General features: G+C 68.6%; 36 protein-coding genes. 20 read left to right on the forward strand and 16 right to left on the reverse strand.

Going from position 1 to position 43223, the window contains the following annotated elements; all coding sequences use genetic code 11:
* Positions 1–856 precede the first annotated feature (856 nt).
* Complete coding sequence (locus E1261_RS12270) at positions 857–1987, forward strand: metallophosphoesterase family protein (protein ID WP_132405959.1); 1131 nt, start codon at positions 857–859, stop codon at positions 1985–1987.
* Positions 1984–4752 carry an AAA family ATPase gene (locus E1261_RS12275; protein WP_132405961.1) on the forward strand — a complete coding sequence of 923 codons (2769 nt, stop codon included), beginning with the start codon at positions 1984–1986 and terminating at the stop codon, positions 4750–4752. Before E1261_RS12270 ends, E1261_RS12275 begins: the two co-directional genes overlap by 4 nt.
* Here the strand turns inward: E1261_RS12275 and fdhD are convergent.
* Together fdhD and E1261_RS12285 are read right to left on the reverse strand one after the other, a co-directional pair.
* The gene (gene fdhD / locus E1261_RS12280) at positions 4736–5569 is read right to left on the reverse strand and encodes a formate dehydrogenase accessory sulfurtransferase FdhD (RefSeq protein WP_132405963.1); all 834 of its coding nucleotides are present in this window, start codon (positions 5567–5569) and stop codon (positions 4736–4738) included. The genes E1261_RS12275 and fdhD overlap by 17 nt on opposite strands.
* A 10-nt stretch (positions 5570–5579) precedes the next feature.
* A complete protein-coding gene (locus E1261_RS12285; RefSeq protein WP_132405965.1) occupies positions 5580–6560 on the reverse strand; it encodes a phosphotransferase family protein in 981 nt (326 codons plus the stop codon).
* 153 nt (positions 6561–6713) lie between these two features.
* Between E1261_RS12285 and E1261_RS12290 the strand changes: the two genes are divergently transcribed.
* Positions 6714–7169, forward strand: a complete 456-nt coding sequence (locus tag E1261_RS12290; RefSeq protein WP_132405967.1) for a hypothetical protein — start codon at positions 6714–6716, stop codon at positions 7167–7169.
* 70 nt (positions 7170–7239) lie between these two features.
* Complete coding sequence (locus E1261_RS12295; RefSeq protein WP_165952467.1) at positions 7240–7845, forward strand: trimeric intracellular cation channel family protein; 606 nt, start codon at positions 7240–7242, stop codon at positions 7843–7845.
* A 23-nt stretch (positions 7846–7868) separates the two neighbouring features.
* Here E1261_RS12295 and E1261_RS12300 read toward each other — a convergent pair whose 3' ends face one another.
* Together E1261_RS12300 and E1261_RS12305 are read right to left on the reverse strand one after the other, a co-directional pair.
* Complete coding sequence (locus E1261_RS12300) at positions 7869–8756, reverse strand: MerR family transcriptional regulator (protein WP_132405969.1); 888 nt, start codon at positions 8754–8756, stop codon at positions 7869–7871.
* 41 nt (positions 8757–8797) lie between these two features.
* On the reverse strand, positions 8798–9997 hold the full coding sequence (locus tag E1261_RS12305; protein ID WP_132405971.1) for an MFS transporter: 1200 nt from the start codon (positions 9995–9997) through the stop codon (positions 8798–8800).
* Between the two features lie 93 nt (positions 9998–10090).
* Between E1261_RS12305 and E1261_RS12310 the strand changes: the two genes are divergently transcribed.
* From E1261_RS12310 to E1261_RS12320, 3 genes are all read left to right on the forward strand, one after another.
* Positions 10091–11179, forward strand: coding sequence for a ferrochelatase (locus E1261_RS12310; protein WP_132405973.1), 1089 nt, complete (start codon positions 10091–10093; stop codon positions 11177–11179).
* On the forward strand, positions 11176–11967 hold the full coding sequence (locus E1261_RS12315) for an inositol monophosphatase family protein (protein ID WP_132405975.1): 792 nt from the start codon (positions 11176–11178) through the stop codon (positions 11965–11967). Before E1261_RS12310 ends, E1261_RS12315 begins: the two co-directional genes overlap by 4 nt.
* Positions 11968–12263: 296 nt before the next feature.
* Positions 12264–12563 (forward strand): DUF4193 domain-containing protein, encoded by a 300-nt coding sequence (locus E1261_RS12320; protein ID WP_130379292.1) that lies wholly within the window; start codon positions 12264–12266, stop codon positions 12561–12563.
* Between the two features lie 79 nt (positions 12564–12642).
* Here E1261_RS12320 and E1261_RS12325 read toward each other — a convergent pair whose 3' ends face one another.
* Positions 12643–12957: a DUF4235 domain-containing protein gene (locus E1261_RS12325; RefSeq protein ID WP_132405977.1), complete on the reverse strand. Its 315-nt coding sequence runs from the start codon at positions 12955–12957 to the stop codon at positions 12643–12645.
* 30 nt (positions 12958–12987) lie between these two features.
* Positions 12988–13416, reverse strand: coding sequence for a DUF3093 domain-containing protein (locus tag E1261_RS12330; RefSeq protein WP_238176162.1), 429 nt, complete (start codon positions 13414–13416; stop codon positions 12988–12990).
* A 91-nt stretch (positions 13417–13507) separates the two neighbouring features.
* On the opposite strand from E1261_RS12330, the gene dut reads away from it, so the two are divergent.
* The 4 genes from dut to E1261_RS12350 all read left to right on the forward strand — a co-directional run bounded on the left by dut (position 13508) and on the right by E1261_RS12350 (position 15805).
* Complete coding sequence (dut, locus tag E1261_RS12335) at positions 13508–13960, forward strand: dUTP diphosphatase (RefSeq protein WP_132405981.1); 453 nt, start codon at positions 13508–13510, stop codon at positions 13958–13960.
* A gap of 78 nt (positions 13961–14038) precedes the next feature.
* On the forward strand, positions 14039–14680 hold the full coding sequence (locus E1261_RS12340) for a DUF3710 domain-containing protein (RefSeq protein ID WP_132405983.1): 642 nt from the start codon (positions 14039–14041) through the stop codon (positions 14678–14680).
* Between the two features lie 20 nt (positions 14681–14700).
* A complete protein-coding gene (locus tag E1261_RS12345; protein ID WP_132169673.1) occupies positions 14701–15090 on the forward strand; it encodes an OB-fold nucleic acid binding domain-containing protein in 390 nt (129 codons plus the stop codon).
* Positions 15083–15805, forward strand: a complete 723-nt coding sequence (locus tag E1261_RS12350) for a DUF3159 domain-containing protein (protein ID WP_132405985.1) — start codon at positions 15083–15085, stop codon at positions 15803–15805. Before E1261_RS12345 ends, E1261_RS12350 begins: the two co-directional genes overlap by 8 nt.
* Positions 15806–16484: 679 nt before the next feature.
* Here E1261_RS12350 and E1261_RS12355 read toward each other — a convergent pair.
* The gene (locus tag E1261_RS12355; RefSeq protein WP_132405987.1) at positions 16485–17168 is read right to left on the reverse strand and encodes a potassium channel family protein; all 684 of its coding nucleotides are present in this window, start codon (positions 17166–17168) and stop codon (positions 16485–16487) included.
* Positions 17168–17830: a potassium channel family protein gene (locus tag E1261_RS12360; protein ID WP_132405989.1), complete on the reverse strand. Its 663-nt coding sequence runs from the start codon at positions 17828–17830 to the stop codon at positions 17168–17170. The genes E1261_RS12355 and E1261_RS12360 overlap by 1 nt, the downstream gene beginning before the upstream one ends.
* Before the next feature lie 93 nt (positions 17831–17923).
* On the opposite strand from E1261_RS12360, the gene E1261_RS12365 reads away from it, so the two are divergent.
* From E1261_RS12365 to acnA, 5 genes are all read left to right on the forward strand, one after another.
* Positions 17924–19954, forward strand: a complete 2031-nt coding sequence (locus E1261_RS12365; protein WP_132405991.1) for an APC family permease — start codon at positions 17924–17926, stop codon at positions 19952–19954.
* Entirely contained in the window at positions 19951–21141 is a 1191-nt protein-coding gene (locus E1261_RS12370; protein ID WP_132405993.1) for a class I SAM-dependent RNA methyltransferase, read from the forward strand. Before E1261_RS12365 ends, E1261_RS12370 begins: the two co-directional genes overlap by 4 nt.
* Before the next feature lie 64 nt (positions 21142–21205).
* Complete coding sequence (locus E1261_RS46850; protein ID WP_165952468.1) at positions 21206–25489, forward strand: hypothetical protein; 4284 nt, start codon at positions 21206–21208, stop codon at positions 25487–25489.
* 10 nt (positions 25490–25499) lie between these two features.
* Positions 25500–26432: an LLM class F420-dependent oxidoreductase gene (locus E1261_RS12395; protein WP_132405998.1), complete on the forward strand. Its 933-nt coding sequence runs from the start codon at positions 25500–25502 to the stop codon at positions 26430–26432.
* Positions 26433–26579: 147 nt separating this feature from the next.
* Positions 26580–29354, forward strand: coding sequence for an aconitate hydratase AcnA (acnA, locus tag E1261_RS12400; RefSeq protein ID WP_132406000.1), 2775 nt, complete (start codon positions 26580–26582; stop codon positions 29352–29354).
* Positions 29355–29402: 48 nt separating this feature from the next.
* Here acnA and E1261_RS12405 read toward each other — a convergent pair whose 3' ends face one another.
* Both E1261_RS12405 and E1261_RS12410 read right to left on the reverse strand, forming a co-directional pair.
* Positions 29403–30533: a hypothetical protein gene (locus E1261_RS12405; RefSeq protein ID WP_132406002.1), complete on the reverse strand. Its 1131-nt coding sequence runs from the start codon at positions 30531–30533 to the stop codon at positions 29403–29405.
* Positions 30530–31129: an RNA polymerase sigma factor gene (locus E1261_RS12410; protein WP_165952469.1), complete on the reverse strand. Its 600-nt coding sequence runs from the start codon at positions 31127–31129 to the stop codon at positions 30530–30532. Before E1261_RS12410 ends, E1261_RS12405 begins: the two co-directional genes overlap by 4 nt.
* A 97-nt stretch (positions 31130–31226) precedes the next feature.
* Here E1261_RS12410 and E1261_RS12415 point away from each other — a divergent pair, with 97 nt between their 5' ends.
* The gene (locus tag E1261_RS12415; RefSeq protein ID WP_132406004.1) at positions 31227–32249 is read left to right on the forward strand and encodes an aminoglycoside phosphotransferase/kinase family protein; all 1023 of its coding nucleotides are present in this window, start codon (positions 31227–31229) and stop codon (positions 32247–32249) included.
* A 45-nt stretch (positions 32250–32294) separates the two neighbouring features.
* Here the strand turns inward: E1261_RS12415 and E1261_RS12420 are convergent, their stop codons facing one another.
* Positions 32295–33119, reverse strand: coding sequence for a zinc metalloprotease (locus E1261_RS12420; protein ID WP_132406006.1), 825 nt, complete (start codon positions 33117–33119; stop codon positions 32295–32297).
* Between the two features lie 147 nt (positions 33120–33266).
* On the opposite strand from E1261_RS12420, the gene E1261_RS12425 reads away from it, so the two are divergent.
* On the forward strand, positions 33267–33821 hold the full coding sequence (locus E1261_RS12425; RefSeq protein WP_132406008.1) for a HEAT repeat domain-containing protein: 555 nt from the start codon (positions 33267–33269) through the stop codon (positions 33819–33821).
* On the opposite strand, the gene E1261_RS12430 is transcribed toward E1261_RS12425, so the two are convergent.
* Both E1261_RS12430 and E1261_RS12435 read right to left on the reverse strand, forming a co-directional pair.
* Positions 33818–36757 (reverse strand): S8 family serine peptidase, encoded by a 2940-nt coding sequence (locus E1261_RS12430; protein WP_165952470.1) that lies wholly within the window; start codon positions 36755–36757, stop codon positions 33818–33820. The two genes, E1261_RS12425 and E1261_RS12430, sit on opposite strands and share 4 nt — an antisense overlap.
* 30 nt (positions 36758–36787) lie before the next feature.
* Positions 36788–37162: a hypothetical protein gene (locus E1261_RS12435; protein ID WP_132406012.1), complete on the reverse strand. Its 375-nt coding sequence runs from the start codon at positions 37160–37162 to the stop codon at positions 36788–36790.
* 153 nt (positions 37163–37315) lie between these two features.
* Between E1261_RS12435 and E1261_RS12440 the strand changes: the two genes are divergently transcribed.
* Positions 37316–38938 carry an alkaline phosphatase D family protein gene (locus E1261_RS12440; protein WP_132406014.1) on the forward strand — a complete coding sequence of 541 codons (1623 nt, stop codon included), beginning with the start codon at positions 37316–37318 and terminating at the stop codon, positions 38936–38938.
* Here the strand turns inward: E1261_RS12440 and E1261_RS12445 are convergent.
* Together E1261_RS12445 and E1261_RS12450 are read right to left on the reverse strand one after the other, a co-directional pair.
* On the reverse strand, positions 38935–39345 hold the full coding sequence (locus E1261_RS12445; protein WP_132406016.1) for an HIT family protein: 411 nt from the start codon (positions 39343–39345) through the stop codon (positions 38935–38937). The genes E1261_RS12440 and E1261_RS12445 overlap by 4 nt on opposite strands.
* Positions 39345–41252: a Na+/H+ antiporter gene (locus E1261_RS12450; protein ID WP_132406018.1), complete on the reverse strand. Its 1908-nt coding sequence runs from the start codon at positions 41250–41252 to the stop codon at positions 39345–39347. The genes E1261_RS12445 and E1261_RS12450 overlap by 1 nt, the downstream gene beginning before the upstream one ends.
* Before the next feature lie 169 nt (positions 41253–41421).
* On the opposite strand from E1261_RS12450, the gene E1261_RS12455 reads away from it, so the two are divergent.
* Complete coding sequence (locus tag E1261_RS12455; protein ID WP_238176163.1) at positions 41422–42867, forward strand: CocE/NonD family hydrolase; 1446 nt, start codon at positions 41422–41424, stop codon at positions 42865–42867.
* Here E1261_RS12455 and E1261_RS12460 read toward each other — a convergent pair.
* On the reverse strand, positions 42846–43223 hold a 378-nt coding region (locus tag E1261_RS12460), incomplete at its 5' end, for a ribonuclease FAU-1 family protein (RefSeq protein ID WP_132406022.1). The genes E1261_RS12455 and E1261_RS12460 overlap by 22 nt on opposite strands.

Consider the following 43223-nt stretch of genomic DNA (forward strand, 5'->3'; position numbering starts at 1 on the left):
CCTTGTGCCCCCAACCAACCGTTTCCCCACCCCCGCAGATGGTCGATCCGTGCACAAGGCCCAAGCCCTCGCCCCACCTTGTGCTCCCACCAACCGTTTCCCCGCCGCGCCGGTGGTCGATCCGTGCTCAAGGTCCAAGCCCCGCCCACCTTGTGCCCTCACCAACCGTTTCCCCGCCGCGCGGGTGGTTGATGCGTGCTCAAGGCCCAAGCCCCGCCTCACCTTGTGCTCCCACCAACCGTTTCCCCGCCGCGCCGGTGGTCGATCCGTGCTCAAGGTCCAAGCCCCGCCCACCTTGTGCTCCCACCAACCGTTTCCCCGCCGCGCCGGTGGTCGATGCGTGCTCAAGGTCGGGGCTGCGGTCCACCTTGTGCTCCCATCAACCGTCTCCGCGCCGCGCGGGTGGTTGATGCGTGCTCAAGGTCGAGGCTGCGGTCCACCTTGTGCTCCCATCAACCGTTTCCGCGCCGCGTCGGTGGTTGGTACGTGCTCAAGGTCGGGGCTGCGGTCCTTGTGCTCCTGCCGACCACTCGACTGGCTCGTGGATGGCTGGTGCGTGCTCAAAGTCGGCCCGCCGCCGGATGTGTCGGTGACGACACGTAGTGGTGTGGCTCGCGCGCTGCGCTTCAGGCTCAGCAGCGGGTGCGGGAGAGCGCCGGGGCCGACTACTACGTGTCCTTGGCGACGCGGCCGGCAGGGGCAGCGGGGCGAACGGGGAGCACGCGGCGTGGGTAGTGTGCGCGCCCGGAGCGGGGCGCTTGGACGGGGGATTGGTGTCCGGAGTGTGGTCGGTCACTGGGTTGGAGGTGTGTTGGGTTGGGCGGGGGTGGCTGGTCGGGTTAGCGTTCTCAGCGCAATGGACGACTCGATCACGTTTCTGCACAGTTCGGACTGGCAGCTGGGAATGCTGCGCCGGTTCCTGGGGCCGGACGGTCAGGCCCGGTGGGGGCAGGGCCGGCTGGATGCTGTCGCGCGGATCGGGGAGGTTGCGGAGCGGACCGGGGCCGCGTTCGTGGTGGTGACCGGGGATGTGTTCGAGCACAACCAGGTGGAGCGGCAGACGATCCTGCGGGCGTGTGAGGCGCTGAAGCGGATCCCCGTGCCGGTGGTGCTGTTGCCGGGGAACCATGATGCGCTCGAGCCCGGTTCGTTGTGGACGTCGAGTCAGTGGCAGGCGCATGCGCCGGAGCACGTCATCGTGCTGACTGACACGACACCGATCGAGATCGTGCCGGGGGTCGAGGTTGTCGGGGCGCCGTGGCGGTCGCGGCGGCCGACGTCCGACCCGGCCGCGGCCGCCTACACCAACCTCGAGCCGGCACCAGCCGGTACGACGCGAGTCCTGCTCGTGCATGGGCAGTTGCTCAGCTTGAGCGGTGGCATGTCCGAGGTGCCACCGATCGACCAGGCGGCACTCGAGGCCGCAGTGGCTGCCAAGAAGGTCCAGTACGTCGGCCTCGGCGACCGCCATTCGACGACCAAGGTGACCGACCGGATCTGGTTCTCCGGGACGCAGGAGGTCACCACCCCGGAGGAGACCGATCCGGGCAACGTGCTGAAGGTGACTGTCAGCCAGAGCAGCATTGAGGTCGAGCCGATCCGGGTCGGCGCCTGGCACATGGTGGATCATCATGTGGAGTTGTTCGACGAGGAGTCGCTGACGGCGCTGGAGGACTGGTTCGCGGAGCTGCCGGACAAGGAGCGCACGTACGTGCGGCTGGCGGGAGACGGTTCGCTGAGCCTTCCGTTGCTCAGCCGCCTCGACACGATGATCGACGTACAGGGTGAGGCGTTCGCCAGCGTTGAGAAGTGGGCGAAGTTCTGGACTGTGCGGCCGGCACCGGATGCGGCGGATCTGGATGCGCTGCAGCTGAGCGGTCCGGCCCGGGCGGCGATGGAGGAGTTGCGTCAGGCGCTGGCCGGTGGGGACGAGGGTGCGGGTGTCGCGCTGTCGTTGATGCACCGATTGGCGCGGGACGCGGGATGAGGCTGCACTCTCTGACGCTGCGGAACTTCCGCGGCGTCAAGGACCGTACTGTTCGGCTGCCTGCTCTCGGGACGACGGTCGTGGTCGGTGACAACGAGGTCGGCAAGTCCAGTCTGGTCGAGGCGTTCGGACTGATCTTTGACCTGCCCGACGATTCGAAGTCGACCCGGATCCGCGACATCCAGCCGGTCGGCCAGGACGTCGCTCCGGAGGTGACCGCCGAGCTGACCTTGGGCGGTCGCGAGCTCACGTACACCAAGCGCTGGCTGAAGAACCGGGTGACCGAGCTGGCGATCGTCGATCCCGACGGCCGCCGTACGGCGTGGACCGGGCGCGAGGCGCACAACGAGGCGGAGCGGCTCTTCCACGACAACGTCGACCCGGTGCTGTGGCAGACGTTGATGGTGAGTCAGGGGCAGTCGCTGATCCTGCCGACGCCGGCCGATGCCGAGCCGCTGATCACCGCCGTCACGGCCGAGTCCGGTACGCCGGTCGACGGCGCGTCGATGCCGTTGGTGAGTGCGGTCGAGCACGAGTACCTGCGGTACTGGACACGTGGCGGCCGGGCGACTGGCGACTTCGCGAAGTCGGAGAAGGCAGTCGCCGCGGCCGAGCTGCAAGCGGCGCAGGCATTGAAGGCGATGGAGGAGGTCCAGCAGGACATCCGCCGGGCCGAGCGGTTGACGCTTGACCTGGCCGACGTCGACAGCCGGCTGGCCGATCACCTGACCACGGTCGAGGAGGTCCGCGAGCGCAAGCAGGCGACCGACGAGATTCTGCTCCGCCGCGACACCGTCCGCTCGAAGGCCGAGACCGCGCGCGCCCGGCTGGTGAACCACACCCGGACCCGGGAAGAGCGGGAGCGACTCCTCGACGAGGTCGAGCGGTTCACCAAGATCGATGCCGAGCTGGCGGAACGTCGTACCGATGCCGACACCGTCGCCAAGGCCGCGGCCGAGACCGTGCAGGCAGCCGAGGCGGCGCTGACGGAGGTGATCGAGCTCAAGGACATGCGTCGTACCGACGTGCAGGACGCCGAGCGTCGGGTCAGTCACCTGGTCGATCAGGCCGAGCTCGAGCGGCTGGTCGGCCAGCAGACCGAGCTGATCGACGTCCGCGCCCGGATCGTGACGGCTGCGGCGATCCTGGACAAGATCAAGGTCGACGACGGATTGTTCGCGGCGCTGGAGGATGCTCGCGCCGCGGTGGTTGAGGCGCGCGCGGCGCTGGCGGCCGGCGTGCCGGAGGTCGTCGTACGGCGGCTTGGCGCGGAGCCGGTCGAGTTGTCGGGGAAGGGTGTCGAGGCCGCCCAGAGAGCGCGGGTTCCGAAGGAGCTTGGGTTCGACGAGACGGCCGAGCTGCTGGTCTCGGGCGAGCTGGTCGTCGGCGTACCGGGTCAGGTCGAGGTCACCGTGCGCGCGGGTGGTGAGGCGGCGACCCTGCGGTCGCGGGTCGACGAGGCGGTACGGCGTGAGAAGGAGCTGCTGAAGAAGGCCGGCGTGAAGGACGTCGCGGCTGCGCGTGAGCAGTTGCGGAAGGCCGATACGGCGTCGGCCGAGTTGCAGGAGGCTCGTCGTACCGAGAAGTCGTTGACGTCCGCAGGTGACCCGGGGGAGCGGATCGCGGTGCTGACCGCGCGGCTCGGGATCGGGGCGGATGACGAGGACGAGCAGAGTGGTTCGAAGCAGGCGGCCGTCGAGGGCGTGCCGGGGCAGATGTCGTTGTTCGAGGAGTTTGTCTCCCCGCTCGACACGCTCTTCGACGACTTCGAACTCCCCACACCGCCGCCGGACGATCTGACCGGTGCGCAACGCCAACTGGATGATGCGCGGGCCGAGCTGGCTGGTGTCGAGCGGTTGCTGACGGAGGCCGAGTTCGCGGCGGCGCAGGCCCGCAAGGCTGCAGATGAGGATCGGTCCGAGGCGCAGCAGGCGCGGGCCCGGTCTGAGATCGCAGGGGAACGGCTAGCTGCGGCGATTGACGCGCTCAAGGCGGCGCGGGCGGTGCTCGATGACGACGCCGTGACTGCAGCCGAGGCAGAGGCCATGGCCGAGGTCGAGGCGGTGCTTGAGGAGTTCACCGCGGTCCAGGAGCAGGCCGATGCGGCCGGGGCGGATCAGGCGGCCGGTGAGCTGACCGACGCGCTGGCGGTCGCTACGCGGATGCAGGGGGAGCGGGACACCTTGCGCGATGCGTTGCGGACGACCGAGGGACGGTTGGAGCAGTCCGGGCGTGACGGTATGGCGACTCGGCGGGATGTGGCCGAGCTGGAGTTGGCCGCGATCCGTTCGGAGCACGAGAGCCTGCGGCGGCGGGCTGAGGCAGCGCGACGGGTCTACGAGACGTTGGGGCGGCATCGCGCTGCTGCACAGACGAAGTACTCGGAGCCGCTGCAGACGCGCATCGAGGCGCTGGGACGCAGTGTCTACGGGCCTTCGTTCAAGATCTGGCTGGATGACGATCTGGCGGTCGCCGAACGTGAGCTGGACGGCGTGCGGTTGCCGATCGAGGCGTTGTCGACGGGGGCACAGGAGCAGCTCGCGATCATCACTCGGCTCGCGATCAGCCACCTGGTCAGCACCGGAGATGGCAGTGTGCCGGTGATCTTCGACGATGCGCTCGGCTGGTCCGACAAGGCCCGGCTGCGCGACATGGGTGCGCTGCTCGGTCGGGCCGGGGATCACGGGCAGGTCATCATCCTGACCTGTATGCCGGACCGCTACGAGTACGTCCCGAAGGCGACCTTCATCAAGCTGGACGGATGATCCGCTCCGGGTTGCTGTAGATCACACACCGCTCACCTCGCGCGAAGCCGGCCACCGTCACGCCGAACTGCCGCGCGAGATCGACGGCCAGGCTCGATGGCGCGCCGACCGCGACGATCATCCCGAGACCGGCCGCGACCGCCTTCTGGACGATCTCGTACCCGACGCGACCACTGACCGCGAGCACCAGGCCGTTGCGCGGCTGCTGGTTGAGCACGGTGTAGCCGACCACCTTGTCGACCGCGTTGTGCCGGCCGACGTCCTCGCGGACCACGACCTTGCGGCCGTCCGTGGTGAACAGGCCCGCCGCGTGCAGACCTCCGGTGCGGGAGAACGTGGGCTGGGCTTCCCGGAGCAGATCCGGCAGCCGCCGTACCACGTCGATGTCGACCTCGACCGGGTCGACCGGGTCGTAGTCGCGCTCGGCGAGTTCGTCGAGGGACTGCTGGCCGCAGACTCCGCAGGCGGCCGAGGTGACGCCGTACCGCTGGGGTGGTTCGCGGTCCGGCGGGCCGTCGAAGGTGACCGTCACGGTGTTGAACTGCTGCTCGCGGGTCAGCTTGTTGTCGGTGCAGTAGGCAACGGTGGTGATCGCACCCGGGCGGACCGCGAACCCCTCGCCGAGACAGAACCCGGCGGCGAGCTCGAAGTCCGATCCCGGGGTACGCATCGTCACCGTGAGCGGCTCCGGTGCGCGGCCGGGCCACTCGAGCCGGAGCTCGAGCGGCTCCTCGGTGACGACGACGTCCTCACGCCGCGAGGTGCGCTCGCCGTCGAGCACCTCGACCTTGAAGCGGGTGGTCGGAGCCTTGGTCATACGGTCTACGTTAGGCGGTCCATCCACGTCGGGTGGCCAGCCAGTCCAGGAACGTCCACGCGTAGAAGCGTTGGTGCTCCCGGAGCGCCGGGGTGGTGCCGTGCGGAGGTGGCGTGTCGGGGTTCTTCAGCATGTACGCCGCGATCACCGCGATGAAGCAGTCCAGCTCATCAGCCGGTACGTCGGCAGTCAGCGAGCTGCTGCGGATCGCCGTACCGGTGTCGATGCCTTGGTGCTGCGCGACCGGCAGCAGACCGACCCAGTCCATCCAGCGCGGACCGAGGGCCAGCCAGTTCCAGTCGACCGTCCAGCAGGTGCCGGTGGTGTCGACCAGCAGGTTGTCCGGTCGCAGATCGCCGTGCGTGGCAGCGGTGCCTGACAGTGCATCCGGTACGGCGTTCATCAGGTCGGCCAACTCGGGGAGTACTCGCGGCACCCATTCCTGCAGCCCACGGGGTAGCGGACGGTCTCCGGCCAGGATCTGCTCGGGCACCAGCAATGCCGACTCCCCGGACTCCAGATCCATCAGGAACGTGTCCAGCCCGGCGATCGGGCTCGGCGTCATTGCGTCCGCCAATGCCTCGCACCTTGCCGTCACGACCGCGAAGTCCGCAGCCGTCCACGGTGCGCCCGGCATCCGTGCATCCACCCACTCCGACACCACCGCGAACCAGTCGTCGGTCCGCGCCGTGGTGATGATTGCCGGAGCCTGGGCCGCGTCCGGGAGCTGCGGGACCACCTCGGCCTCGCGCTGATAGGCGCCGTACGAGTGCAGGGTGTTGTCGGACGCCTTCACGAACACCCGGCGGCCGTCGGCGAGGCGGACCGGCGCCGCGAACCCGCCGGTGAACCCGGAGGTGACCGAGGGGGAGGCGTCGACGATATCGGTGCCCAGGGCAACGGACAGGGCATGCTTGAGAGCCTCCGGCAGCGCGTCCCAGGTCGGACGCAGCGAGGTGGCACGGTAATCGACATCAGGTGGACCGCTCATGCCCACAGACGATAGAGCGCCGGAGGCCGCCGCCGCGCGGGGTTTATCCGGACACCTTGAAACCCAGATCGAAAGGTTGAGCGGAGCAGGGCTGTCGCCGTTTAGCATCGCAGCGAAATTTCTCGTTCGAGCTGCTCCGAAGGGTTGGGATATATGCACAAGGGACGCATGATCGGCATCACGCTGGCGGCGCTGGGGATGGCACTGGCCGGTGGGTCGTTGCAGGCTGCGGCGAAGGAGGCTCCGGCGGTTGTCGCGCAGCCCGCCGCGGTGATGGCCGGGACGCCGGGGATGTCGCCCGCACCGGAACGCGCAACCTACGTCGGCCGGTACGACTTCGACGACTACAACTGCCGGTCCGGCCGGGCATGCCTGGCTGTGTACAACGAGCCGGGCGGCAACTGGCGGGTCTTCGACATGTACGCGTGCACCACGTACCGCCTGTCGGAGGCGTACGGCCAGGGAGCGCTCAAGAACAACCAGACTGGCGGTGCGATCGTCAGCATGTACGGCGCCAGCAGCAACCATCTGTACTCCTTCGGGACTGCAGGGCAGGGGGTGCACGAGGTCAGAGACCTGACCCCGGTCTACACGGTTCGCCCCTGCTGAGCTGAGCGACCGCGCGGGTGCCTCAGGGTGTCCGCGCGGTCTGCCGGGGGAACTGGAATACCGTGCGACTGTGGCTTTGCAGGTGCTGGATCTGGTCGGGATCTTCGTGTTCGGGATCACCGGCGCGCTGGTCGGGGTTCGCAAGCAGCTGGATGTGTTCGGGATCCAGGTGCTGGCGTTGGTGACCGGGCTGGGCGGTGGGTTCATCCGCGACGTACTGATCGGTGCGACGCCGCCGGCTGCGCTGAAGGACTGGCGTTATCTCGTGGTACCGATCGTTGCCGGGCTGCTCACGTTCTTCCTCCATCCGGGGATCGAGCGGCTCGAGCGGCTGGTGAACATCTTCGACGCGGCAGGCCTCGGCTTGTTCTGCGTGACCGGCGCACTGAAGGCCGTCTCGTACGGCCTGTCGCCGCTGTCGGCCGCACTGCTCGGCACGATCTCCGGCATCGGCGGTGGCGTCATCCGAGACTTATTGAGCGGGCGCGTCCCCGTCGTACTCCGTCGGGAGATCTACGCGACCCCGGCCTTCCTCGGAGCCACCATCGTGGTAGTCGCGGCAGCCCTCGACTACCACGCCCTCTGGGTCTCGTATGCCGCCGTGCTCACCTGTTTCACCATCCGCCTCCTCGCCATCCGCCGCGGCTGGAACGCACCCCTACCTCGCACGCCCTAGGGCGCGGACTTAAGAGACACGCCCTAACCGGCGTGCCGGAGGGCTGTCCGCGTCCAGTCGTAGATCGGCTGCAACGGCTCGGGGTCCTGCCACCCGTTGACCGCGGCGAGCAGCCGGAGGTACCGGAACCACCGCGGATCCCCGGCTGTCTCGAGCAGACTGCTCAGCCGGGTGCGCAGCTCGTGGTCGGCGGGTTTGCCGAGCTGTCGTGCATAGTCGGCCGTGATCTCGTCGACCATCGCACGAGCCTCCGGTGAGGCCGGATCGATGGCCGCCGCGAGGGCCGGGCCAACACGTTGGCGAAGGGCGGCGACGACACCGGGCCGGAGATCGTCGGCGCGCCAGTCGGAGCGCCAGTCGGCGACCATCTGCCGGACGGTCGCGCGGAAGGCGGCGTCCGGCAGCATCTGGGCGAGCTCGAGCCAGGCGCAGACCTGGTGGTCGGCGGCGTCGTCGGGCAGCTCGGGCGTGAGCGTCTGCCGGATCCCCCGCAACTCGGGATCGTCGCCGATGACGGCGTCCAGGAAGTCGGTGACGAGCGCCTGGCGGTCGTCGTCGAACTCGGTGAAGTCAGACATCTGATGGATCTCCTCAGGGCGTTGGGCGACCACGCGCAACACTGCCTGCCGGAGCTGGAGAGTGCGGATCTGCACTGCCAGCGCCTCGGCACGTGCGGTGGCCACGTCGGAGAGCGTGCGTTCGCCGGTCAGCACGGCCCGGACAGTCGGTAGGTCGATGCCCAGTGCACGCAGCCGTCGGATCAGCTCGAGCCGGCCCACCGCATCCTCGTCGTACCTGCGATGCCCCGGCGGTGCGCGCCAGGAATCGAGCAGGCCGAGGTCCGAGTAGTAGCGCACGGCCTTCACCGTGACGCCTGCTCGAAGCGCGATCTCACCGATCGAATGGTCCATGCCCGGAACCCTCACATCTCCCCTAGGAGGAGATGCAAATTCTAGTTGTGGGCGAAGGTGGTTCTGGGGCGGGCGAAGGTGATGGAGGCGGCGGCGATGACGGCGCAGGCGATGCCTACGGCTACGGGGACCCAGTAGGCGTCAGAGGGGCCCCAGAGGTCTACTGCGTGGCCGGCGGCCGCGTTGCCGGGGGCAACGCCCAGCAGGATGCCGGTGACGGTCCAGGTGATGGCTTCGGTGAGGCGCTCGGGCGGGACCCATTCCTCGACGCACGCGGTGACCGCGACCATGGTCGGGGCGATCGTCATACCGCAGCAGAACAGGACGACACCGAGCAGCCAGACGCTGTCGACCCAGGGGAGTGGGGCCAGGCTGATCGCGAGCACGATGGTCCCGATCAGCAGGCGGCGTTCGACCGGAGCCCGCCAGTGCACCGAGCCGTACCAGAGTCCGGCCAGCAGGCTGCCGAACGCCCAGACGGCCAGTACGACGCCGGCCATACTCGCCTGACCCTTGAAGGTGGCGAAGGCGACCGTGATCACCTCAGCACCACCGAGGGTCGCGCCGAGCCCCAGGCCGATCAGACTGAGCAGGGCGATCGACACCCACGGCATCGGTGCCTGCTCCTTGCCATTCGACTTGCCCCGGCCAGGCGGGTCCGAGCCGCGCAGGAACGCGAGCCACAGGCCACCGAGCAGACCGAGTACGCCGGCCGTGGCGAGACCGGCGTACGGGCTGATCTCGGTCGCGAGGAAGGTGACCACGACCGGACCGATGATGAAGACGACCTCGTCGCCGACCGCCTCCAGCGCGAACGCCGTCTGCAGCGCCCGGCCGCGGCCGAGCAGATGCGTCCAGCGGGCCCGGACGAAGGAGCCGACCTGCGGACGGGTGCCACCGGCAACGAACGCGAGTACGTAGAGCAGCCAGGTCGGTGCGTCCGCGCGGACCGCAACCAGCAGACCGGCAAGCCCGACCGTGCAGAGCACCGACCCCACGATCAGCAGCATCCGCTGGCCGAAGCGATCGACCAGCCGGCCCTGGATCGGGCCGGTCACCGCACCCGCGACGACGGCCACGCCGGAGACCGCACCGGCCAGGCCGTACGAGCCGCTCTCCCGGGCGATCAGGATGACGACACCGAGGCCGGTCATCGAGATCGGCATCCGGCCGAGGACCCCGGCACTGAAGAACGCGCCGGCGCCGGGACGGCGCATCAGGTGGACGTAAGGCTTCAGCATGGCAATTGCACCTTAGCTGCTCGCGGACTTGGTCCTGACATCGACCTACCGCCCCGCGCACCACCGTTCCCACCGGGCTGAGAGACTGGATCTATGCCCGTCGGTACCCCAGATGCTGCCCCGTACGACGCCGTCCTCCTGCTGTCCTTCGGAGGACCCGAGAAGCCCGACGACGTGCTGCCCTTCCTGCAGAACGTGACCCGGGGCCGGGGCATCCCGGACGAGCGGCTGAAGGAAGTCGGCGAGCACTACTACTCGTTCGGCGGCAAGAGCCCGATCAACGACCAGAACCGCGCGCTGCTGGCCGCGCTGCGGGAGTCGTTCGCGGAGGCCGGTCTGGAGCTCCCTATCTACTGGGGCAACCGGAACTGGGCGCCCTACCTCACCGACACCCTGCGGGAGATGGCGGCCGACGGTATCCAGCGGGCGGTGGTGATCGTGACGGCCGCCTACCCGTCGTACTCGGGCTGCCGGCAGTACCGCGAGAACCTCGAGGACGCGGCCCGCGACGTACCGAACGCGCCGCGTCTCGACAAGCTGCGCCACTACGCGAACCACCCGGGTTTCGTCGGCTCGTTCGTCGAGGCGACTGCTGACGCGTTGAGCACGCTCCCCGAGGGCAGTGCGGTCGCGTACGTCACCCACTCGATCCCGAACGCGATGAACGACACCAGCGGTCCGGACGGCAACGGGTACGTCGACTGGCACCTGGACGTGGCTGCGGAGATCGATGCGGAGCTGGAGCGCCGTACCGGGCAGTCCCGGCGTACCGACCTCGTCTACTGCTCGCGGTCAGGCCCGCCGCAGATGCCGTGGCTCGAGCCGGACGTGAACGACCATCTGGAGGCACTGGCGGCCGAGGGGGTACCCGGGGTGGCCGTCGTACCGATCGGGTTCGTCAGCGACCACATGGAGGTCATCTACGACCTCGACACGGAGGCCGCCGCGACCGCCGAGAAGCTCCGGCTGCCGATGGCCCGGGCCGCGACGCCCGGGACCGACGAGCGGTTCGTCACCATGCTGCGCGACCTGGTCGTCGAGCGGGCCGCCGCCGAGCGCGGTGAGCAGCCGGAGCGGCCGTGTGTCGGCAAGCTCGGCGCCGCCTGGGACGACTGCCGCCACGACTGCTGTCCGGCGCTTCGCCGACCGGCCCGACCATCTGCTGTGAAGGAATCTGCATGAACTCCCAGGACCTGCTGAAGCTCGCCGTGACGGTCGCCGAGGAAGCGGCGGCACTGATCGTCGAGCGGCGCCGGGGGACCATCACGGTCGCCGATACCAAGAGCACCATCACCGACGTGGTCACCGCGGTCGACCGCGAGTCCGAGGAGCTGATCCGGGCCCGGGTGCTGCAGGCCCGGCCGGACGACTCGTTCCTCGGTGAGGAGGGTGACGACGTGGTCGGTACCAGCGGGGTGCGCTGGGTGGTCGACCCGATCGACGGCACGGTCAACTACCTCTACGACCACCCGACGTACGCCGTCTCGATCGCTGTCGAGGTCGACGGTACGACGGTCGCCGGGGTGGTCGTGGACGCGCCGAAGGGCGAGGTGTTCACGGCGACCCTCGGCGGCGGGGCGTTCCTCGACGGCAAGCCGATCCGGTCCTCGGACTGCTCCGAGCTGGCGAAGGCTCTGGTCGGCACCGGCTTCGGCTACGACCCGGTACGCCGCCAGGTCCAGGCCGAGGTGATCTCGCACCTGATCGCGAAGGTCCGTGACATCCGCCGGATCGGGGTCGGCGCGATCGACCTCTGCTACGTCGCCTGCGGCCGGCTGGACGCGGTCTACGAACGCGGGCTGAACCCGTGGGACTACGGCGCCGGCGCGCTGATCGCTTCCGAGGCCGGTGCGAAGGTCGGCGGGATGCACGGGGAGCCGGTCTCCCCGGAGATGTCGATCGCCGCCGCTCCGGAGCTTTTCGGGCCCTTCCACGACCTGCTGGCAGGTGCGGACCCACTGCGCGCCTAACTGCACTTGAGTGCGCGTTTCTGCTCGAACTGCGCAGTAATGAGCATTCAATTGTTCGGTACTGACAATAACTGCGACACGCGGGTCACAAGTTGGACCCCGGCGCGCGCGAAGGGCCCTCGATAGGGCACAATCCCGTCCTCGGGAGCGGAAGTTGCCGCTCCCGGCCTGGCTGTCAAGGGTTTCGGGGGACGAAACGTTCGGCGCTGTCCCTCAGCGCGGAATTTCTCGGCCGCTCCACCCGTTCAAGGGCTCAGCAAGGCAACACCACGGGTACGAAGAGGGCAGGGAACACCATGGCGACTGATTACGACGCCCCGCGCAAGACGGACGAAGACGCTTCCGAAGAGTCGATCGAGGAACTGAAGACTCGCCGTCACGACAAGAACTCCGGCAAGGTCGACGAGGACGAGGCGGAGGCGGCCGAGAGCTTCGAGCTGCCCGGTGCCGACCTGAGTCACGAAGAGCTGGCAGTGCGGGTGCTGCCACGCCAGGCCGACGAGTTCACGTGTTCGAGCTGCTTCCTGGTTCACCACCGCAGCCAGCTCGCAGAGACGAAGAACGGGCAGCTGATCTGCCGCGACTGCGCAGCCTGACACAGCGCCCTCTTCTTCGTTCGACACCAACGACAACGGGACCGTCCTCAGCGAGGATGGTCCCGTCGTCGTGTCCGAATCAGTCCTTGTCGATGCTCTTCACGAGCCCGCTGCGGACGGTTGAGTCCTGCTCCCAGCCCGGAGGCGGGTGCCCGGTGGACTTCAGGTAGTACGACGCTGCCTGCCGCTCGGCGAACACCGTCGCCACCGCAGCCGCGGCCGCACTGGCCGCTGCCCACGCGGCTACCTCGAGGTACCCGCCCTGGCCCTTCTTCGGCGGCTTACCGCCCGAGCCGACCTTCCAGGCGGTACTGACGGCCTTGCTGGCTGCGATACCGACTGCGACCGAGAAGGCGGTCTGCAGCAGCTTCCAGCCGATCTTGGCTCCGACCACGACGTGCCCTCCTAACGAATTGCCTGACAGTCAGGATCTTGTCACGCTGTGCCCGCTCAGAGCGGCCGCCAATCGCTCAGGGTGCCGCGTGGCGAGCACCCAGTACGGCGCTGGGTCGTCCGGATCGGTGATTGCGACCCGGACCGCGCCGCGGGCGTAGCTGCGCAGCAAGAGGAAGGCCTGCGGGTCGCAGTCGCGGCCGAAGGCGTTCCGGGCGGCCTCGCCGGTCAGAGCCTCGGCTGCGCCGAGATGCGCCCGCTCGATGACCGCGCGGCCGGCGCGGAGGCGTTCCGCATCCACCTCGACCCGGGCGCCGCCGTACCGGATCAGGAGAGCTAGTAGCACCAGCAGCGCGATGGCGCCGACGATCACGCCGGCCAGCAGTCCGGCCGGGACGGCAGTGATGGCGAACAGCGTCACCACTGCAGCGGCGGAGATGATCCACCAGGACACCGGCACGCTCAGTCTTTCGCGGTAAACACCCAGAGATTGACCCACAGCGCCAGCCTGGCATGCAGCCTTTCGGAGAGCATCGGTAGGGTCGCCTCTCGTGACCGAGGTTCTGATCCAGCGACTCGACCCCGACCTGCCGATCCCGGCGTACGCGCATCCCGGCGATGCCGGCGCGGACCTGGTGGCGGTCTCCGACATCACCCTCAAACCCGGCGAGCGCGGCCTGGTCGGCACCGGCATAGCGATCGCCTTGCAGGACGGGTACGTCGCCCTCGTGCACCCGCGGTCCGGTCTGGCCGCCAAGCACGGGGTGTCGATCGTGAACGCACCGGGCACCGTGGATGCGGGCTACCGGGGTGAGATCAAGGTCTGCCTGATCAATCTCGACCCGCAGGCCGAGGTGACCCTGAAGCGTGGGGACAGAATCGCGCAGCTGGTCGTTCAGCAAGTGGAGAAGGCGAAGTTCGTCGAGGTCACCACGCTGCCCGGCTCCGACCGTGGCGAGGGCGGGCACGGCTCGACGGGCGGCTTCGGCACTGTGACACGCTGATCAGGTGCGACGGGTGACACCACGAATGCGGGAGACTACCGCCGCTGCAGGAAACGACTCAGGAAGTAGGCAAGTACCGTGATTTTCCGCCGTAAGGACAAGAACGAAGAGCCCGAGACCGAGACCGCCGTTGAGACGGCCGGTCCCCGCGCCGAGGGCCCGTTCGACTCCACCGAGGTGGACCCGGAGCTGCTCGAGGCCGAGGACCGGATCGACCTGGGCGCCCTCGTCATCAGCGGCCTGCCGGGCATGGAGTTGCGGCTGCAGGTCGACGAGGAGTCCGGCCAGGTCCAGGCGATCCTGCTGGTCGTCGAGGAGTCGGCGCTGGAGCTGCGCGCCTTCGCCGCACCGAAGCGCAGTGGGATCTGGGACGAGGTCCGTCAGGAGATCGCCGGCGAAGCGACCCGGATGGGCGGTACGGCGACCGAGAGCGAGAGCCCGTTCGGTACCGACCTGGTGCTCGTCGTACCGGTCGAGGACCCGGACGGCAAGATCTACAGCCAGACCTCCCGTGTCGTCGGTGTCGACGGCCCGCGCTGGCTGCTGCGCGCCACCATCCTCGGCCGCGCCGCGGTCGAGCCGGAGGCCGCGGCGCCGCTCGAGCAGACGCTGCGTGAGGTGATCGTCGTCCGCGGTGACGAGCCGATGGCCGTGCGTGAGTCCCTGCCGCTGCGCCTGCCCGAAGGTGCCCAGCCGGTTGAGGGCACGGAGCAGGCGTAACCCGGACTACAATCACGACTATGGGTAGCGACAAACCCGCCGGCCTGTTCCGGCGGGCCTTCCGTGGGCTGGCCGGGGACCGGGACCAGCAGGATGCAGAGGTCCTTCGTGACTACGCGCACGACTGTGGCGCGCGGTCCATCACCGGCTGCCGCGATCGCGAGGTCGTCACGCTGTACGGCACGTTGCGGACCATCACGTTCAGCCCGCGCGGCGGCGTACCGGCCTTGGAGGGTGAGTTGTACGACGGCACCGGCACCGTGAAGCTGGTCTGGCTGGGGCGGCGCAAGATCGCCGGCATCCACCCGGGCTCCGAGCTCACCGCCTCCGGCCGGATCGGCGTCGTCGACGGCGACCGGGTGATGTTCAACCCGCGCTACGAGCTGCGCCCGACGGCCGCCCATGGCTGACACTGTGACCACCCCGCCGAAGAGCACCACCAAGCAGGTGCTCGGCTGGGTCGGCATGCTGGTCGACATCGGCCTGCCGTGGATCGCGTTCACCGTGGTCTACGCCTTCAGCGACCACGACCTGAAGCTGGCCCTGATCGTCGCGATCTCGGCCGCCGCCGTGGTCGGCATCATCCGGCTGATCCAGCGCAAGCCGATCGCCAACGTGATCGGTGGCTTCGTCGGTGTCGGCATCTCCGCGTTCACGGCCTCCCGCACAGGCCAGGCAGAAGACGTCTTCCTCCCCGGCATCCTGCTGAACTCAGGCTTCTTCCTGCTCTACGCGATCACGCTGATCACCCGGTATCCGCTGTTCGGCCTCCTGTACGGCGCGATCACGCAAACCTGGCTCGCCTGGCGGAAAGACGCCGAGCTGAACCGAGCCCTGACCCGGGTGACCATGGTCTTCACCGCCCAGGTCGGCATCCGCCTGGCGGTCATGGTCCCGCTGTACCTCACCGACAGCGTCAGCGCCCTGGGCGTAGCCAAGATCGCCCTCGGCCTCCCCTTCTACGCCCTGACCCTCTGGGCCGCCTACGCCGTCCTCCGAGGCTCCATGTCCGAAGACAAGTGGGAAGAAGTCAAAGAAAACTTCACCCACCTCCTCAAGGGCACCCAACCCCCGCCCCCGGAGCCGGCCGAGAAGAAGGCAGAAGAACCCGCCCGCGAAAGCTGACGCCCTCCCGCCTAACGTCCGAACCATCGGAGGGCGTGGTCGGCGTGTTTGCGGACGTTACGGGGAATCCACAGGGAGGGATCCCCTGCCGAATCCCTCCCTGAACCCGTTGGGGTGAATGGGCGACGGATGTGGAGGTGGATCCTCCGCACACCCTCACGCGGACGGTCCCCGAACCGGTTTGGGGTGGATCCGGGACGGATTCGGGGGGGTGGATCCTCCCCACATCCCCTCGCGTACGGCGCTCGCCCTCCCGGCCCTGGCCATTTGAGGGGAGATCCGTTGAAGTTGCCCCTTCTCTGGTCAAATTTTGAGGGGAGAACCAGCAACTCGAGGGGAGATCCCCTCGTTTTCCGGGCCATGGCTGCGGCGCTTGGCGTTGCGGTGGTCGGTAACTTTTGGGCCCTATTTGAGAAACCTTCCGACTAACGCACGGACGGCCCGGCGACCTGAGGTCGCGGGGCGGGAGTCACCTTGAGACTCCACCAACCATCTGGCCCCCGCCGAAATGGTCGAACCGTGCTCAAGGTCGAGCGGTTGGGGCACCTTGAGCACCGATCAACCGCCTGCTGGGCGCGCACGTGGTTGATCCGTGCTCAACGTCGTACCGGCTTGGGCCAGGTGGTCTTGTACGGCGTTCGCCCGTGGGCGCCCGGGGGTGGTGCCGGGCGCCTGGTGGCTAGGTGCGGTCCCGGCCTCGGTGGTGGTGGGGGGAGAGCATGTCTTCGAGCTGTTCTTCGGTTTCGTCGGCGGCTACGAAGAGGAGCTCGTCGTTGAGTTCGAGGGTGCCGTCCAGGTCCGGGCGGAGGACTCGGCCTTCGCGGAGGATGACGACCAGGGCGGTGTCGAGGGGCCAGTCGATGTCGCCTACTCGGCGGCCGATCATGGGGGAGTCCTCGGGGAGGGTGAGCTCCACGAGGTTGGCGTCGCCTTGGCGGAAGGTGAAGAGGCGGACCAGGTCTCCTACGGAGACTGCCTCTTCGACCAGGGCGGACATGATGCGGGGGGTGGAGACGGAGACGTCGACGCCCCAGGCCTCGTTGAACATCCACTCGTTGCGGGGGTGGTTGACCCGGGCAACGGTTCGGGGGACGCCGAACTCGGTTTTGGCGAGCAGGGAGACGACCAGGTTGACCTTGTCGTCGCCGGTGCTGGCGATGGCCACCTGGCAGCGCTGCAACGCGGCCTCCTCCAGGGAGGAGAGCTCGCAGGCGTCGGCCAGGAGCCACTCGGCGCGCGGGACCGACTCGGCCTTGATTGCCCGTGGGTCCTTGTCGATCAGGAGGACCTCGTGGCCGTTGTCCAGCAGTTCGCTGGCGATCGACCGGCCGACCTGGCCGGCCCCGGCGATGGCTACCCGCATCACAGCTCCTCAGGCTTGGTGCCGAGCTGGGTCTCGATCGCGGCGGCGTCCCGCTCCAGCATCACGACGTGGACCAGGTCGCCCTCCTGGATGACCGTGTCGGCCTTGGGCAGCACGCCCTCGCCGAGCCGGGTCAGGAACGCGACCCGGGCACCGGTGGCCTTCTCGATGTCGAAGGCCAGCCGGCCGACCCACTCCGAGGCCACGTGCACCTCGGCGAGCCGGACCGTGTTGGACGGGTCGCGCCACTCCGGCTCCGAACCCTCGGGCAGCAGCCGGCGCATCATCTGGTCGACCGTCCAGCGGACCGTGCCGACGGTGGGGATGCCGAGCCGCTGGTAGACCTCGGCGCGGCCGGGGTCGTAGATCCGGGCCACGACGTTGCCGATCCCGAAGTTCTCCCGGGCGACGCGCGCGGCCAGGATGTTCGAGTTGTCGCCGTTGGAGACCGCGGCGAACGCCTCGGCCTCCTCGATCCCGGCGTCGATGAGCACCTCGCGGTCGAAGCCCATCCCGGTGACCGTGCGGCCGGTGAAGTTCGGGCTCAGCCGGCGGAAGGAGTCGGCGGACTGGTCGATGATCGCAACCGTATGGCCGCGCTTCTCGAGGTTTCTCGCCAGCGTCGAGCCGACGCGGCCGCACCCCATGATGACGACGTGCACTCGCTGATCACTCCTTGCCCCGTCGGGGCACAATGGTCGGTTCGGCAGGGATAGACGCTACACCGGACCGGGGCTGCCTCTAACATCTCCCGTGTGACTCCCGCTCTCGGCGATATCGGTAAACGGCTGCTGCTCGGTCGCAAACTGCGCAGCACCCAGCTGGGTGAGACGCTTTTGCCCAAGCGGCTCGCCCTTCCGGTGTTCGCCAGTGACGCTCTGTCCTCGGTCGCCTACGCACCTGACGAGATCTTCCTGACCCTGTCCCTGGCCGGTCTGGCCGCCTACAGCTTCTCCTGGAAGATCGGCCTGCTGGTCGCGTTCGTGATGCTCGTCGTGGTCGCGTCCTACCGGCAGAACGTGCACGCCTACCCGTCCGGCGGTGGCGACTACGAGGTCGCCACGGTCAACATCGGTCCGACGGCCGGTCTGACCGTGGCCAGCGCGCTGATGGTCGACTACGTGCTGACCGTGGCCGTGTCGATCTCGTCGGGGGTGCAGAACGCGAAGTCCGCGCTCCCGTTCCTGGCCGGCCACGAGGTGCCGGTCGGGGTCGGGCTGGTGCTGCTGCTGACCGCGATGAACCTGCGCGGTGTCCGGGAGTCCGGGGCGTTCTTCGCAACGCCGACGTACATCTTCATGGCCGCGGTGATCGGCATGTCGCTGTGGGGCGTGATTCGATACTCGTTCGGCGACCTGCCGATGGCCGAGAGCGCCCAGTACGAGGTTCGGCCCGAACCGGGACACGAGGTGTTCAGCGGGCTCGCAGGGGTGTTCCTGCTGGCCCGGGCGTTCTCCTCGGGGTGTGCCGCACTGACCGGTGTCGAGGCGATCAGCAACGGCGTACCGGCGTTCCGGAAGCCGAAGAGCAAGAACGCGGCGACCACGCTGCTGCTGCTCGGCACGATCGCGGTCACGATGTTGATGAGCATCCTGTTCCTGGCCGACAAGATCCGGCTGCGGTTCGCCGAGGACCCCGCGACGCAGCTGCTGGGTCCCGACGGTCAGCCGGTCGGCAGCGGTTATGCCCAGAAGACCGTGATCGCTCAGATCGCCGATTCGGTCTTCTCGAACTTCCCTCCCGGTTTCTACCTGGTGATCGGCGCGACCATGCTGATCCTCGTGCTGGCCGCGAACACGGCGTTCAACGGTTTCCCGGTCCTGGGATCGATCCTGGCTCGCGACGGTTTCCTGCCGCGGCAGCTGCACACCCGCGGCGACCGGCTGGCCTACAGCAACGGCATCATCGTGCTGGCGCTCTGCGCGATCGGGCTGATCATCGCCTTCGACGCCGAGGTCACCAAGCTGATCCAGCTCTACATCGTCGGGGTGTTCGTCAGCTTCACGCTCAGCCAGTTCGGCATGATCCGGCACTGGACCCGGCACCTGAAGAGCGAGACCGACGGCGGCAAGCGCCGGCAGATGATGCGGTCCCGGGTGATCAACACGGTCGGTCTCACGATGACCGCTGTCGTCCTGGTGATCGTGCTGATCACCAAGTTCACCCACGGCGCCTACATCGCGATCATCGCGATGGCGGTGCTCTTCCTGCTGATGAAGGGGATCCGGCGGCACTACGACACGGTCGGTAAGCAGACGGCTGTCGACGGTGACGAGACGCTGATGCTGCCGTCCCGGGTGCACGCGATCGTGCTGGTCTCCAAGCTGCACAAGCCGACCCTGCGGGCGCTGGCCTTCGCCAAGGCGGCCCGGCCGTACACGGTCGAGGCGGTCACGGTGGACGTCGACCGCGCCGAGTCCGACGTACTCCAGGCGGAGTGGGACCGGATGGGGATCCCGATCCCGCTGAAGCGCCTCGCGTCGCCGTACCGGGAGATCACCCGGCCGATCCTGCAGTACGTGCGGGACATCCGCAGGCAGTCGCCGCGGGACGTGGTGATGGTCTACATCCCCGAGTACGTGGTCGGACACTGGTGGGAACACGCCCTGCACAACCAGAGCGCACTGCGGCTCAAGGGGCGGCTCTTGTTCACACCTGGTGTCATGGTTACGTCCGTTCCTTACCAGCTGATCTCGTCGCAGGCTGCGGAGGAGCGGCAGGACCGGGAGGAACGAGTGGCCGGACAGGTACGCCGCGGGGCCCGCAAGTCGTCAGGAGATCGGTGACAGCCGAAAACGCCGAAAACACAGCCGAGAGCATCGTCGGTACGGTGGTTGAGGTCGAAGTAGGACCAGTGGCGCACGGCGGCCACTGCGTGGCGCGGTACGAAGGACAGGTCGTCTTCGTCCGCCACGCGCTCCCGGGTGAGCTGGTGCATGCCCGGATCACCGAGCAGACCGCGAAGTACCTGCGGGCTGACGCCGTACAGGTGCTGACGCCGTCACCGCAGCGCATCGAGCCGCCGTGCCCGTACGCCGGTCCTGGGTTGTGCGGTGGTTGCGACTTCCAGCACGCCAACATCGTCGAGCAGCGCCGTCTGAAGGCCACCGTGGTCTCCGACACGCTCCGGCGCATCGGTGGGATCGAGCGGACGGTGGTGATGGAGTCACCAGGGGATGAGGGGCTCGGCTGGCGGACACGACAGCGGTACGCCGTTGTCGACGGCCGACCGGGGATGCGTGCACACCGTTCCCACGAGCTGATCCCGATCGACCAGTGTCTGATCGCCCACCCGGCGACTCCGGATGTGCTGGGGCAGCGGTGGCCGGGAGCGACCTCCGTGCAGGCGGTGGTGTCGTCTGAGGGCAAGACCGCCGTACTGACCGACTCGACGCCAGCTGGCCGGGTTGTCGAGGTTGTGCGGAACCGGCGGTTCCGGGTGGAGGCCGGTGGCTTCTGGCAGGTGCACCCGGCCGCTCCGGAGACGCTGGTGGACGCTGTGATGAGCGGACTGGAGCCTGTGGCCGGGGAGTCGGCTCTGGACCTGTACTCCGGTGTAGGGCTGTTTGCGGCCTTCCTGGCCGAGGCTGGCTGCACGGTGCTGGCGGTGGAGGGTGACAAGGACGCGGTCAAGAACGCGCGGCGCAACCTGCACGACCTGCCGAGCGTGACCCTCGAGGCCGGTGACGTGGACCGGGTGCTCAACACCGCGGCCGGGCAGGGGCTCGAGCACGTCGACCTGGTCGTGCTGGATCCGCCACGGACGGGTGCCGGGAAGGACGTCGTACGGCGAATTGCCGCGCTCTCGCCTCGGCGGATTGCGTATGTGGCGTGTGACCCGGCGGCGTTGGCGCGGGATCTGAAGACCTTCGGGCGGCTCGGGTACGGGATCGCGTCCCTGCGGGCATTCGATCTGTTCGGGATGACACACCACATCGAGTGCGTCGCGGTGTTGCAGCCTGTGGACAGCTGAGTGGTGACTGTCCGAACGCTCGGGTAGCGTGCTGGGTCTGGATTCCAATGCGCTGGAGACCTGAATGCCGCTCGTTGATCTCGACGACCCGGAGGAGTTGCGCGCTCGCTGGAGCGCGCTGGCCGCCGTGTCTCACGCCACCGGTTTCGACCGGCGGTGGTACGCCGATGCCGGCGGTTGCTACCACCAGGACGAGACCGGCTCGATCCTGCGCCTCCAGCCTCTCGGCGACGGCCGGGCGGTGCTGTTCGGCTACCAGACTCAGCACAGCCAGACCGCAGGCTCGGACCTGCTGGCCGGATCGCCTGAGTGGATCGGCCAGCCCGAGGTGCGGCAGCGGCTCGCGGCGGGGGAGCTGGGGTTCGTCTACGGCGCCTTCAACGGCACCTGGGCGCGCGCGGCGTACGAGGGTGACCCGTGGGAGCCGGTGCCGGACGGCTTCCTGCAGATCGGCGGCTGGATCACCTCCGAGGAGGACTCCGCCCGCGAGATGATCGAGTGGGTCGCCGAGTGGGCCGACTACCTCGGCGGTCTCGACGAGTTGCTCCCGGCCGGTATCGCGCTGATCCGGACCGGCGGTGCCATTACGCCGGAGGCGCTGAGCGCGTTCTTCGCGCCGTTCGCCATCGACCCGCGGTCGCCGGTGCAGCCGAACATTCCGGTCGGGGTGGCGGCGGCCCGGGAGTTCATGCCCGGTGGGGCGCCTGCTGTGGATCTCGATGACACGCCGCCGGCTGGAGTGCCGAATCTTGCAGTCGCGGAAAAGTTTCCGTCCGGGCCTGACGTGGGTGTGGGTTCGGTCGTTGAGCCTGGCGTGACTGGAGCACGCGACGACGGACGGGCGGGGTACGACGAGGAATCCTTCGTCGTTCCGCCTGGTATCAGCCCGTTCACCGGGCAGCCGATCACCACCGACACCGGTGGTATTCCGCTCGAGTCCGGTCAGCCCGCGGCGTACCAGCAGGTGCCTTTCGGTCGTGACGACACACCGAAGCCCGACGAGTACGGCGTTGTCGGCAAGAAGCAGGGTTGGCTCCGCCGCCGTAAACAGGACGAACCGCCGGCGCCGGCCGCCCAACCCGCCGCTCCGGCGCTCGGCTCGTACGTCCCGACGGACGTCCCCGACAACGGCCTCCCGTACAACCGCCTGCCCTCCTCGGAGCCCCCACGCGTAGGCGACGGCCGCCACGAGGGCGACGACTTCTACGCCAGCCTCTTCGCCGACACCCCCGCAACCCCCACGCCCGACCAAGACTGGGAAACCGCCGAACAACCCGTCTGGTCCGACGCCGACGCCACCAACGAATACACCCCCTTCCAAGACACGGCACCCCCCGCCCAACCGTCGGGGCAGGGTGGACCCGTCGGCCAGTCGCCGTTCGCGCCGGCGCCCTCCGACCTGGACGCAACCGCCGAACGCCCAGCCATCGACCCGGACGCGACAGCAGCCCACTCCCCGTTCGCTCCCGCCTCGGATCCAGACGCAACGGCTGCGCACGCGCCCTTTGCTCCCGGGTCGGATCCGGAGGCGACGGTTGCGCATTCGCCGTTTGCGCCGGCGCCGGCTGCGGACGGAAGGGCGGCGTACGCCCCGGGTGACCCCGATGCGACGGCAGCTCACTCACCGTTCGCTCCCCCGTCCGGGCCCGCGGATGGTTCGCCGCCGGACGCCGGCCAGGCGAACGGCTGGGACGGCCCTGCCTGGATCGACGGCGAATGGGTCGAATCCCCGCCGGCCCCCAACGGGTCTGCCTCCAGCCCCGCCGGCCCTCCGGCGGCGCCCGGCTCCGCAAACCCTGCAGCGCCTGGTGCGGCGAGCACCTCAGGACCCAGCGCACCTGGAGCGGCGGACACCGCAGGACCCAGCACGCCTGGAGCGGCGAGCACCTCAGGACCCAGCGCACCTGGAGCGGCGAACACCGCAGGACCCAGCACGCCTGGTACGGCGGCCGCCGAGTACCCGACCGCCTCGGCGCTCGACTTCTCGAGCCACGAACCCAGCAGCCCGGCTCCTGCGTTCCCCGAGGACAGCCCGGCTACTGCATTTGCCGATGACGACGAGGCGCCCACCGCCGAGATCGCCGTAGTCCCCGCCGACGAGCCGGCCTCCTTCACCGGCCCGTCGCCCTTCGCTCTCCCGGCAACCGACCCCACCGGCCAGCCAGCCGATCCCACGCCGCCGCCCGCCGCTCCGGATCGCCCCGAGCCGACCGCAAGCACGGCCAGCCCCTTCGCGCCCCACCAAAGTCAGCCCCAGGCAGCGAACCCTGCGGCGGTCGACACAGCTCCGCCCGCACAGCGCCCGACCGAGCCAGCCCGTACGCCGTCCGACCAGTACCCGCCGAATCCCGCCTACCCGAGTGCTCCGCAGGAAAGTCCGTTCGCGCAGCACCCTGGTGAGGCCGCCGAGGCGAGCCCGTTCGCCGGGCAGCACGGCGAGCCCGTCGGCGGAAACCCGTTTGCGCCGACACCAGCCGCATTTGCCGAGGCCGGGCCGCTCACACGTCAGTCGGCCGACTCGCACGAGGGCGGTCCAACTGCGGGCCGGTCGGATGAGCCCGTCGAGGGAAGCCAGTTCGCCCAGGACGCTGAGCTGGACGACGAGACCGCTGAGATCCCGGTGATCGTCGAAGCCTCGACGGATCAATACCCTGAAGCTCAGGTTGAGCCTCACCCGCAGCCGGGTCCCTGGCCGCAGCCCACGGATCCGCAGCCTGCGCCCACGCCTCATCCGTCCCCGGATCCGCGCCCGGCACCGGGCCCCGACCCGTATCCCGCACCCGGCCCGGATCCGTACCCCCGTCCGACGCCCGAGCCACAGCCGGATCCGTACCCGCATCCGACACCAGAACCGACCCCTGCTCCGGATCCCACACCCGCTCCGGATCCAACGCCGTACCCTGCTCCAGATCCGACTCCGCGTCCCGGTCCGGAGCCAACGCCGCACCCCCAACCGACGCCGTACCCCGATCCGACGCCGCGCCCCGGTCCGACGCCGCGTCCCGGTCCGGAGCCGACGCGGTACCCCGGCCCGGATCCGACGCCGTACCCGACGCCTGAGCCGAATCCGTACCCCGGGCCGAATCCCACGCCGTACCCAGGTCCCGATCCGACGCCTTACCCGGGCCCGGATCCCACGCCGTACCCCGCTCCGGATCCGACGCCGTACCCGACACCTGAGCCGAATCCGTACCCCGGTCCGGTGCCGACGCCGTACCCGGATCCCGATCCGACGCCTTACCCCGGTCCGGACCCGACGCCGTACCCGACGCCTGAGCCGATGCCTCGGCCTGAGCCGGAGCCGGTGCCCCAGCCGGTGCCGCCGCCTGAGCCGGGGCCTGTGCCTGAGCCGAGTGAGCCGTCTCCGTGGCCGGATGCGCAGCCGCGTCCGGTTGCGTCCGAGGATGAGCCGACTGGGGTTATCGCGGCGGTTGAGGCCGGGCAGCAGGCGGGTGGCGAGCGCAACCCGTGGCAGCCCACTGCTGCCTCGGATGCGTTGACTCGTGCGCCTGAGGTTGCGGCCGGCATGCCTGTTGATACTCGGTCCCAGTCCGACGACGACCGGTATGCCGCGGAGCCACACGCTCAGAACGAGCACCTGGAGCACGTACAGAACGGGCACCTGGAGCACGCTCAGAACGAGCACCTGGAGCACGCACAGAACGGGCACCTGGAGTACGACGAGGAGTGGCCGGAGGATTCGGATGAGCCGACCGGGGTGATCCCGGCGGTCTTCGAGGATGAGCGTTTCGGGGACGAAGACCACGCGCAGAAGCCGGCGGCAGCAGTGCTGGGGGCGTTGGCTGGTGTGGGTGGGATGTCCATCCCGGGGCTTGGGTTGGTGGGATCCGATGGGCCCGCCGTCGAGTTGGTGCCCGGCTCGCTCGAGGAAGCGATGCGCGCCGAGCGCGAGCAGACGCGACCGCGGCCAAAGAGGTCACCGGCGTTCGATGCGCTCCACGCCTGGTGCCGGGCGCGGACCGCGATCGTGCCATCGGGGTTCACGATTCAGGTGCAGGTGCTCGATCCGGGCACGCCGTCGTACCGGTTCGATCTGGAGCCTCCCGAGGTCGACGACCCCGAGTTCGCGGCCGACAAGCTCAGCGGACTGCTCGGCGATCTTTGGCTGACCGAGGCGCAAGGCGAGCATGGCGGTTGGTTGTTCGCGCGGTTCGACGCGGCCGGCCGCACGCTGCGGATCGACCGTTGGTACGACCAGGTGCCCGACTGGTGGGACACCCCGGTCGAGTCGCGACTGGACGTCGGCAACCTGGCCCGTCGCCTGGCAGCGCGTGATCCGCAGTGGCAGCCGTCGTACGTGGAGAAGCTGTACACCAACGCGAGATAGCGTTGTCCGCATGCTTCTCAGGATCTTCACCGAACCCCAGCAAGGCGCCTCGTACGACGATCTCCTCGCGGTCGCCCGGAAGACCGAGGAGAACGGCTTCGACGCGTTCTTCCGCTCCGACCACTACCTCGTGATGGGCGACGGCGACGGCTTGCCGGGCCCGACCGACTCCTGGATCACGCTCGCCGGCCTGGCCCGCGAGACCCAGCGCATCAAGCTCGGAACCCTCGTCAGCTCGGCCACTTTCCGCAACCCCGGCGTGCTCGCGATCACGGTCGCGCAGGTCGACCAGATGAGTGGCGGTCGCGCGGAGCTCGGGCTCGGTGCCGGGTGGTTCGAGGCGGAGCACACGGCGTACGGCCTGGACTTCCCGGACACTCCGGGCCGGTTCGACCTGCTGACCGAGCAGCTCGCACTGATCACCGGGCTGTGGGACACACCGGTGGGGGAGAAGTACAACTTCCAGGGCGAGCACTACCAGCTCACCGACTCCCCGGCCCTGCCGAAGCCGGTCCAGCAGCCGCACCCGCCGATCATCGTCGGCGGCGCAGGCAAGAAGCGGACGCCGGCCCTGGCCGCGCAGTACGCGAGCGAGTTCAACGCCGGCTTCCGCTCGCCGGAGGAGACGAAAGCGATGTTCGATCGCGTCCGAGCAGCCTGTACGGCGGCCGGTCGCGACCCGCAGACGCTGAACCTGTCGACCGCACACACCGTCGTCGTCGGGAAGGACGATGCCGAGGTGAAGCGCCGGGCGGATGCCATCGGCCGGGACGTCGACGAGCTCCGGAAGGGCGCCATCGCCGGTACGCCGGCCGAGGTGGTCGAGCGCCTGGGCGAGTTCGCGGCGGCAGGGTCGCAGCGCCAGTACGTGCAGATCATGGATCTGCAGGACCTGGACCACCTCGACCTGATCGCGTCGGACGTTCTTCCCCAGGTCTCCTGATTCATTCGAGAAAGTGACTCGATGTCGTGTATCTTGATGTCGAGAGACTTCCCCGCCACCAGGTTAGGTTTACCTGACCTCGTGGCCGGGCCGGGGGCCCGGAAGGATGGGCCTCAGCGGAACTGGACCGGATAGAGGAGCAGGTTGATGGCGAGCGTCGACAGCTTCGGTGCCCAGGGGGCACTCGAGGTCAACGGACAGTCGTACGAGATCTTCAGGTTGGCGGGTATCGAGGGGGCGGAGACGCTGCCCTACTCCCTCAAGGTGCTGCTGGAGAACCTGCTGCGCACCGAGGACGGCGCGAACATCACCGCCGACCACATCCGCAAACTCGGCAACTGGGACCAGAACGCGGCTCCGGACACGGAGATCCAGTTCACCCCGGCCCGGGTGATCATGCAGGACTTCACCGGCGTGCCGTGTGTGGTCGACCTGGCCACGATGCGCGAGGCGGTCGCCGAGCTCGGGGGTGACCCGACCAAGATCAACCCGCTGGCGCCGGCCGAGCTGGTCATCGACCACTCGGTGATCATCGACGTCTTCGGCCGTCAGGACGCGTTCGAGCGCAACGTCGAGCTGGAGTACGAGCGCAACCGCGAGCGGTACCAGTTCCTGCGCTGGGGCCAGACCGCGTTCGACGAGTTCAAGGTCGTCCCGCCGGGCACCGGCATCGTGCACCAGGTGAACATCGAGCACCTCGCGCGCACGGTGATGGTCCGCAACGGCCAGGCGTACCCCGACACCTGCGTCGGCACCGACAGCCACACCACGATGGTGAACGGCCTCGGCGTGCTGGGCTGGGGCGTCGGCGGTATCGAGGCCGAGGCCGCGATGCTCGGCCAGCCGGTCAGCATGCTGATCCCGAAGGTGGTCGGCTTCAAGCTGACCGGTTCGGTTCCGGCCGGCGCGACCGCGACCGACGTCGTACTGACGATCACCCAGATGCTGCGCAAGCACGGTGTGGTCGGCAAGTTCGTCGAGTTCTACGGCGACGGTGTGACCGCGGTGCCGCTGGCCAACCGCGCCACCATCGGCAACATGAGCCCGGAGTTCGGCTCGACCTGTGCGATCTTCCCGATCGACGACATCACGCTGGAGTACCTGCGCCTGACCGGCCGCGGCGACGACGAGGTCGCGCTCGTCGAGGCCTACGCCAAGGAGCAGGGCCTGTGGCACAACCCCGCCATCGAGCCGCGGTTCTCGGAGTACCTCGAGCTGGACCTGTCGACCGTCGTACCGTCGATCGCCGGACCGAAGCGCCCACAGGACCGGGTCGCGCTGAGCGAGGCCAAGGAAGGCTTCCGCGGCGTGCTCGTCGACTACGCCGTCGAGGAGCTCGAGGTCGACCCGTCGGAGACCGGGAGCTTCCCGGCCAGCGACGCGCCGAACGGGCACGGCAACGTCGACGACAACCCGCACGAGGTTGCCGCCAGCAAGGATCGTGCGACCAAGAAGACCAAGATCACCCTGGACGGCCAGGAGATCGAGCTCGACCACGGCCACGTCGTGATCGCCTCCATCACCTCCTGCACCAACACGTCCAACCCGTCGGTGATGATGGCCGCCGCGCTGCTGGCCAAGAACGCGGTCGACAAGGGGCTCGCCTCCAAGCCGTGGGTGAAGACGTCACTGGCCCCCGGGTCGAAGGTCGTCACCGACTACTACGAGAAGGCCGGCGTCACGCCGTACCTGGAGAAGCTCGGCTTCCACCTGGTCGGTTACGGCTGCACGACCTGTATCGGGAACTCCGGCCCGCTCCCGGAGGCTGTATCGGCCGGCGTCCAGGCGGCCGATCTGGCGGTGGTGTCGGTGCTGTCCGGCAACCGCAACTTCGAGGGCCGGATCAACCCGGACGTGAAGATGAACTACCTGGCGAGCCCGCCGCTGGTGATCGCGTACGCGCTGGCCGGCACGATGGACTTCGACTTCGAGACCGATGCCCTGGGCAAGGACACGGACGGCAACGACGTGTTCCTCAAGGACATCTGGCCGACCACGGCGGACGTCGAGAGCGTGATCGCGAGCTCGATCACCAAGGAGATGTTCACCAAGGACTACGCCGACGTGTTCGCCGGTGACGAGCGCTGGCAGTCGCTGCCGACGCCGGAGGGCAAGACCTTCGCGTGGGACCCCGAGTCGACCTACGTGCGGAAGCCTCCGTACTTCGACGGGATGGCGCACGAGCCGTCGCCGGTGACCGACATCGCCGGGGCCCGGGTGCTCGCCAAGCTCGGCGACTCGGTGACGACCGACCACATCTCGCCGGCCGGTGCGATCAAGGCCGACAGCCCGGCGGGCAAGTACCTGGCCGACCACAACATCGACCGTAAGGACTTCAACTCCTACGGTTCGCGGCGTGGCAACCACGAGGTGATGATTCGCGGCACGTTCGCGAACATCCGGCTGCGCAACCAGATCGCACCGGGCACCGAGGGCGGTTTCACCCGCGACTTCACCAAGGCCGACGCCCCGGTGACGAGCATCTACGAAGCCTCCGAGGCGTACGCCGAGGCCGGCATCCCGCTCGTCATCCTGGCCGGCAAGGAGTACGGCTCGGGTTCGTCGCGCGACTGGGCAGCCAAGGGTACGGCGCTCCTCGGCGCGCGGGCCGTGATCACGGAGTCCTTCGAGCGCATCCACCGGTCGAACCTGATCGGCATGGGCGTGCTCCCGCTGCAGTACCCCGAGGGCGAGAACGCGGAGTCGCTCGGTCTGACCGGCGAGGAGACCTTCGACATCAGCGGCGTCACCGCGCTGAACGACGGTTCGATCCCGCGCACCGTGCACGTCACCGCGACGTCGCCGGCGGGCGAGGTCAAGGAGTTCGACGCGGTCGTCCGCATCGACACCCCCGGTGAGGCGGACTACTACCGCAACGGCGGCATCCTGCAGTACGTCCTCCGCTCCCTGATCGCCAACTGATCAAACGGAAGGGCCGACCGGACTGCACTCCGGTCGGCCCTTTCTCGTTTAGCGGAATCGGTTGCAGCTGAGGCCTTCCTGGTAGTCGTAGGCAGGTTTGCCGGTCTTGGACTCCGGCTTGACCTTGCCGGCGATCTCGTCGGCAAGGTGCCAGATGTGCTCGTGGAGCCAGCCCTCGGCCTGCATCTCGTGCAGGATCTTCCAGGACTTGCTGCCCTGCATGGCCTTCACGGCCTCGGCTGCCTTGGCCTTGTCACCGGACTTCGTCGCGGCGCTCCACTGGTCGAGCCACGCACAGGACGCCGCGGCGGTCACTCGAGCGCCGAGTTGGTACCGCCCGATCACGGTCTCCTTGTACAGCGGTGCCTTGTTGAAGCCCTTCGGTACCGTGATATCGGCGAGCATGCCGTCGACGGACGCCCGAACATTCTCCGGCTTCACGACCGATTCGGGCATCGCGCCGAGCCAGGTGTTGACGTCGACCTTCTTCAGCTTGCCGAGGATTTCCCGGTAGGCCTCCTCGGAGCCGAGGTCGGCGTCGAACTGCACGTACGTCGCGCCCTTCGAGGGCAGCATGAAGACGATCTTGAAGTTCTCCTTGGGGATGGGAGTCGGCGGGTACTTGCGCGGCGTGTTTGCGGCCGGTGGAGCGTGCCGGAACAGGGTGCCCGTCTGCCCGAGCACCTGGACCTCGGTGCGGGAGACCGCGTCATGGGCCCAGCCGTCGAAGCGGGACTTGTACTCCTTGGTCGGGTACCAGGTGAGGTCGAAGGTCTTGTCTCCGTTGGCGAACTCCAGATCCCCCGAATCCTTGGTGAGCTCGGTAACCTGGCTGATCTTCCAGGCCGGGTCGTCGATCAGGATCCGCTCGTTGGCCTCGGCGATCGCACGGAGCTCCGCGGCGTACGCCGGTTGCGGGGCCACGAACGGCGCGACCGGACTGTCCTTGGGCAGTACGGCGCCCACGACGGCGACCGCTGCCGCAACGGCAACCGCGGCGGCCGCGCCGATGGCGAATCGGCGGCGCCTGCTCGGCCGCGGCCGGGTGGCGGGTTCGGTGGTGGTCAAGATCTCCTCCAGCAGTTCGGACTCGGCGCGGTCGGTCGGCAGGTGCCGGACGCTGTCGTCGCCGAACGGGTTGGCCCGTGCGAGCAGCCGGTCGAGTTCGCGGTCGTTCATCGCTCCTCCTGAGCTGGTCGCAGTGCTCTGTCATCCCGTACATGTCCGTGATCCGCGAAGGCGTCTCCCAAGCGTTTTCGCAACCGCCCGCGCGCCCGGTGCAACCGGGTCCGAACCACCCGCGCCGGTACGTCGAGCACCACGGCCACCTCCTGAGGATCGAGGCTCTCCCACGTGGTGAGCATCAGTAGTTCACGATCGGTCTCACTCAGCCCGTCCAGAGCAGCAATCAGTACGGCGTTCGCCTCGACCCCGTCGGCATGGTCCGGTACGACGTCCTCCAGCTCCACCCGCAGTCGCTCACCGAGCCGGTCCCGCCGCTGCACCCCGCGCCGGTGATTCGCGAGCACCCGGCGGGCGACGCCGTACAGCCAGAGCCTCGCCGTACCGTCGGCCGGCACCTCATCGAACCGGCGCCACGCAACCAGCATGGTGTCGGCCACGACGTCCGCGGCGTCGTCGGCGGAGCCGCAGCGACGCAGCGCATAGCCCAGCAACTCCCGGAAGTTCTGCTCGAACAGCTCCCGGAACTCGTCCTCGGCCGTCGGCCGCAACCTGATCGGTAGCGGGACGGGTGGACTCGGGGGAGACGTCATACCTTGTCCATGTCCGGCAGTATGCGCGGCGTCTCAGGTCATTCCTGCCGGCCGAAATTGCATCGCCCGCCGGCTCGGCGCGTGGAACACTCCCCGGATGCCGATCAACGCCGAGCAGGTTGCCGACGCGTTCGACCTCGGGCCGGTCCTGGAGGACCGCCCGCTGGCCAACGGGGACCGCCCCGCCGTCACTCGCGTCGTGTCCACGACGAAGGGACGCTGGGTGGTCAAGCACGACAGCGTCGCCGACCGCCCCGATCTCGCGGAGTGGCAGCGTACGAAGGCTTGGACCGTGCACAGGCTGGAGAGCGCCGCCGCAGCGGCCGGCATCCCCATGCCGCACCCAGTCCAACCGCCAGAGCCGAGCGTGGGCTTCTGGTACGCGCCGCCGGACGCCAGCGATCTCGTCCGGGTGACCACCTGGGTGGAGGGTCGCGATCTGCGAGACGCCCGGGTCCCCGACGAGGAGCTGGCCCCTTGGCTCGGCGGCGTGCTGGCCCGGATCGCCCGGCTGGACGTGGCGGTCGACCAGAACGCAGACGCGTCGCCGGTCCACCCGCTGGACGAGTGGCGGGACTGGGTCCGGGAGGCCGAAGGTACGGCGGACCCGGCGCTCGGCGGGGCCGCTCGCGCCGTGCTCGGAGTGGTCGAGGACTCGGCAGACCTGGTCGCCGACGCATACCGGAACCGCCCGCCCCTGACGATGACCCACGGAGACGCTGCCCGGGCCAACATCCTCGCCACCCCGACCGGACTGGTACTGATCGACTGGGAGTCCGCGACCGCCGATGTCGCCTGGTGGGACGCGGTGAGCAACGCCGTCCGGCTGGCCGCTCCCGACGAGCGGAGCATCGCGGGCGGGGACCCTCGGATCGTTCGGTCGCTGATCGGCGCCTACCGGGAGCACGGCGGCCCGGCCGGGCCGGCCGATGCGACGGCCTTCGCCGGGCTGCTTGTCGGGCACCTCAGCTTCACTGCCTGGTGTCTGTGGGTGGCGCTGGGACACCGCGACGAGAGCGCGGAGCAGGTCGCGTTCTGCACCCGCTCGCTCCACGACGCCGCCGAGCACCTGCCACGGATCCTGCGCGAACTCGACGACTGGGCCCGGCTGCTGGCGTGACAGAGGGCCGACCGGTGGACAACCGGCCGGCCCCCTTCAGCTAACTCAGGTGCCGGAGAGCGGGTAGATCCGCGGCAGGAGGTTGTAGTCGTCGCTGTTCGGACGGAGTGAGATGTAGGTGCCCGAGTACAGGCAGCTGGATGTACTGGTGTTGTGGGCGAGAGACAGTGCGTGGCCGAGCTCGTGGCAGGCGATCGTGCGGTGCTGGTTCGCGCTCAGCGGGTAGCTGTCGTTGAGCTGCACCGTCACCGGTCCCTGGGTTCCAGGCGACCAGGTGGTCAGGCCGTACCAGCCGGTGGCGCCGTAGGCGCCGTTGTAGACGTGCACGCAGTGCGTGCCCCCAGGGCAGCCGGCGGTGTGCCAGCGGTAGTAGGCGTCGATGCCGACTGCCTGGTACCAGTCGTTCACCGCGGCTGTGACGGGCCAGGCGGACGATGTGTGGTCCAGGAAGTAGACCTGCGGGTCGCGGTAGGCGCCGTAGCTCCACCGGTGGTCACACCACTCCCGAGCAGTTCCGTAGCTCAGACAGGCGAGTGGCTGGTTGACCTTCTGCCCAGGCTGGGCGGTGGGCGGCTCCTGGCCTTTCGCCAGTATGCCGGTCACCCCGCTCCGCCGGAGCATGTCGCGCAGTTGATCCGGCGACACGCCTTCTGCCGGATCGTAGATGGTGACGGACACTGTGCCGTCCTTGGCCTTGCCGGTCACATAGACGGTGTCCGAGTGATCGTCGGCAGCAGGTGCTGCCGGGGTTGCCGTGCGGGTAGACGCGGCCTGGGCGTCACTCGGCTGGGCGCTGCTGGTGCCGGCTGCTGCCAGCACCACGAGCCCGCCGGCGGCGAGTACCGCACTGATGCGTACTGCTTGCCTCATCGTTCCCTCCCTTGTGATCCGGCGGCGCGGTTGCCACCGGACGCTTTGATTGCAGCGGTTCGGGTGGCAACCGAACAGGCAGATGGACCGGCAGGTCGATTGCTGCCGGTGCCGGAAATTGTCGGTACGACGGGATTTACTGAACTCATGACTCAGGACCATCCGCGCGACGTGGTGCAGGCAGCCGTTGCCGCGCACGGCGAAGACACGGTGATCGACTGGGCGGTCGCGTTCCTGACCGGCGAGATCTCCGGAGAAGCGGCGTACGGCGAGGAGCTGCCGAAGCTGGCCGCGCTGACCGGCTCGGCGAATCCGGGCGGCTGGAGTCAGCCGGTCGACCCGGTCAACTACTACTGGATCCGGGTCTGGGCCGCGCGGGTCTTCCTCTACGTCTGGCGGGACGACGTGGTGGATGCGCTGCTGGCGGTGGCGGATGATCCGGCCTGGCGAGTGCGTGAACACGTCGCTCGGATCACTGCGCAACGAGAGCTCGGCCAACTGGTCGACGCGTTGCTCCCGATGCTGGAGCACGAGTTGCCGCGGGTGCGGGCGGCCGCCGTCCGGGCGATCGGGGCAGCGGGGGAGTACGAGCATGCCGAGGCGGTTGAGGCGCTGGCAGGCGACCCGGACCATACAGTCCGGGTCGCCGTTGAGCGTGCCTTGGTCAAACTCAGTGAGCGGTTGGACCGCCCTATGACCTAGCCCCCCAGAGTGTTGAGCTTCTCCAGCAGCAGGATCTGCTGCCGGATCTGGTGGTTGGTCGACGCCGGGTTGAGCCGGATCGCCTCGGCTTGTGCCATCACTGCGCCGAACGTGCTGTCCGGCCGCAGGTCCAGGTTGGTGTCCACCCCGCTGCTGAGGTCGAACGAACCGTCGGCGAAGTTGAGCCAGGCGGTCAACGCCTGCCGGTCGAACTCGGCCTTCGGGTTCAGCAGCTGGATGTTGAGGACGGCATGCGCCTTGGCCATCGTCGAGACGTCACGAGCCTCGGAGAAGACCGGGCTCATGTGCTGCGCCACCTGCAGGTAGCAGTTGACCGTGCTCACCGGCAGGTCGACCGGCGGGAGCCGCAGACCGGCGCGGGTCTGCAGGTACCACAGCGGTGCGATCCGGGTCAGGTGCGCGTTGCCCTGCACGATGACCTTGGCCGAGTCCGCACTCGAACCACCGTCGTCGTCGCGCGCCGTGAAGCCGACGTCGTAGTTGCACGCCGAGCCGAACGCATGCGACTTCGCGTCCGTCACGTCGCGCGGCTGCAGACTCGGGCTGTTCGCCGGATCGGTGCCGGGCGGGTTGACCAGGTAGTTGGTCGTGTCACCCCAGCTCCAGCTGAGCGCGAGGTCGTCACTCCCCGGATCCGTCGACCGGCCCGTGAAGTCGATCGGCTGCCCACTGTGCGCGATGAACGTCGGTACGCCGTTCACGACCGTCGCCCCGGATTCGTCGATCACCGCGGTCGGCGCCACGTTCGTCACCTGCACCGGGAAGGTCGCCGTACCGCTGCCACCGTCGTCGTCGGTCACCTTGACGCCGACACTGAACGAGCCGTTGTCGCCGTAGGCCCGGCTGCCGGTGACGGTCGTGCCCAGCAGCGAACCAGCGGTCGGAGCGCCGAAGCCCCAGTCGATGCTCGCCGTGTGTGTGTCAGCCGAACCCGGATCCACGAACGACGCCTTCGCCGCGAGCGTCGAGCCCTCGGTGATCGTCTTCACCTGTGCCGGATCGATCGTCACGACCGGAGCGACGTTGCTGACGACTACCGGGAACGACGCCGAGCTCGTGCCACCGTCGTCATCGGTCACGGTGACCTTGACGGTGTAGCCGCCGTTGTCGGCATACGTGTGACTGCCGCTGACCTGGCCGAGCGTGGCCGGCACGCCCGTCGTCGTACCGTCACCCCATTCGATCTGGGCCGTGTGCGTGTCCAGGGAGCCAGGATCCGAGTACGTCGCGTTGACCCCGTACGACGCGCCTTCCGTCGTCGAACCCGGCTGCCCGGGCGCGATGACGATGCTTGGAGCAACGTTGTTGACGTTCAGGCGGAACGTCGTGGTCGCGGTCTCACCCTTGTCGTCGGTCGCGGTGATGGTGACGTCGCGACTCTGGGCCGGACCGTCGCTGGTGCTCGCAGTCCAGGACCAGCGCCCGCCACCCGCGTTGATGACGGTCCCGCTGGACGCAGACAGCGCGACCGGCCGGCCTTCGGGATCACCGAAACCACCGGCATTGCCGGCCGTCGTGCCCTCGTTGACCGTCACCGTGCTGTGGTCGGCGCTCACGGTCGGCGGGTTGTTGCCCTGCTGCAGGGCGGCCAGCAGGTCGATCCGCGGCGTGGTCGCGTTGGTCGTCGGGCTGGTCGCGTAGGTGATGTTGACGCCGGTGTCCCGCAGGTACCCGAGCAGGGTGGCCGCGGTGGCGTTCGGGTAGGCGTGCCGCAGGGCCGCGAACGCCCCGGCCACATGCGGAGCCGCCATCGACGTACCGTCGAAGGTGGCCCAGGTGTCGTCCGGGATCGATGAGCGCACCGACGTACCGGGAGCGAACAGGTCGAGCCGCGGACCACGGTTCGAGTAGTTGGCGGGACTGTCGACTTCGTTGCCGCTGGCATTGACTCCGATCGCTCCGACGGTGACTGCGGTCGAGACACACGCCGGTGCGCCGACTCCGTTCGGGTGCGACTCGTTACCCGACGAGATGGTCGTCGTTATGCCGACCGAGAGCAGCAGGTCGATGGAAGCCTTGGAAGCGTTGGCGTCGCAGGCCGTTGTCTGGTTGGTGTCGTCACCGCCGCTGAGGTTCGCCGATGCGATGGTGAAGGTATTGCGCAGGTCGTAGACGCGCTGCAGCCCGGCGATGAAGTCCGAGGTGTAGAACTGCGGACACGGCGGGTTGCCGTCGCAGCCGGTGTTGCTGCGGTGGTAGATCTGGATCGCGATGATGTTCGCGCCCGGAGCCACACCGTTGCCCGGAGCACCGGTCACACCGGCCGACGCGCCCGCTGCGATCCCGGCGACATGTGTGCCGTGGTCGCAAATGTTGTTCGTGCCGTCGAGGCAGTTCGCGGTCTCGGCATCGGCGGAGCCGGCACCGGTCTGACTGGCTGTGCCGTTCGGGCAGAGCGAGACCTCGTTCGTGCCGCTCGTGCTGGAGTAGCAGGCCTCGGAGACGATCCGGCTGCCGAAGTACGGGTGGTCCCGATCGATGCCGGTATCAAGGATCGCAACGGTCTGCCCGGCGCCGGTGAACCCGAGCTGGTGCACCGTGTTGGCCCGGATGAACGGAATGCTCTCGGCCAGCGTCGGCGACCCGACCGTGTCCTCCTGGATCGACACGACGCTCGGGTCGGCCGCGAGCTCGGTCAGCGCCGCCTTGTCGGCATCGAGGGCGAGCAGCGGGAACGACCGGTAGGTTCGGTTCTGTTCCGCCGTGCCCTGGTCGATGTTGTCCAGAACCTCTTGTTTGTCAGCGATCTGGTCGACGCGGACGATCACGCGCGTGGTGCCCTCGTCATCGGCCTTGTCGATCAGCGCTTGTTCACTGGGTGTCGTCGGATCGGTCGCGGCCTGCGCCGGAACCTGAGTGACGCCCGCTGCCAGACCGGCCAAGGCCAGCGCAGCGAGCAGTCTTCGGATCTGCATTGTCGTTCCCCCCATGGGTGTTGTGGTGTCTCAGCCGGACTGAGACTGGGCGGTGTCTTCCTGCACGGCAGCCACTCGGGGTGAGCGCCGCAGCAGGTCGAGGGCGGTCGCGTCGACGGACAACGCCAGTTGCGGGACAGCGTCGTACCGCCGGTTCACCTGGACGCCAGCGGCCGGAAGTTCAGCCAGTACGGCGTCCTGCGCGGCCCGGATCGCGGTGCGTTGTGCACGGCGCGCCTGATCCCCCAGTTCACCCTCGGGCCGGAAGTCCCCGGCCAGGGTGACGATCACGCGGACGTCGGGCACGGCTGAGGGTGGGGCCGAAGGTGAGCTGCCCGTCCCCGTCGTACAGGACGCAACGATCAGCAGTCCCGCAGCGAACAGCCCACACCGGATCCACCCCATGACGACCCCCTCGTCAGCGGCCGGGTTCGACCGCGATCACATCGTGCCGGAGCTTCTTCAGCCAGCCTTAAATACAGCTTTCGTCAATTTCTGTCATGTGTTGGCCACCTCTCGGTCAACCGCTGGCTGCTCGCGGTGGGAAGCGTTCGGCGCATGGAGACTTCGCGAAGATCAGTCCTGAAAGCCGGTCTGGCGTCCAGCGCGGTGGTCGCCGGCCTGACCGCTCCGGCCACCGCGGCGGCGACGCCTGTCCGGCAGGATCCGTTCACGCTCGGTATCGCGAGCGGTGACCCGTGGCCCGACGGGTTCGTGTTGTGGACCCGGCTCGCTGTCGATCCGACCGCGCCGGACGGACTCGGCGGAATGCCGAACCGTGCCTACGCCGTCCAGTGGCAGGTCGCCACCGACCGGCGCTTCCATCACACCGTCCGGGCCGGCGTCGCGTTCGCGCGACCGGAGCACGCCCATGCGGTCCACGTCACCGTGCAGGGTCTGCAGCCGGGACGGGAGTACTACTACCGGTTCCGCGCCGAGGGCTATGTGTCGGCGACCGCTCGTACGCTGACCTCACCGGCTCGCGGGACCACCCCGCGCGAGCTGGCGATGTCATTCGTGTCGTGTTCGCAGTTCGAGCACGGCTACTTCACGGCGTACCGGCGGCTGGCCGAGGACCGGCCGGACCTGGTGCTGCACCTGGGCGACTACCAGTACGAGTACACGAAGAACACGTACGTCGCGCCCGGCGGGAACATCCGTGATCACGACGGCCCCGAGACCACGGACCTGGCGTCGTACCGGCAGCGGCACGCGCAGTACAAGTCCGACCCGGATCTGCAGGCTGCGCACGCGGTCGCGCCGTGGCTGGTCGTCTGGGACGACCACGAACTCGACAACAACTGGGCCGACGAGATCCCGGAGAAGGCCGAGGAAGGGTTCCTGGACCGCCGGGCCGCGGCCTTCCAGGCGTACTACGAGAACATGCCGCTGCGCGCGTCGTCGAAGCCGCGCGGGATCGACATGCAGCTGTTCCGGCGGGTGAAGTGGGGTGAGCTGGCAACGTTCCACATGCTCGACACCCGGCAGTACCGCGACGACCAGGGCTGCGGTGACGGCTACAAGGACTGCCCCGCGGCGGTGGACCCGAAGCGGTCGATCACGGGGGAGCGGCAGGAGAAGTGGCTGCTCGACGGCTTCCGCCGGTCCGAGGCCCGCTGGGACATCCTCGGGCAGCAGGTCTTCTTCGCGCAGCGTGACAACAACCAGGGTCCGCTGAAGGTGACGTCGATGGACTCTTGGGACGGGTACGTCGCTTCCCGCGACCGGATCACCCGCGGCTGGGTCGACGCGCGGGTGCGCAATGCCGTCGTACTGACTGGTGACGTGCACGCGCACTGGGCTTCGGATCTGAAGCTGAACTACGACGACCCGGCGGCACCGGCCGTAGGGTCGGAGCTGGTCTGCTCCTCGATCACGAGCGGTGGTGACGGCGCCGACTCCGGTACGACGGCGCACCCGTGGTTGCAGTGGAATCCGCATCTGCGGTTCCAGAACAACCTGCGCGGTTACGTGAACACGACGATCACCCGCGAGTCGATGGTCGCCGACTTCCGCACGCTGCGGACGGTCCGGGACCACGAGGCGCAGGCGTTCACACGGGCCCAGTTCACCATCGAAGACCGCAAGCCGGGCCTGAACCTGACCGGTGACACCCCGCCGGCTGCGGCGCGCGCCATGGCCTTCGAGGACACCGTTGCCTGGGAGACCGCTCGCCCCTAGAGCACGTCCCGCAGCTTGGCGGCGTACTCGGCGGCCTCCGCATCGTCGGCGTACTTCGTCCGCGGCCAGAAGAAGCCGCGCAGTCCGTCCCCCTTCGTCCGCGGCACGACGTGCACGTGGAGGTGGGGGACGGACTGGGACACAACGTTGTTGACGGCAACGAAGGAACCCTGCGCGTCGTACGCCTTCCGGACCGCGGCCGCGACCTGACGAGCCGCACCGAACAACGGCACGGTCAGCTCATCGGTCAGCTCGACCATCGTCGGCACGTGCTCGCGCGGCACGATCAGCGTGTGTCCCTTGAACACCGGACGGATGTCGAGGAAGCCGACGAGCTCCGGCGTGTCCAGGACGATGTGCGCCGGCGTCGTACCGGCGATGATCGAGCAGAACAGACAGTCAGCCATCAGCCGAGCTTCTCGTCCACGAAGCACCAACGCCAGTTCTCACCGGGTTCGAAACTGCGCATCACCGGGTGCTTGGTCTCGTCGTAGTGCTTGCTCGCATGCTTCATCTCCGAAGAATCGCAGCAGCCGACATGGCCGCACTCCAGGCACAACCGCAGGTGCACCCAGGAACCGCCGTCGGCCAGGCATTCCTCACAACCCTCAGGCGTGTTCGGAGTGACCACCACGGGCGCGTCGATGAGGTGCGCGCAGGCCCCACTCGCCGAGGCCGGCGGACGCAAGTCCTCGGAGCGGCCGCCGACGTCGTCGTCCTCGTCGCGATCCAGGAGCGACTCCTCGATGTCGAGCGCGGCCTGCGCGCGCTGCAGGACCTCGTCGGCGACCAGGCCGCCGTCGCGGATCTTGAGGAGGTGCGCCCGCTCGGCCTCCAGCATCGCCGTCCGCAACCGCCGGTACGCCTCACTCGGCGTCTCGTACTCGGTTTCCGGACGCCCCAGTCGCTCCCACGCGGCCAGCGCGCGCGACTCCCCACGCTGGCGCAGAAGCGCGAGAACGGCCTCCGGATCATCCGGCGTACTGATCTCGTCGAGCTTCTCGATCGCGGCCCGATGCGCACCTTGCAGTACGGCGGCCTCCTGCAGCGCGTCCTCCGCGGGATCCGGTCCGGGCAGCTGCAAACGCCGTACCAGCCATGGGAGTGTGGAGCCCTGCAGGAGCAGCGTGCCACCGGTCACGGCGAGGGCCATGAAGACCAGCACCTCGCGGTGCGGAGTGTCCTCCGGGAGCGTGAAGACCGCGGCCAGTGTGACCACGCCGCGCATCCCGGCCCAGCAGACGACGATCAGCGCACTGAACGAGACCGGCCCGGGGCGGGACCGGCCGAGGATCCGGCGGGACAGGTAGGTGGTCGGGATGACCCAGATCGGCCGGAGCAGGACGGTGGCCAGGAAGACGGCGACCGTCGAGGCGGCGATCAGCCAGGCCGGCAGCGGGCTCTCGGCGAGATCGTCGAGGATCCACCGGGTCTGCAGGCCGATCAGCAGGAAGACCGTGTTCTCGAGCAGGAACTGGAAGGTGCGCCAGTTGGTCCGCTCCGAGATCCGCGACTTGGCCGACTGGATGATCGGTGCCTTGTGCCCGAGGATCAGGCCGCAGACGACCACGGCCAGTACGCCGGACGCGTGGATGTAGTGGTTCTCGGCCGCGACGTACGCGATGAACGGCGCGGTCAGGCTGAGCGTGGTGTCCAGCACTGGGTCCGTGAACCGCTTCCGGATCTTGGCCAGCACGATCGCCACCACCAGGCCGATCACGACTCCACCGCCGGCCGCCCGGAGGAAGTCGAGGCCGACGTGGAGCACGGTCGGAACGACCAGTGCCGCGCCGATCGCCGTACGGAGGATGACGAGCGCGGTCGCGTCGTTGATCAGGCTCTCGCCCTCGAGGATCGTGACCACGCGCCGGGGGAGACCCACCCGTTTGGCGATCGCAGTCGCGGCGACCGCATCCGGCGGCGCGATGACCGCGCCGATCGCGAACGCGGCCCACAGGGGGAGAGGCTCGTAGCCCTGGGAGTCTGCCACGAGGTTGAGCAGCCACCAGGCGACCAGGCCGACACCGACCGCGGTGAAGGCGACGAGCCCGACCGACAGCAGGCCGATCGACCGGCGGTGTTTGGTGAAGTCGACCAGGCTGGTCTTGATCGCCGCGGAGTACAGCAGCGGGGGCAGGAACCCGATCAGCACCACCTCGGGCTCCAGTTCGACCCGCGGGACGAACGGCAGATAGGACGCGGCGACCCCGATCACCACGAGCAGCAGGGGAGCCGACAGCCCGATCCGCCGAGCCAGCGCGGCCCCGCCCGCCACCACGGCGACGAGGGCAACGATCTCGATCGCGATATGCACGGAGCACAGTGTCTCAGTTCCCTCTGGCGACGGTCGCCACTGTCGTCTAGCGTGTGCGGAGCGGGATCCGTCCACCACGGGGAGTGATCACATGCGTCGTGCGGTTTCTGTTCTCTCTGCGCTTGGATTTGTAGGAGCTCTTCTGGCCCCGGCTCCAGCCGTCGCTGTCGTGGCTGAGGACACCGTGACCACCGGGTGCGTCCTGTCGGTCCCCGAGCCTGGGACTTCGGTGCCGGTGCGGATCTGCTACTCGCTCTTCAAACCCGCCGTGGCCTCGGCGACCCACACCGTGCCGCTGATCTTCAGCAGCCACGGCTGGGGCGGTTCGCGGACCAAGGACATCCGGCAGTTCCGTGCGCACCTGGACGCGGGCTTCGGCGTACTGAGCTTCGACCAGCGCAGCTTCGGTGAGAGCACCGGCGTCGCGCACGTGATGAACCCCGACTACGAGGGCCGCGACGTGATCAAGCTCGTCGACCTCGTCGCTGGGTTGGATTGGGTGACGAAGCAACGACCGGGTGACCCGTTGATCGGTGCCATCGGAGGTTCGTACGGCGGCGGCTACCAGCTCGCCGGCGCGTTCACGGAGCTCCGCGACTCCGGCCGGACCCGGTTCGACGCGCTCGCACCCGAGATCACCTGGTGGGATCTCAAGCGTTCGTTGGCCCCGTCCGAGACCGCGCGGACCATCTGGCTGAGCAGCCTCTACGCGGTCGGCGGCAAGAACCTGCCGCCGTCGATCGGCAAGGCGTTCCTCACCCTGGTCGCGACCGGAGCCTGGCCCACGGGCAAGGCGGGCCGGGAGCTCGACCGCTTCTTCGCCCACAACGGGCCGGCGTGGCACGTCGCGCAGGGCCGAAAGCTCGACATACCGGTTTTGTTTGAGCAGGGCCTCACCGACAACCTGTTCAACCTCAACGAGGGCCTGTCCAACTTCGACCGCGCCCTCACCCCACGCGCCCGCGCACGCTCCCTGCTTGTCGGCCACAACGGCGGCCACGCACTGCCCTCCGTCGTACCGCCCGGCTACGGCACCTCCGGCGACCCCTGCTCGATCGCTCTCGGTTCACCCAACTTCGCCGACCTGGCCGTCCGTTTCCTTCGACTCCAGTTGCTCGGCCAGTCCACCGGTCTCACCGGCTTCGGCGCCTACCACCTCGCCACCGCCGACGGTCGTTGCCTGACGCAACGTAGTTTGGTGTCGAACACTTCGCGCCGACTGGGCAAGATCGCCACCCCGACCGGCGTCGGTGTCCCCGTCAACGTGAAGATCGCCGCCGGCCCCCTCACCGTCGCCGGCACCCCACGCGTCTCCGCCAACGTCTACACGATCGTCCCGCGCACCCCAGCGTTCCTCGCCCTGAGCGTTGGCACCAGCCCCCTGACCGCCCGCGTCATCCAGAACAACACCTTGCCACTCCGCGAAAAACGAGCAGCCCACGGCGTCCGCCGTACGATCGAACTGCCTGCCATCGCGGTCGACGTACCAGCCGGGCAGAACCTCTACCTCACGGTCTCCCCAGTAGCCGACATGTTCGCCGGCCAACGCGCCCCGCTCCCCGGCGCCCTGCTCCTGAAGAACACAACCGTCAGCTACCGCACCATATCCAGGTAGGTCTTGTAGACACTGGTGAACGGCTCATCGTTCACCACCGCCTTCACCAGCCAGTCACAAGAAGCCTGCGCCTGCTCAATAATCTCGGCCGGATACCCGAACTTCACCTGGTGCTCGGCGAACTCGTCCTCGTCATCCACGAGCACAGTCCCGTCCCGCCGCTTGATCACATCCAGATCCAGATCGATCATCGTCACCCGATCATCACTGAACTCCACCGGTGTAGTGATATCGCAGTAGATCTCCGTCATCCGCGGCGCATCATTGAAAATCGCCGTAAACCACTTCCCCCGCGGAAACAACTGCACATGCGCTTCCTCCGCAGTCAGCTTCAGCTCATGCCCCCGCTGCGAAAC

It is taken from the genome of Kribbella albertanoniae, assembly GCF_004348455.1.
Classification (GTDB): Bacteria; Actinomycetota; Actinomycetes; order Propionibacteriales; family Kribbellaceae; genus Kribbella; species Kribbella albertanoniae.

Bases quoted from the DNA above. Each gene is read 5' to 3' on its own strand.
- E1261_RS12270 (WP_132405959.1), top strand. From the start codon at position 857: ATGGACGACTCGATCACGTTTCTGCACAGTTCGGACTGGCAGCTGGGA.
- E1261_RS12275 (WP_132405961.1), top strand. From the start codon at position 1,984: ATGAGGCTGCACTCTCTGACGCTGCGGAACTTCCGCGGCGTCAAGGAC.
- fdhD (WP_132405963.1), bottom strand. From the start codon at position 5,569: ATGACCAAGGCTCCGACCACCCGCTTCAAGGTCGAGGTGCTCGACGGC.
- E1261_RS12285 (WP_132405965.1), bottom strand. From the start codon at position 6,560: ATGAGCGGTCCACCTGATGTCGATTACCGTGCCACCTCGCTGCGTCCG.
- E1261_RS12290 (WP_132405967.1), top strand. From the start codon at position 6,714: ATGCACAAGGGACGCATGATCGGCATCACGCTGGCGGCGCTGGGGATG.
- E1261_RS12300 (WP_132405969.1), bottom strand. From the start codon at position 8,756: ATGGACCATTCGATCGGTGAGATCGCGCTTCGAGCAGGCGTCACGGTG.
- E1261_RS12305 (WP_132405971.1), bottom strand. From the start codon at position 9,997: ATGCTGAAGCCTTACGTCCACCTGATGCGCCGTCCCGGCGCCGGCGCG.
- E1261_RS12310 (WP_132405973.1), top strand. From the start codon at position 10,091: ATGCCCGTCGGTACCCCAGATGCTGCCCCGTACGACGCCGTCCTCCTG.
- E1261_RS12315 (WP_132405975.1), top strand. From the start codon at position 11,176: ATGAACTCCCAGGACCTGCTGAAGCTCGCCGTGACGGTCGCCGAGGAA.
- E1261_RS12320 (WP_130379292.1), top strand. From the start codon at position 12,264: ATGGCGACTGATTACGACGCCCCGCGCAAGACGGACGAAGACGCTTCC.
- E1261_RS12345 (WP_132169673.1), top strand. From the start codon at position 14,701: ATGGGTAGCGACAAACCCGCCGGCCTGTTCCGGCGGGCCTTCCGTGGG.
- E1261_RS12350 (WP_132405985.1), top strand. From the start codon at position 15,083: ATGGCTGACACTGTGACCACCCCGCCGAAGAGCACCACCAAGCAGGTG.
- E1261_RS12355 (WP_132405987.1), bottom strand. From the start codon at position 17,168: ATGCGGGTAGCCATCGCCGGGGCCGGCCAGGTCGGCCGGTCGATCGCC.
- E1261_RS46850 (WP_165952468.1), top strand. From the start codon at position 21,206: ATGCCGCTCGTTGATCTCGACGACCCGGAGGAGTTGCGCGCTCGCTGG.
- E1261_RS12395 (WP_132405998.1), top strand. From the start codon at position 25,500: ATGCTTCTCAGGATCTTCACCGAACCCCAGCAAGGCGCCTCGTACGAC.
- acnA (WP_132406000.1), top strand. From the start codon at position 26,580: ATGGCGAGCGTCGACAGCTTCGGTGCCCAGGGGGCACTCGAGGTCAAC.
- E1261_RS12405 (WP_132406002.1), bottom strand. From the start codon at position 30,533: ATGAACGACCGCGAACTCGACCGGCTGCTCGCACGGGCCAACCCGTTC.
- E1261_RS12410 (WP_165952469.1), bottom strand. From the start codon at position 31,129: ATGACGTCTCCCCCGAGTCCACCCGTCCCGCTACCGATCAGGTTGCGG.
- E1261_RS12415 (WP_132406004.1), top strand. From the start codon at position 31,227: ATGCCGATCAACGCCGAGCAGGTTGCCGACGCGTTCGACCTCGGGCCG.
- E1261_RS12420 (WP_132406006.1), bottom strand. From the start codon at position 33,119: ATGAGGCAAGCAGTACGCATCAGTGCGGTACTCGCCGCCGGCGGGCTC.
- E1261_RS12425 (WP_132406008.1), top strand. From the start codon at position 33,267: ATGACTCAGGACCATCCGCGCGACGTGGTGCAGGCAGCCGTTGCCGCG.
- E1261_RS12430 (WP_165952470.1), bottom strand. From the start codon at position 36,757: ATGCAGATCCGAAGACTGCTCGCTGCGCTGGCCTTGGCCGGTCTGGCA.
- E1261_RS12435 (WP_132406012.1), bottom strand. From the start codon at position 37,162: ATGGGGTGGATCCGGTGTGGGCTGTTCGCTGCGGGACTGCTGATCGTT.
- E1261_RS12440 (WP_132406014.1), top strand. From the start codon at position 37,316: ATGGAGACTTCGCGAAGATCAGTCCTGAAAGCCGGTCTGGCGTCCAGC.
- E1261_RS12445 (WP_132406016.1), bottom strand. From the start codon at position 39,345: ATGGCTGACTGTCTGTTCTGCTCGATCATCGCCGGTACGACGCCGGCG.